General features: G+C 64.2%; 55 protein-coding genes and 1 pseudogene (2 of these 56 cut by a window edge). 26 read left to right on the top strand and 30 right to left on the bottom strand.

Annotated elements, in window-relative coordinates; translation table 11 throughout:
• Window positions 1-710, top strand: partial view of a sensor histidine kinase gene (locus AC3WS7_RS05590; RefSeq protein WP_296465312.1) — the 3' end only. The gene continues 736 nt to the left of window position 1, outside the view; the window shows 710 of its 1,446 coding nt (coding positions 737-1,446); its start codon lies beyond the left edge, outside the window; the stop codon is at window positions 708-710.
• 19 nt (window positions 711-729) lie between these two features.
• Here AC3WS7_RS05590 and AC3WS7_RS05585 read toward each other — a convergent pair whose 3' ends face one another.
• The 3 genes and pseudogenes from AC3WS7_RS05585 to AC3WS7_RS05575 form a co-directional block, all read right to left on the bottom strand.
• A complete protein-coding gene (locus tag AC3WS7_RS05585) occupies window positions 730-1,389 on the bottom strand; it encodes an SPOR domain-containing protein (protein WP_492655672.1) in 660 nt (219 codons plus the stop codon).
• A 4-nt stretch (window positions 1,390-1,393) separates the two neighbouring features.
• Window positions 1,394-2,173 carry a biotin--[acetyl-CoA-carboxylase] ligase gene (locus AC3WS7_RS05580; protein WP_492655671.1) on the bottom strand — a complete coding sequence of 260 codons (780 nt, stop codon included), beginning with the start codon at window positions 2,171-2,173 and terminating at the stop codon, window positions 1,394-1,396.
• Window positions 2,173-2,652: pseudogene (locus AC3WS7_RS05575) on the bottom strand (SET domain-containing protein); the annotation flags it as partial. The pseudogene AC3WS7_RS05575 and the gene AC3WS7_RS05580, both read right to left, overlap by 1 nt.
• Before the next feature lie 102 nt (window positions 2,653-2,754).
• Here AC3WS7_RS05575 and AC3WS7_RS05570 point away from each other — a divergent pair.
• On the top strand, window positions 2,755-5,700 hold the full coding sequence (locus AC3WS7_RS05570; protein WP_492655670.1) for a DNA topoisomerase III: 2,946 nt from the start codon (window positions 2,755-2,757) through the stop codon (window positions 5,698-5,700).
• A 53-nt stretch (window positions 5,701-5,753) separates the two neighbouring features.
• Window positions 5,754-6,695 carry a cation diffusion facilitator family transporter gene (locus AC3WS7_RS05565; protein WP_492655669.1) on the top strand — a complete coding sequence of 314 codons (942 nt, stop codon included), beginning with the start codon at window positions 5,754-5,756 and terminating at the stop codon, window positions 6,693-6,695.
• Between the two features lie 9 nt (window positions 6,696-6,704).
• On the opposite strand, the gene AC3WS7_RS05560 is transcribed toward AC3WS7_RS05565, so the two are convergent.
• The 8 genes from AC3WS7_RS05560 to AC3WS7_RS05525 all read right to left on the bottom strand — a co-directional run bounded on the left by AC3WS7_RS05560 (window position 6,705) and on the right by AC3WS7_RS05525 (window position 14,370).
• Window positions 6,705-7,307, bottom strand: coding sequence for a TIGR00645 family protein (locus AC3WS7_RS05560; RefSeq protein ID WP_296465027.1), 603 nt, complete (start codon window positions 7,305-7,307; stop codon window positions 6,705-6,707).
• Window positions 7,308-7,323: 16 nt separating this feature from the next.
• Window positions 7,324-8,139 carry a D-hexose-6-phosphate mutarotase gene (locus tag AC3WS7_RS05555; RefSeq protein WP_492655668.1) on the bottom strand — a complete coding sequence of 272 codons (816 nt, stop codon included), beginning with the start codon at window positions 8,137-8,139 and terminating at the stop codon, window positions 7,324-7,326.
• 10 nt (window positions 8,140-8,149) lie between these two features.
• The gene (locus AC3WS7_RS05550) at window positions 8,150-9,172 is read right to left on the bottom strand and encodes an SIS domain-containing protein (protein WP_492655667.1); all 1,023 of its coding nucleotides are present in this window, start codon (window positions 9,170-9,172) and stop codon (window positions 8,150-8,152) included.
• A gap of 10 nt (window positions 9,173-9,182) precedes the next feature.
• Window positions 9,183-10,085, bottom strand: a complete 903-nt coding sequence (locus AC3WS7_RS05545; RefSeq protein ID WP_492655666.1) for a glucosamine kinase nucleotide-binding domain-containing protein — start codon at window positions 10,083-10,085, stop codon at window positions 9,183-9,185.
• A complete protein-coding gene (locus tag AC3WS7_RS05540) occupies window positions 10,082-11,224 on the bottom strand; it encodes an ABC transporter ATP-binding protein (RefSeq protein ID WP_492655665.1) in 1,143 nt (380 codons plus the stop codon). The genes AC3WS7_RS05545 and AC3WS7_RS05540 overlap by 4 nt, the downstream gene beginning before the upstream one ends.
• A gap of 12 nt (window positions 11,225-11,236) precedes the next feature.
• Window positions 11,237-12,094: a carbohydrate ABC transporter permease gene (locus tag AC3WS7_RS05535; RefSeq protein ID WP_296465040.1), complete on the bottom strand. Its 858-nt coding sequence runs from the start codon at window positions 12,092-12,094 to the stop codon at window positions 11,237-11,239.
• Window positions 12,095-12,102: 8 nt separating this feature from the next.
• Window positions 12,103-13,017: a carbohydrate ABC transporter permease gene (locus AC3WS7_RS05530; RefSeq protein ID WP_296465043.1), complete on the bottom strand. Its 915-nt coding sequence runs from the start codon at window positions 13,015-13,017 to the stop codon at window positions 12,103-12,105.
• A gap of 105 nt (window positions 13,018-13,122) precedes the next feature.
• A complete protein-coding gene (locus tag AC3WS7_RS05525) occupies window positions 13,123-14,370 on the bottom strand; it encodes an ABC transporter substrate-binding protein (protein WP_492655664.1) in 1,248 nt (415 codons plus the stop codon).
• Window positions 14,371-14,638: 268 nt separating this feature from the next.
• Here AC3WS7_RS05525 and AC3WS7_RS05520 point away from each other — a divergent pair, with 268 nt between their 5' ends.
• Genes AC3WS7_RS05520 through AC3WS7_RS05510 form a run of 3 tightly spaced genes read left to right on the top strand, consistent with a single transcriptional unit; the run spans window position 14,639 to window position 18,106 of the window.
• On the top strand, window positions 14,639-15,904 hold the full coding sequence (locus AC3WS7_RS05520; RefSeq protein ID WP_296465051.1) for an ABC transporter substrate-binding protein: 1,266 nt from the start codon (window positions 14,639-14,641) through the stop codon (window positions 15,902-15,904).
• Between the two features lie 20 nt (window positions 15,905-15,924).
• Window positions 15,925-16,644, top strand: coding sequence for a response regulator (locus tag AC3WS7_RS05515; protein ID WP_492655663.1), 720 nt, complete (start codon window positions 15,925-15,927; stop codon window positions 16,642-16,644).
• Window positions 16,631-18,106 (top strand): ATP-binding protein, encoded by a 1,476-nt coding sequence (locus AC3WS7_RS05510; RefSeq protein ID WP_296465057.1) that lies wholly within the window; start codon window positions 16,631-16,633, stop codon window positions 18,104-18,106. The genes AC3WS7_RS05515 and AC3WS7_RS05510 overlap by 14 nt, the downstream gene beginning before the upstream one ends.
• 54 nt (window positions 18,107-18,160) lie before the next feature.
• Here the strand turns inward: AC3WS7_RS05510 and nagA are convergent, their stop codons facing one another.
• From nagA to AC3WS7_RS05495, 3 genes are read right to left on the bottom strand one after another with little or no spacing between them, the layout of a single operon-like run.
• Window positions 18,161-19,294 (bottom strand): N-acetylglucosamine-6-phosphate deacetylase, encoded by a 1,134-nt coding sequence (gene nagA / locus AC3WS7_RS05505; protein WP_492655662.1) that lies wholly within the window; start codon window positions 19,292-19,294, stop codon window positions 18,161-18,163.
• A 10-nt stretch (window positions 19,295-19,304) separates the two neighbouring features.
• Entirely contained in the window at window positions 19,305-20,021 is a 717-nt protein-coding gene (locus AC3WS7_RS05500; protein ID WP_492655661.1) for a GntR family transcriptional regulator, read from the bottom strand.
• Window positions 20,022-20,048: 27 nt separating this feature from the next.
• Window positions 20,049-20,819: an MBL fold metallo-hydrolase gene (locus AC3WS7_RS05495; RefSeq protein ID WP_492655660.1), complete on the bottom strand. Its 771-nt coding sequence runs from the start codon at window positions 20,817-20,819 to the stop codon at window positions 20,049-20,051.
• A gap of 91 nt (window positions 20,820-20,910) precedes the next feature.
• On the opposite strand from AC3WS7_RS05495, the gene AC3WS7_RS05490 reads away from it, so the two are divergent.
• Window positions 20,911-21,912: a GlxA family transcriptional regulator gene (locus tag AC3WS7_RS05490; protein ID WP_492655659.1), complete on the top strand. Its 1,002-nt coding sequence runs from the start codon at window positions 20,911-20,913 to the stop codon at window positions 21,910-21,912.
• A gap of 3 nt (window positions 21,913-21,915) precedes the next feature.
• Here the strand turns inward: AC3WS7_RS05490 and AC3WS7_RS05485 are convergent, their stop codons facing one another.
• Window positions 21,916-22,566: a pyridoxamine 5'-phosphate oxidase family protein gene (locus AC3WS7_RS05485; RefSeq protein WP_296465076.1), complete on the bottom strand. Its 651-nt coding sequence runs from the start codon at window positions 22,564-22,566 to the stop codon at window positions 21,916-21,918.
• A 101-nt stretch (window positions 22,567-22,667) separates the two neighbouring features.
• Between AC3WS7_RS05485 and pdxR the strand changes: the two genes are divergently transcribed.
• On the top strand, window positions 22,668-24,125 hold the full coding sequence (gene pdxR / locus AC3WS7_RS05480; protein ID WP_492655658.1) for a MocR-like pyridoxine biosynthesis transcription factor PdxR: 1,458 nt from the start codon (window positions 22,668-22,670) through the stop codon (window positions 24,123-24,125).
• Between the two features lie 45 nt (window positions 24,126-24,170).
• Window positions 24,171-24,794, top strand: a complete 624-nt coding sequence (locus tag AC3WS7_RS05475; RefSeq protein WP_492655657.1) for a hypothetical protein — start codon at window positions 24,171-24,173, stop codon at window positions 24,792-24,794.
• A 13-nt stretch (window positions 24,795-24,807) separates the two neighbouring features.
• Here AC3WS7_RS05475 and AC3WS7_RS05470 read toward each other — a convergent pair whose 3' ends face one another.
• From AC3WS7_RS05470 to AC3WS7_RS05460, 3 genes are all read right to left on the bottom strand, one after another.
• Window positions 24,808-25,668: an AraC family transcriptional regulator gene (locus tag AC3WS7_RS05470; RefSeq protein WP_492655656.1), complete on the bottom strand. Its 861-nt coding sequence runs from the start codon at window positions 25,666-25,668 to the stop codon at window positions 24,808-24,810.
• A gap of 3 nt (window positions 25,669-25,671) precedes the next feature.
• A complete protein-coding gene (locus AC3WS7_RS05465; RefSeq protein ID WP_492655655.1) occupies window positions 25,672-26,157 on the bottom strand; it encodes a GyrI-like domain-containing protein in 486 nt (161 codons plus the stop codon).
• Window positions 26,158-26,300: 143 nt separating this feature from the next.
• Window positions 26,301-28,145, bottom strand: a complete 1,845-nt coding sequence (locus AC3WS7_RS05460; RefSeq protein WP_492655654.1) for a diguanylate cyclase domain-containing protein — start codon at window positions 28,143-28,145, stop codon at window positions 26,301-26,303.
• 156 nt (window positions 28,146-28,301) lie between these two features.
• Here AC3WS7_RS05460 and AC3WS7_RS05455 point away from each other — a divergent pair, with 156 nt between their 5' ends.
• The 4 genes from AC3WS7_RS05455 (at window position 28,302) to AC3WS7_RS05440 (ending at window position 35,436) form a co-directional block, all read left to right on the top strand.
• Entirely contained in the window at window positions 28,302-30,143 is a 1,842-nt protein-coding gene (locus tag AC3WS7_RS05455) for a DEAD/DEAH box helicase (RefSeq protein WP_492655653.1), read from the top strand.
• A gap of 54 nt (window positions 30,144-30,197) precedes the next feature.
• Window positions 30,198-31,466, top strand: coding sequence for an antiviral reverse transcriptase Drt3a (gene drt3a / locus AC3WS7_RS05450; protein ID WP_296465102.1), 1,269 nt, complete (start codon window positions 30,198-30,200; stop codon window positions 31,464-31,466).
• Window positions 31,467-31,477: 11 nt separating this feature from the next.
• A complete protein-coding gene (drt3b, locus tag AC3WS7_RS05445) occupies window positions 31,478-33,439 on the top strand; it encodes an antiviral reverse transcriptase Drt3b (RefSeq protein WP_296465104.1) in 1,962 nt (653 codons plus the stop codon).
• Between the two features lie 584 nt (window positions 33,440-34,023).
• On the top strand, window positions 34,024-35,436 hold the full coding sequence (locus tag AC3WS7_RS05440; RefSeq protein ID WP_492655652.1) for a DUF2130 domain-containing protein: 1,413 nt from the start codon (window positions 34,024-34,026) through the stop codon (window positions 35,434-35,436).
• Between the two features lie 23 nt (window positions 35,437-35,459).
• Here AC3WS7_RS05440 and AC3WS7_RS05435 read toward each other — a convergent pair whose 3' ends face one another.
• Both AC3WS7_RS05435 and AC3WS7_RS05430 read right to left on the bottom strand, forming a co-directional pair.
• Complete coding sequence (locus tag AC3WS7_RS05435; RefSeq protein ID WP_492655651.1) at window positions 35,460-36,026, bottom strand: YdeI/OmpD-associated family protein; 567 nt, start codon at window positions 36,024-36,026, stop codon at window positions 35,460-35,462.
• Between the two features lie 60 nt (window positions 36,027-36,086).
• Entirely contained in the window at window positions 36,087-36,554 is a 468-nt protein-coding gene (locus AC3WS7_RS05430) for a CreA family protein (protein WP_492655650.1), read from the bottom strand.
• Window positions 36,555-36,661: 107 nt separating this feature from the next.
• Here AC3WS7_RS05430 and AC3WS7_RS05425 point away from each other — a divergent pair, with 107 nt between their 5' ends.
• On the top strand, window positions 36,662-37,042 hold the full coding sequence (locus AC3WS7_RS05425) for a VOC family protein (protein WP_296465125.1): 381 nt from the start codon (window positions 36,662-36,664) through the stop codon (window positions 37,040-37,042).
• A 67-nt stretch (window positions 37,043-37,109) separates the two neighbouring features.
• On the opposite strand, the gene AC3WS7_RS05420 is transcribed toward AC3WS7_RS05425, so the two are convergent.
• Window positions 37,110-37,799 (bottom strand): dienelactone hydrolase family protein, encoded by a 690-nt coding sequence (locus AC3WS7_RS05420; RefSeq protein WP_492655649.1) that lies wholly within the window; start codon window positions 37,797-37,799, stop codon window positions 37,110-37,112.
• Between the two features lie 102 nt (window positions 37,800-37,901).
• Between AC3WS7_RS05420 and AC3WS7_RS05415 the strand changes: the two genes are divergently transcribed.
• On the top strand, window positions 37,902-38,489 hold the full coding sequence (locus AC3WS7_RS05415) for a DUF1439 domain-containing protein (protein ID WP_492655648.1): 588 nt from the start codon (window positions 37,902-37,904) through the stop codon (window positions 38,487-38,489).
• Between the two features lie 50 nt (window positions 38,490-38,539).
• On the top strand, window positions 38,540-39,343 hold the full coding sequence (locus tag AC3WS7_RS05410) for a tRNA-uridine aminocarboxypropyltransferase (RefSeq protein WP_492655647.1): 804 nt from the start codon (window positions 38,540-38,542) through the stop codon (window positions 39,341-39,343).
• Window positions 39,344-39,436: 93 nt separating this feature from the next.
• Here the strand turns inward: AC3WS7_RS05410 and alkB are convergent, their stop codons facing one another.
• The 3 genes from alkB to AC3WS7_RS05395 form a co-directional block, all read right to left on the bottom strand.
• Window positions 39,437-40,087 (bottom strand): DNA oxidative demethylase AlkB, encoded by a 651-nt coding sequence (gene alkB, locus AC3WS7_RS05405; RefSeq protein ID WP_492655646.1) that lies wholly within the window; start codon window positions 40,085-40,087, stop codon window positions 39,437-39,439.
• A 73-nt stretch (window positions 40,088-40,160) separates the two neighbouring features.
• On the bottom strand, window positions 40,161-41,000 hold the full coding sequence (locus tag AC3WS7_RS05400; RefSeq protein ID WP_492655645.1) for a pirin family protein: 840 nt from the start codon (window positions 40,998-41,000) through the stop codon (window positions 40,161-40,163).
• A gap of 137 nt (window positions 41,001-41,137) precedes the next feature.
• Entirely contained in the window at window positions 41,138-41,782 is a 645-nt protein-coding gene (locus tag AC3WS7_RS05395; RefSeq protein WP_492655644.1) for a TetR/AcrR family transcriptional regulator, read from the bottom strand.
• Window positions 41,783-41,882: 100 nt separating this feature from the next.
• Between AC3WS7_RS05395 and AC3WS7_RS05390 the strand changes: the two genes are divergently transcribed.
• The 8 genes from AC3WS7_RS05390 to AC3WS7_RS05355 all read left to right on the top strand — a co-directional run bounded on the left by AC3WS7_RS05390 (window position 41,883) and on the right by AC3WS7_RS05355 (window position 48,407).
• A complete protein-coding gene (locus AC3WS7_RS05390; RefSeq protein WP_296465143.1) occupies window positions 41,883-42,293 on the top strand; it encodes a VOC family protein in 411 nt (136 codons plus the stop codon).
• Window positions 42,294-42,305: 12 nt separating this feature from the next.
• Window positions 42,306-42,659 carry a GFA family protein gene (locus AC3WS7_RS05385; protein ID WP_296465146.1) on the top strand — a complete coding sequence of 118 codons (354 nt, stop codon included), beginning with the start codon at window positions 42,306-42,308 and terminating at the stop codon, window positions 42,657-42,659.
• 60 nt (window positions 42,660-42,719) lie between these two features.
• Window positions 42,720-42,971 (top strand): hypothetical protein, encoded by a 252-nt coding sequence (locus AC3WS7_RS05380; RefSeq protein WP_296465148.1) that lies wholly within the window; start codon window positions 42,720-42,722, stop codon window positions 42,969-42,971.
• Between the two features lie 80 nt (window positions 42,972-43,051).
• A complete protein-coding gene (locus AC3WS7_RS05375; protein WP_492656161.1) occupies window positions 43,052-43,852 on the top strand; it encodes a PA4780 family RIO1-like protein kinase in 801 nt (266 codons plus the stop codon).
• 102 nt (window positions 43,853-43,954) lie between these two features.
• A complete protein-coding gene (locus tag AC3WS7_RS05370) occupies window positions 43,955-44,362 on the top strand; it encodes a 5-carboxymethyl-2-hydroxymuconate Delta-isomerase (RefSeq protein ID WP_492655643.1) in 408 nt (135 codons plus the stop codon).
• Entirely contained in the window at window positions 44,359-45,987 is a 1,629-nt protein-coding gene (locus tag AC3WS7_RS05365) for a GNAT family N-acetyltransferase (protein ID WP_492655642.1), read from the top strand. The genes AC3WS7_RS05370 and AC3WS7_RS05365 overlap by 4 nt, the downstream gene beginning before the upstream one ends.
• 18 nt (window positions 45,988-46,005) lie before the next feature.
• Entirely contained in the window at window positions 46,006-46,878 is an 873-nt protein-coding gene (locus AC3WS7_RS05360; protein ID WP_492655641.1) for a hypothetical protein, read from the top strand.
• Window positions 46,875-48,407 carry a PglL family O-oligosaccharyltransferase gene (locus tag AC3WS7_RS05355; protein ID WP_492655640.1) on the top strand — a complete coding sequence of 511 codons (1,533 nt, stop codon included), beginning with the start codon at window positions 46,875-46,877 and terminating at the stop codon, window positions 48,405-48,407. Before AC3WS7_RS05360 ends, AC3WS7_RS05355 begins: the two co-directional genes overlap by 4 nt.
• A 62-nt stretch (window positions 48,408-48,469) precedes the next feature.
• On the opposite strand, the gene rarD is transcribed toward AC3WS7_RS05355, so the two are convergent.
• Genes rarD through AC3WS7_RS05340 form a run of 3 tightly spaced genes read right to left on the bottom strand, consistent with a single transcriptional unit; the run spans window position 48,470 to window position 50,780 of the window.
• Window positions 48,470-49,339 (bottom strand): EamA family transporter RarD, encoded by an 870-nt coding sequence (gene rarD, locus AC3WS7_RS05350; protein WP_296465163.1) that lies wholly within the window; start codon window positions 49,337-49,339, stop codon window positions 48,470-48,472.
• A gap of 59 nt (window positions 49,340-49,398) precedes the next feature.
• Window positions 49,399-50,262, bottom strand: coding sequence for a bile acid:sodium symporter family protein (locus AC3WS7_RS05345; RefSeq protein ID WP_296465166.1), 864 nt, complete (start codon window positions 50,260-50,262; stop codon window positions 49,399-49,401).
• Entirely contained in the window at window positions 50,259-50,780 is a 522-nt protein-coding gene (locus AC3WS7_RS05340; RefSeq protein WP_492655639.1) for an Mpo1 family 2-hydroxy fatty acid dioxygenase, read from the bottom strand. Before AC3WS7_RS05340 ends, AC3WS7_RS05345 begins: the two co-directional genes overlap by 4 nt.
• Window positions 50,781-50,900: 120 nt before the next feature.
• On the opposite strand from AC3WS7_RS05340, the gene AC3WS7_RS05335 reads away from it, so the two are divergent.
• On the top strand, window positions 50,901-51,605 hold the full coding sequence (locus tag AC3WS7_RS05335; protein WP_296465170.1) for a Crp/Fnr family transcriptional regulator: 705 nt from the start codon (window positions 50,901-50,903) through the stop codon (window positions 51,603-51,605).
• Between the two features lie 7 nt (window positions 51,606-51,612).
• Here AC3WS7_RS05335 and dkgB read toward each other — a convergent pair whose 3' ends face one another.
• Together dkgB and AC3WS7_RS05325 are read right to left on the bottom strand one after the other, a co-directional pair.
• On the bottom strand, window positions 51,613-52,437 hold the full coding sequence (dkgB, locus tag AC3WS7_RS05330) for a 2,5-didehydrogluconate reductase DkgB (protein WP_492655638.1): 825 nt from the start codon (window positions 52,435-52,437) through the stop codon (window positions 51,613-51,615).
• Between the two features lie 31 nt (window positions 52,438-52,468).
• Window positions 52,469-53,671, bottom strand: coding sequence for an MFS transporter (locus AC3WS7_RS05325; protein WP_492655637.1), 1,203 nt, complete (start codon window positions 53,669-53,671; stop codon window positions 52,469-52,471).
• Window positions 53,672-53,785: 114 nt separating this feature from the next.
• Here AC3WS7_RS05325 and AC3WS7_RS05320 point away from each other — a divergent pair, with 114 nt between their 5' ends.
• Window positions 53,786-54,670, top strand: a complete 885-nt coding sequence (locus AC3WS7_RS05320; protein WP_492655636.1) for a LysR substrate-binding domain-containing protein — start codon at window positions 53,786-53,788, stop codon at window positions 54,668-54,670.
• Between the two features lie 46 nt (window positions 54,671-54,716).
• Here the strand turns inward: AC3WS7_RS05320 and gap are convergent, their stop codons facing one another.
• Window positions 54,717-55,170, bottom strand: partial view of a type I glyceraldehyde-3-phosphate dehydrogenase gene (gap, locus tag AC3WS7_RS05315; protein ID WP_296465181.1) — the 3' portion only. 545 nt of this gene lie beyond the right edge of the window; the window shows 454 of its 999 coding nt (coding positions 546-999); its start codon lies beyond the right edge, outside the window; it ends in the stop codon at window positions 54,717-54,719.

The raw sequence follows: 55,170 nt of genomic DNA, 5'->3' as shown, positions 1-55,170 counted from the left end.
AACGCTTCCTGGCCGATGCGGCGCACCAGCTCAAAACGCCGCTGGCCGGGCTGCGCATGCAGGCCGACCTGGCCCAACGCCAGGGCGCCAGCGCCGAAGACCTCAAACAGTCCCTGCGACAAATCGGCCGCTCCAGCATCCGCGCCACCCACACCGTGAACCAGCTGCTGGCGCTGGCCCGCGCCGAGAGCAGTGGCGCCGTGCTCAGTCACCAGCCCTGCGATCTGGCACGCCTGACCATGGACGTGGTGCGCGACTGCGTGCCACGGGCCATGGACAAACACATCGACCTCGGGTTTGAGGGCGTGCAACCCGGCACCGATGGCGTGAGCCTGTCGGGCAACCCGACACTGCTGAAGGAAATGGTGCGCAATTTGGTGGACAACGCCATCAACTACACCCCCAGCAGCGCCGAAAAACCGGGCGTGATCACCGCCCGCGTGCTGCTGGACCCGTTCAGCAAGGCATTGGTGTTGCAAGTGGAGGACTCAGGCCCCGGCATCCCCGTAGCGGAGCGCGAGCTGGTGTTCCAGCCGTTTTACCGCGCACTGGGCAACGAGGCCGACGGTTCCGGGCTGGGCCTGCCCATCGTGCTGGAAATTGCCCGCCAGCACCACGCCACCATTTCGGTCGAAGACGCCAAACCCGGCGCCGCCATGCCGGGTGCCAGCTTTACGCTGCGCTTTCACCAGCGGCCAGACAGCGCCTAAGCGGGCCGCAACGCCGCGGTCAAGGGCAGTTTTTCAGGGGCTTGCCGGCCAAAGCCGGCTTCAGGTCTGCCAATTTGGCACGCAACATCTCGGTCAGGGCAGGCAGCTTGAGCACACTGGCCGTGCCGGCTTCGCGCTCTTGCACCACTTTGGCAGTACGAATGCCCTTGGGTGCCAGACGTGCCAGCTCGGCCTTGGCCGCAGCCTCGGTCTCAAAACCGCCCAAGGACAGGCCGATCTCCAGCGCAGGGGTGCTGACACTGTCCGACTTGATGCCCATGCCATGGAGCTCCGCCCGCTTCTTGGCCTGCAGCTCAGCCGTGGCGTACTTGCCCATGTAGACGATCCACTGGGCCGCCACCTTGGCCTCCTCCAGCTGCCAGGACCCCGAGGGCAGGGCAGACTCCAGCGCCTTGCGCAAGGTCGCCGCCTGGGCGTCATCAAAAGGCCCGGCCTGCAGGCACTCCTTGGGCGCCAGATCGGCCTGCACCTGGGCCTCCACGCGCTTGATCTCGCTGGCGCTGAGCAGCTTGATGCTCTCAGGCCTGATTTGCTGGGCCATGCGCTGCGGCTCGTTGACCGGCGCGGGGGCAAACCCATAGGCACGCAGCAGGCCATGGCTCCAGGCGAAAAACAGGCCGTTGGCAAGCAGCAAAACCAGGACTAGCAAACGCAACATAAGGTCAGGGCACCGTGGCAGGGGGCGCAGGCCGCACACTGACCTCCGCACTGTTAATTTTGAGCAAACCCTGGTCAGTATGCACCAGCAGCGCGCCGCTGGCATCCACGCCGCGGGCGGTGCCGCCCACGCCATCGCTGCACACCACCAGCTGGCCATACAGCAGGTCACGCAAGTGGAAAGCCGGGCGCAAAGGTGCAAAACCCTCCGCCGCAAACCGCTGCACCGCCCGGGCTAGCGGCAGGGCCACACGCGCCAGCACATCCGGGGCCGTGGCCTCGGGCCACAGCTCCTGCAAGGCCGCAGGCGGGGTGCGCAGGTCGGTGGCATCGCGGCGGGCGATATTGATGCCCACGCCGATCACGGCAAAACGCACATCGCCCACACTGGCGGTTTCGATCAGGATGCCGGCCAGCTTGCGCTGCTGCAGCCACACGTCGTTGGGCCATTTCAGGCGCAGCTCCGGGTGCAGGCTTTCCACCACGGCCAGCCCCACGGCCAAGGACAGGCCCGACCAATCCGCGGGCGCCAGAGGCACCCCCAGCGAGAATGTCAGCGTGCCACCCAGGCCCTGCACATCACTTTTCCAGTCGCGCCCCAGGCGGCCGCGGCCCGCGGTCTGGCGCTCGGCCACCAGCAGCACCGGGTCCAGCTGCCCCGCACGTGCGCGGCGCATCAGCTCGGTGTTGGTGGAGTCCACCTCTGGCAGGATCTCCACCGAAAAGGTCGGCCACAGGGGGCTGATGGCCTCCCAGATCGCTTCGGCAGGCCAGCGTACTGTCATTTCTTGGGGGACAGGAGTGTGCCTCGGCAGTTCTTGCTGCCGCACCAGCAGGGGTACTCCGCCTTGAGCTTCTTGGTGTAGCGCTCGTCGATGATCAGGCCGTAGTCGTAATTCAGCTCTTCACCGGCCTTGATGTTGCGCAGCGCCTTGATGAACACACGGCCCTCCACCTCGTCAGCCTCGCAGTTGCCGTCGCACGAATGGTTGATCCAGCGCGAGGAGTTGCCGCCATACAGCGCGTCGATCACGTTGCCGTCTTCCAGCGAGAAGTAGAAGGTGTGGTTGGGGTCCTTGGGGTCGTGGGGGTGGCGGTCTTGCGCCTCCTGCCAGCTGATGACCTCGCCCACATACTCGATGATGGTTTCGCCCTCGGCGATGTCCTGCACTGCAAACACGCCTTTGCCGTGGACCCCGGAGCGCCGCGCCTGGATGCGTCGGTTATTGGCAGGGGTGGAGGAAATCACTGGGGTTTTTGCCACGGGTCGAAAATTTGGTATGGTGAATCGTATGGGCGCGCATGTGTGCGTGCCTGCGTGTGCAAGTGCGCGCCTGCGCGCACGCGAGAACTGGATTGTAGTCAGATGAAAACTTTGGTCATTGCAGAAAAGCCGTCGGTCGCCCAAGACATCGTGCGCGCGCTCACGCCCACGGCAGGCAAGTTCGAAAAACACGACGAATACTTCGAGAGCGAGGATTACGTCGTCTCCAGCGCCGTGGGCCACCTGGTCGAGATCCAGGCTCCCGAAGAATTTGACGTGAAACGCGGCAAGTGGAGCTTTGCCCACCTGCCCGTCATTCCGCCGCACTTTGACCTCAAGCCCGTGGACAAGACCAAGACACGCCTGAACGCGGTGGTCAAGCTGGCCAAACGCAAGGACGTGGACAAGATCGTCAACGCCTGTGACGCGGGCCGCGAAGGGGAGCTGATCTTCCGCCTGATCGAGCAGTACGCCGGTGGCGCCAAGCCGCTGGGCAAGCCCGTCAGCCGCCTGTGGCTGCAGTCGATGACACCCCAAGCCATTCGTGATGGCTTTGGCGCGTTGCGCACCAATGCGCAAATGCAGCCACTTGCCGACGCCGCGCGCTGCCGGTCGGAGGCGGACTGGCTGGTGGGCATCAACGGCACACGCGCCATGACGGCGTTCAACAGCCGCGACGGTGGTTTCTTCCTGACCACGGTGGGCCGCGTGCAAACGCCGACCTTGAGCGTGGTGGTGGAGCGCGAAGAGCTGATCCGCAAGTTTGTCAGCCGCGACTACTGGGAAATCCACGCATCCTTCCACGCCGAGGCGGGCGACTATGCCGCCAAGTGGTTCAACCCCGCGCACAAACGCGACGCGGACGACGCCGAGAAAAAGGCCGACCGCGTCTGGAGCCAGCGTGAAGCGCAGGCCATTGCCGACGCCGTGCGTGGCCAGCAAGCCACCGTGACCGAGGAAAGCAAGCCCACTACGCAAGCGTCTCCCCTGCTGTTTGACCTGACCAGTTTGCAGCGAGAGGCCAACGGCAAGTTTGGCTTCTCCGCCAAGACTACGCTCTCCATCGCCCAAAGCCTGTACGAGCGCCACAAGGCCCTGACCTACCCGCGTACCGATTCGCGCAACCTGCCCGAAGACTATGTGCCGGTCGTCAAGCAGACGCTGGAGATGCTGGCCGACAGCGGCATGAAGCACCTGGCCCCGTTTGCGGCCCAGGCCGTCAAGGGCGGCTATGTGAAACCCACCAAACGCGTGTTTGACAACGCCAAGGTCTCGGATCACTTTGCCATCATCCCCACGCTGCAAGCCCCCAGTGGCCTGAGCGAGGCCGAGCAGAAGATTTACGACCTGGTGGTGCGCCGCTTCATGGCCATCTTCTTCCCCAGCGCCGAATACCAAGTCACGACCCGCATCACCACCGCTGCCCAGCACGCCTTCAAGACCGAAGGAAAAGTGTTGGTCAAACCGGGCTGGCTGGCCATCTACGGCAAAGAAGCCGCTGCCGAAGTGGAAGATGCCAAGGAAGGCGACAAGGGCCAAAACCTGGTGCCCGTGGCGCCCGGCGAAAAGGTCAAGGGCGACCCGGTGGACCCCAAGGGACTGAAAACCAAGCCGCCCGCGCGCTACTCCGAAGCCACCTTGCTCGGCGCCATGGAAAACGCAGGCAAGACCGTGGACGACGACGAGCTGCGCGAGGCCATGGGCGAAAAAGGCCTGGGCACACCTGCCACCCGCTCCAGCATCATCGAAGGCCTGATTGCCGAGAAGTACATGCTGCGCGAAGGCCGCGAGCTGATTCCTACCGCCAAGGCCTTCCAGCTCATGACGCTCTTGCGCGGCCTGGGTGTGGAAGAGCTCTCCAAGGCCGAACTGACGGGTGAGTGGGAATACAAGCTGGCCCAGATGGAACAGGGCAAGCTGCGCCGCGAGACCTTCATGGCCGAGATCGCCGCCATGACCGAGCGCATGGTCAAAAAGGCCAAGGAGTACGACCGCGACACCATCCCTGGCGACTACGCCACGCTGGAGGCACGCTGCCCCAACTGCGGCGGCATCGTCAAGGAAAACTACCGCCGCTTCACGTGCACCGGCCAGACCGGCACCGAGGACGGCTGCGGCTTTTCCTTTGGCAAGTCGCCCGCCGGACGCACCTTCGAGACCGTGGAAGTGGAACAGTTCCTGCGTGACAAGAAGATCGGTCCGCTGGACGGCTTCCGCTCCAAGGCCGGCTGGCCGTTCACGGCCGAGATGGTCATCAAGTTCGACGAAGAAGCCAAAAACTACAAGCTGGAGTTCGACTTTGGCGACGACAAGGCCGGCGAAGAGAGCGGCGAAATCATCGACTTCAGCGCCCAGACCGCGCTGGGCGCCTGCCCCAAGTGCGGCGGCAGCGTGTTCGAACACGGCAAGAACTATGTGTGCGAGAAATCGGTACCCACCGACGCCCAGCCCACCCCGAGCTGCGACTTCAAGAGCGGCCAGATCATCCTGCAGCAACCCATCGAGCGCGAGCAGATGCAAAAACTGCTGGCCACCGGCAAGACCGACCTGCTGGACAAGTTTGTCTCCATGCGCACGCGCCGTGCCTTCAAGGCCATGCTGGCCTGGGACGCAGAAGCTGGCAAGGTGAACTTCGAGTTCGCCCCCAGCAAGTTCCCGCCGCGCAAGACGGCCTACAAGGCCGCCACCAAAGCAGCAGGCGCTACAAAAACAGGAGCTACTCGCGCAGCATCCACGGGGGCTGCAGCCAAAAAAGCCCCCACAAAGAAAGCGGCAGCGGCCAAAGAAGCCAAACCCAAGGCACCGCGCAAAACCACCGCTGCCAGCGGCAAACAACCCAGCGCCGCGCTGGCCGCGGTGATTGGTGCGGAGCCGATTGCCCGCCCGCAGGTGATGAAAAAGCTGTGGGACTACATCAAGGCCAATGGCCTGCAGGACGCCAAAGACAAGCGCAGCATCAACGCCGATGCCAAGCTGCTCGAAGTGTTTGGCAAGCCCCAGGTCACCATGTTTGAGCTGGCCGGCATCGCCGGCAAGCACCTGAGCTAAGCCTGCCTTAAGGCAGGGGCATCAGACTCGGTGATCTTCACAGGCACAGCCCCATGAACTTCACCGAGACTGACGACCCCGAGCACAGCCCCCACAGCGCGGCGGAACGTACGGCAGCCGCCACACGCAGCACCTGGGTCAGCGTGGTGGTGAACCTGGTGCTCAGCACCTTGCAAATCGTGGTGGGCGTGCTGGCCAAATCCCAGGCGCTGATTGCCGACGGCATCCACTCGCTGTCCGACCTGGTGGCCGATGGCGTGGTGCTGCTGGCCAACCACCACAGCCAGAAGGATGCGGACGAAGACCACCCCTACGGCCACCAGCGGTTTGAGACCGCTGCCTCGCTGGTGCTCGGCCTGTTGCTGCTGGCCGTGGGCGTGGGCATGGTCTGGTCGGCCTTGGTCAAGCTGCAAGACCCGGGCACCATTGCCGTGGTGCATCCGGTGGCCCTGTGGGTTGCGGGTGTTGCGCTGGTATCCAAAGAACTGCTGTTCCGTTACATGCTGCGCGTGGCCAAGATGGTCAAATCCAGCATGCTGGTGGCCAATGCCTGGCACGCCCGCTCTGACGCCGCCTCTTCATTGGTGGTGGGGCTGGGCCTGGCGGGCAACCTGCTCGGTTTTCCGCTGCTGGACCCGATTGCCGCACTCATCGTGGGCCTGATGGTGGGCAAGATGGGCTGGAGTTTTGGCTGGGACGCACTGCATGACCTGATGGACCGTGGCCTGGACGAAGCGGAGGTGCAGGCCATACGCGCCACGCTGCTGGCCACGCCCGGTGTGGCGGGGGTGCACGATGTGCGCACCCGCAAGATGGGCGACATGGTGGTGGCCGATGCCCACATTGAAGTGGACGCCACCCTCACGGTGGAAGAAGGCCACAACATCGCCGTGGCGGCCCGTGCTGCGGTGCTGCAACGCCACCGCGTGCTCAACCTCATGACCCATGTGGACCCGGCGCGCCGGCCGGATGCCGACCACCTGCCGCCGGGCTGAGTTCCGGACTCAGTGCTTGTTGGGGTGGCTGCTGGTCAGCAGCTTGTCGGTGTAGGCAATCGCCAGTGCGCTCAACAAGAACACCACATGGATGATGGTTTGCCACATCAGCACCTTGACGTCGTAGTTGGCGGCGTTGATGAAGGTCTTGAGCAGGTGGATGGAGCTGATGCCAATGATGGCCGTGGCCAGCTTCACTTTCAGTACCGAGGCGTTCACATGGCTCAGCCACTCCGGCTGGTCGGGGTGACCATCCAGGTCCATGCGGCTCACGAAGGTTTCGTATCCGCCCACGATGACCATGATCAGCAGGTTGGAGATCATCACCACGTCAATCAGCGCCAGCACCACCAGCATGATGATGGTCTCGTTCAGCGAGACGATCTGCACATCGGACTTGTACCCAATGCTGGAGATCAGCGCCTGCAGCGCGGTCTGGCTGCCAAAGGCGGCTTCCAGCAGGTGCACCAGCTCCACCCAGAAGTGGAAGACGTACACGCCCTGCGCAGCGATCAGGCCGATGTACAGCGGCAGCTGCAGCCAGCGGCTGGCAAAGATGAAATTGGGAATGGGGCGCAGGGAAGTGCGTGTAGAAGGCTTGTTGGAGGCCATGGGGAGCTCGCTTAGGTTATCGGTCCGGGGTGGACAGAGCGCGATTGTAGGAAATCACCGTGACACCCTCCCAATGGGCCGCGGGTGCCAGCACAACAGCGTCCCCCACGGCAGCGGGCTCCACACACACGAATTCCCGGTAAGCCCCCGTCGGCAAATCGGCCAGCACCACGTCCGGGCCCGGGTTCCACACCACCACATCGCGAAACCCCGTGTGTGCCAGCTGCAGGGAGCCCAACGGGCACTGCAACTGCAAGGGGCCCGCCACGGCTTCGAAGATCTGGTCGATCGGGTCGCGCAGCGGCAGCGCGGCGCCTCCGGGCAACACCCCCGTCAGCACGGCCTGTGTCACATCGCCCACCGCCAGGTAGGTATGCAGGGCCGCATGGAAAGGGAAGGTGCTGCTACCGGTGTTCGCCACGGTCAACGCCATGCACAGGCCCTGGGGCAGCAGGCTTACCGTGAGGGTGCAGACACAGGCATGGGGCCACAGGGGGTCGTCGCCCACGGCGTTGTGCAGTTGCAGCGCAACCACGGGCTCGGCAGCGGACAGGTCTGGGGGCAGCAGCGTCCATTCGCGCGTGCGCGCAAAGCCATGGCGCTTCAGGGGTCCGCGCTCCGAAAACTGCGGAAAGATCACCGGCACGCCACCCCGCACGGCCTGCGGGCCTTTGAGCGGCGACGTGGGGCTGCAGTAGAGCCGCTCCACGCCGTCCGCATCCACCCACGAAATCACTTGGGCACCGCGCAGCAGCACGGTCACCGAATCTCCCGCAGGCCCCCGCAGGCGTACGGCGGGGGCACCATCAATCCACAGCGTCTGGTAATTCATGCCGCGCAGTTTATCGGGTGGTGGTGACCTTGGAGAGATGGCGTGGCTGGTCCGGGTTGGCACCCCGTGCGCGCGCCACGGCTTCCACCAACAGATAGAAACTCTGGATGGCGGTGATCGGGTCCAGGTCTTCCTGGGGTGCCGTGCTCAGCGTCAGGTCGCGGCCAGGCACATCGGCCGGAGCGGCCAACAGCACCTGGGCCCCGCGGCCGCGCATCTCGGTGGCCAGGTCAATCAGGCTTTGCTGCGCGGGGCCGCGCAGCGCAAACACCAGCATGGGGTAGTTCTCGTCCACCAGCGCCATGGGGCCGTGTTTGACTTCGGCCCCGCTGAAAGCCTCGGCCTGGATGGCGCAGGTTTCCTTGAACTTGAGCGCGGCTTCCTGTGCAATGGCCAAGCCTGGCCCACGCCCAATCACCATCAGCTTGCTGGCGGTGCGCAGCGGCTCCACCGCGCTGGACCAGTCTTGTTGGCACGCGTCATCCAAAGCGGCTGACAGGGTTTGCAGGCCTTGCAGCAGGTCGGCATGCGCACCCCAGTGCGCAGCCAGGCGCGCGCCGGCCACCAGGCCGCAGATAAAACTCTTGGTGGCAGCCACACTTTTCTCGGGGCCAGCATGCAGCGGCAGCGCCCAGTCCACAGCCTCGGCCAAGGGCGAGGTGGTGTCGTTCACCAGCGCCACTGTGGTGGCACCCGCCGCTTCAAACATCTGCATCGGTTCAATCAGGTCCGGGCTGCGGCCCGACTGCGAGATGGACACCGCCAGCAAACGCTGTTTGGCCAGGGGCGCCTTGTACAGCGTCAACAGCGACATGGGCAGCGAGGTGACCAGCTGCCCGGTGCGTGACATCACCAGGTAGGCAAAGTAGGCCGCTGCGTGGTCCGAGCTGCCGCGCGCGATCGTCACCGCGCCTTGCGGCGGCAGCGCGCGCAGGGCGGTGCCCAAGGCGGCGTAGCGGTCTTCATCCGCCGCCAGTTGCAGCGCCACCTGGCGCGCCGAGGCCAGCGCCTCTTCCAACATCAAAGTACGCACAAACAATCCTTTATTGAAAACACAGGGCCAGCGCGCCATCCATGGCGTCGCCTTGGGCGGGCACCACGCGCTGCGCAATGGCGGGTGAAAGTTGGGGCAGCAGGCGCTGGGCAATGCTGCCCGCCACCGCCAACGGCAAGGTGTGCGCCGGGTCCAACGCGGTCGCCAGCGCCTCCAGGCTTTGTGCGGCGCGTGCCAGCAAGCGGGCCGCCTCCGCATCGTGCGCCGCGTGCGCAAACACCTTGGGCGCCAGGGTGGCGTACTCAAACTGGCGTGCTGCGCCACACCAGGCCAACAGGGACTCGGGCGTGCCACCCAAGGTTTCATAGACATCGCGGGTCAAGGGCGTGGAGGCATGGCGCCCGTCCACCGCGCGCTGCGTGAGGTTGACAGCCTGCAAGCCCAGGTCAGCGCCGCTGCCTTCGTCACCACACGGGAAACCCCAGCCACCGGTGGTCGTGTGTCGGCCATTCGCTTGCAGTGCCAGGCCAATGGCCCCGGTGCCCATGATGACCAACGCACCGGGCGCACCCTGGTGGGCACCCAACAGGGCGGTGACGGCATCTGACGCCAACACCAGGCGGGTGTAACCGGTGTTGGCGGCCAAACATTCGGCATACCAATCTGCGTTGTTGGCACCGGCCAGGCCCAGGCCCAGCGCACAGTTGGCAGGCGTGGGTACGGGCCAGTCGACTTGCAGGCGGCCCTGCACCGCCAGGGTGATGGCCTGGGCAATATGGCGCCAGGCTTGGGGCGTGCCTTGCATCAAGCCCGAAGCGCCGGCCTTGCCCTCGCCCACCACCACACCGCTGCGGTGCACCACACGCGCCCGCGTGCTGGTGCCACCGCCATCCACACCGATGGCGTAGTGGAGGTGCGCGGGCAGTGCGTTGAAGTTCCAGACCACACTCATAGTGCGTGGGCCGAGCGCATATTGCCCGGGTGCAGGCGCGTGCAGGCGGTGCCATCGGCCTTGAACAGATACAGCGCCGACGGCGCCGCGCGCACGATGACCGAGTCACCCAGGCGCACTTCGGCATTGCCGTCGCCACGCACGATCAGCTCCTGTCCGTCGTCCATCTTCAGGTACAGCAGGTTGGACTCGCCCAGGTGCTCCACCAGCGTGATCTCGGCATCCAGTGCCGTGTCGTCCGCACCCGGCGCCACACCGGCGGGCAGCACTTCGCAGTGCTCGGGGCGCAGGCCCACTTCCACCGTCTCGCCCACCTGCAGTTGCGAGGCATCTACCGTGGCCAGCACCTTGCTGCCGTTGCCCAGCTGCAAGCGCGCACCCAGGTCGGATACCTCGATCACACGCGCAGGCAGCAGGTTGATGGTGGGCGAGCCGATGAAGGTCGCCACAAAGCGGTTGGCGGGCTGCTGGTACAGCGTGAGGGGTGTGCCCGCCTGTTGCACATGGCCTTCGCTCAGCACCACAATCTTGTCACCCAGCGTCATGGCCTCCACCTGGTCATGCGTCACATAGACCATGGTGGCATCCAGGTCGCGGTGCAGGCGGGCCAGCTCGATGCGGGTTTTGGCGCGCAGCGCAGCATCCAGGTTGGAGAGGGGTTCGTCAAACAGGAACAGGCGCGGCTCACGCACGATGGCACGGCCAATCGCCACACGCTGGCGCTGACCGCCCGACAGCTCGCGTGGCAGGCGGTCCAGCAGGTGGTCGATGTGCAGCACCTTGGCGGCGTCGCGCACTTTTTTGTCGATGTCGGCCTTGGTGGCACCGTGGATCTTCAGGCCGAAGGACATGTTGCGGTACACGTCCATGTGCGGGTACAGCGCATAACTCTGGAACACCATGGCAATGCCGCGCTCCGCTGGCGGAAGGTCGTTGACCACATCGTCACCAATACGCAGCTCGCCACTGCTGATGTCTTCCAGACCGCAGAGCACGCGCAACAGCGTGGACTTGCCGCAGCCGCTGGGGCCGACCAATACGACCAGTTCGCCGTGTTCGATATCGAGGCTGATGTTGTGCAGCACCGGCTCGTTGCTGCCGTAGCTTTTTGAAATGTTTTTGAGGGAAACGCGTGCCATGGTGTGTGTGCTTTATTTGACGGCGCCCGCGGTGATGCCGCGAATCAGTTGACGGGAGAACAGGGCGTACAGCGTGACCACTGGCACGATGGCCAGGGACAACGAGGCCAGCACGGCATTCCAGTCGGTGGCGTACTGCCCCACAAACTGCTGGATGCCGAGCGTGATGGTTTGGGTCTTGTCGGACGGTGCCAGGATCAGCGGGAACCACAGGTCGTTCCAGATCGGCACCATGGTGAACACCGCCACCGTGGCAATGGCGGGGCGGATCAACGGCACCACCACCTGGAAGAAGATGCGGAACTCGTCAATGCCGTCGCAACGCGCTGCATCCTTCAGCTCACTGGGCACCTGGCCCATGAACTCCGACAGGATCATGATGGCCAACGGCAGGCCTTGCGCCACGTACACCAGCACCAGCGCCGTGAGGGTGTTCACCAGGTTCAGCTCCACCATCAGTTGCAGGATGGACACCGTGCCCAGCCGGATCGGCACCATGATGCCGAAGGCAAAAAAGAATTTGAGCCAGCGGTTGCCCTTGAAGCGGTATTCCGACAGGCCCCAAGCCGCCATGGCACCAAACAACAAGATGAAGAACAGCGATGCCACCGTGACGATGAAGCTGTTGCCGAAGTACATGAGCACATCAGAGCGGCCCAGCACCTTGGTGTAGCCGATCAGCGAGAAGGTCTCGGTCGTGGGCCAGGCCAGCGGGTCATCAAAAATGGCGTCGCGGCTCTTGAACGAGTTCATGAACACCAACAGAATGGGCAAGAGCGCCAGCAACAGGTAGGCGATGAGCGTGAGGTGCACAAACACGCGGCTGGGGGCCACGGGCAGGGCTTTGGAGAAGGAGTGTGTTGTGGCCATGTGGGGTCTCACAAAGCGAAGCGTTGCAGCCTGCGCTGCACCACCAGGAAATACAGGGCCACGCCCACCAGAATCACCAGAAACATCAAGGTGGCCACGGCTGCGCCCATAGTGGCACTGGCCACTTGCGACTGGTAACCAAAGAAGGTGCGGTAGAACAGCGTGCCCAAAATGTCGGTGCTGTAGTTGGGGCCGGCCACGGCACCCTTGACCGTGTAGATCAGGTCAAACGCATTGAAGTTGGCCACAAAGGTCAGGATGGTCACCAGCCCCAGCGTGGGCAGGATCAGCGGCAGGCGGATTTGCCAGAAGATGCGCCAGGGCGAGGCGCCCTCCACCACGGCGGCTTCAATGATGTCCTCGGGAATCGCGATCAGCGCGGCATAAATCAGCATCATGGGCACGCCGATGAACTGCCACACCGACATCAACGACACAGTGATCAGCGCAGTGTCTTCCAGCCCCAGCCAGGGCGCGAACCAGTCGCCCAGACCCACCACCGTGAGCAGGCGCTCCGAGACACCCCACAAGGGCGACAGGATCAGCTGCCACACAAACCCGATGATCACCACCGACAGGAGCGTGGGCAGAAAAAACACCGTGCGGTAGGCCGCGGCAAAACGCACATTGCGCAAGGACAGCAAGGCCGCCAACAGCAGCCCCACGGGGTTTTGCACCAGCATGTGGATGCCAAAGAACTCCAGGTTGTTGCCCATCGCATTCCAGAAACTCGCCGACCACTGCGGGTCCGAGAGGATGGTGATGTAGTTGGACAGGCCCGAGAAGGTGCGCACGCCGGTGTCGTCGGCGCTGTACAGGCCCAGGCGCAGCGTGTCGATCAGCGGCAGCGCGCTGAAGGTGGCGTAGATCAGCAGTGCCGGGGCGATAAACACCAGCACCCGCCAGGAAAAGCCGAGTTTCATGAGAGACCTTGTTGGTCAGAGAGTCGAGAGGGAGAGGAGGCGCAAGGCACTGGCGCCGCCAGGGTGCAGGCCACCGGCCCGCACCCTTCTTTCAGATACCGGTGCTTATTTGGCCGGTGTGTACCACTTGGCAAATCCGGTCTGGATCTGCGCAGCAGCGTCCTTGGGCGCCATCTTTCCGTTCATGACTTGCGAGTTCACGTTCCAGAACTCGTTTTCCATGCTCGGCGTGCCGCGGCTCATGATCTGGGCGTTCAGGCGGATGGTGCTCTTGCACTGGTTGCGCCAGCCGATCATTTCCTTGGCCACAGGGTTCTTCACGTCAATCGCGTGTTTGGACAACGAGAAGAAGCCGGTCACCTTGTTGGTGTACAGGTCGGCAAACTCTTTGCTCGCCAGCCAGTTCAGGAACACTTGGGCGTCAGCCTTGTTCTTGCTCTTGCTGTTGATGCCCATGGCGATGTCAGTGTGGTCCGAGATGTAGCAAGGGTCGCCCGCCTTGGCCACGGGTGGCTTGAAGGCACCAAACTCCACCTTGCTGTTGCCCTCAAAGTACGAGATGTCCCACGAACCTGTGGGGTAGATGGCGGCACGGCCCGTGCCAAACAGGTTCTGCGAATCACCATAGGTTTGCGCCTGGTAACCCTTGGGCAGGTAGGCGGCCCACTTGGCCATCACGTCCCAGGTCTTCACAAACTCGGGGTCGGTGAACTTCTTCTTGCCAGCAATGATGGCCTTGCGGCCTTCTTCGCCCTTCCAGTAGTTGGGGCCAATGCCGGTGTAAACGATCTGGTGGGTTTCCCACTGGTCGGCGGTTCCCATGGCAATGGGCGCCACCTTGCCTTGCGCCTTGATCTTGTCCATGGCGGCAAAGAAGTCGGCTTCGGTCACCGGCACGGCCAGGCCCAGCTCGGCAAACACCTTCTTGTTGTAGAAGAAACCGTGGATCACGGACGCCATGGGCACGCAGTAGGTGTCTTTGCCGTCATCGGTCTGCCAGGCCACCTGGGCAGACTCCGGGAAGTTCTTCAGTGCAGGGTTGCCATTGAGCTTGTCCAGATGCCCCTTCTTGAACAGGTCCAGCGACACATCAAACGGGCGGCAGGTCACCAGGTCGCCGGCGGTGCCGGCGGTCAGGCGGGCGTTCAATGCCGAGTTGTACTCGGGCGGCGCAGTGGGCGCGAATTTGACGGTAATGCCGGGGTTGGCTTTGTAGAAGGCGGGCAGCAGCACGTCTTCCCACAAACCTTTGTCATCGACACGCCAGCTCTCAATGGTGAGCGTACCGGCACCTGCAAAGCTACTGCAAACCAGCGCTGCCGCAGCGGCGGCCATGCGAAGGGGTTGGGACATGGAATCTCCTGATCATCGGTTGAATGAAACTGCCGACTCCGTGCATCGCGGTAGCCGTTCAGTGGGGCGGAGGTTATGCTGTGACCCCTGTAATATCAAACCGCTCTAACGCAGTGGCATTACAGAATTAAGTCGTTGATTTCATTGAATATTTTCCCCATGCACCGCAACTCTGGCTTACGCTTTATTACGCAGGGCAAGGCCGCGCTAGCGGCCCCGGGGAGTGGTTCAGGCGGCCGGCATACATAACATTACAAAACGACAGCAAATGAAAGCTTTCGCCTGGTTCGTGTGGGGTCTGTCGTGCTGGCTAGGAGCTGCCGGGCCCGCCCACGCGCAAGGCCCCGGCGTGCCGCTGGACGTGTTGCACTGGTGGACGTCTGCCAGTGAGCGCCGTGCGGCCGACCAGCTCAGCGCCCAGCTCGCCAACGCCGGTGTGGTGTGGAAAGACGCCGCCATACCCGGCGGCGGCGGCATGGCCGCGGTCAAGGTGCTCAAGAGCCGCGTGCTGCTGGGCGACCCGCCCGACGTGGCCCAACTCATTGGCACCACGCTCACCGACTGGGCCGACATGGGCCTGGTATTGCCCCTCAATGGCGTGGCCCAGCGCCAGCGCTGGGCGCAGGTGCTGTTCCCCACCGTGCTGGACCTGGTCACCTACAAGGGCGACGTGATCGCAGCCCCCCTGGGCATCCAGCGCATCAACACCCTGCTCTACAACCGCAAGCTGTTTGCGCGCCTGGGCCTCACGCCACCGCGCAGCTGGGGCCAGTTTGAAATCGCCGCCCGCAAGCTCACGGCGCTGGGCCTGCGCCCGCTGGTCTGGAGCGACGAGCCCTGGCAAATGGCCACCGTGTTCGAAACCGTGCTGCTCGGCGAAGCCGGCCCCACGCTGTACCGCGAGCTGATCGTGCAGCGCAAGGGCAGCGCCTGGATGGACCCGCGCGTGGAACGCGCCCTGCAACGCCTGCGCTGGCTGCGCACCCTGTCGGGCGACAACCCGCAAGAGAAAACCTGGACCGATGGCGCCCGCGAGCTCATGAACGACAGCGCCGGCATGATGATCATGGGCGACTGGGCCAAGGGCGAACTGATGGCATGGGGCGCCAGCCCCACCAAAGACTTTGGCTGTGTGGTGGTGCCCGGCACCGAGGGCATGCACCTCTACAGCGTGGACACCCTGGCCATGCTGGTCAGCGCACGCCAGCGTGAAGCCACCCAGGAAAAAATGGCCGAGGTGGTGGTAAGCCCCGCCACCCAGCTGGCCTACAACCGCATCAAGGGCGCCGTGCCGGTACGCCGCGATGTGGACGTGTCTTCGCTGGACGGCTGCGCACGCGATTCGTGGGAGACCTTTGCCGCCCCACGCAGCGCACGCGTGCCCAGCCTGGCCCACCGCATGGCGGCCGACGAAGCCATCAAGGACGCCGTGGCGCAAACCCTGTGGCGCTTTCTGACCGACGCACGCATGGAGCCGCAAGAGGCCCAGCGCCGGCTAGCCGCCGTCATCCGCGCCTCTGGTGCCGAGCGCTAACCCCACCCACCGGACACGCCATGAACCGCACCCTGCTCGTTGTTGATGACGACCAAAAAACCCGCAACCTGCTCAAGACCTACCTGGAGAAACACCAGTACGAGGTGCGCGTGGCGCACGACGGCGCCAGCTTCAACGCCGAGTTCGAGCGCTTCAAGGACGAGCTGAGCCTGGTCATCCTGGACGTGATGCTGCCCGACACCGATGGCTTCACGCTGTGCCGCAGCGTGCGCAGCCAGTCGCCCGTGCCCATCATCATGCTCACCGCCAGTGCCGACGACACCGACCGCATCGTCGGGCTGGAGCTGGGCGCCGACGATTACATTGCCAAGCCCTACAACCCGCGCGAGCTGCTGGCCCGCATCAAGGCCATCCACCGCCGCATGCAGCTGGGCGCACCCGGTGCCCCGGTGCGCTTCCTCAAATTTGCCGGCTTCAGCATGGACGTGGTGGAGCGTGTGCTGACCGACCCGCAGGGCCAGCCCGTGGTGCTGACCAGCATGGACTTCAACCTGCTGCGTTTTTTTGCCGAACACGCGGGCGAAACGCTGGACCGCGCCCGCCTCATGGAGCAAACCCGTGGCCGCGACCTCGGCCCGCTGGACCGCTCGCTGGACGTGCAGATCAGCCGCCTGCGCCAGCGCCTGCATGACGACGGCAAACAGCCTGTGCTCATCAAAACCGTGCGTGGCAGCGGCTATGTGTTCTCGGCCGATGTGAGCCAGCATGGCGACAGCTGACCGCCGACGCTGGTCGCGCCGCTACCTGCCCGACAGCCTGCTGGGCCGCATTGTGGTGGTCATGGCGCTGGGCGTGGTCAGTGCGCAACTGGTGGGCACCTTGTTGTGGGCCCGCCAGCTGCGCGAAAGCGCCCGCACCGAAGCACTCAGCGCAGGCAAACACATTGCGCTCAATGCGGCCGGCTCCATCCGTTTTTTCCGCGATCTGCCGCCGCAGTTCCGCCCCATCCTGATTGAGCAACTGCGCACCATGGGCGGCACGCGTTTTTTTGTGAATGTGAACAAGGCACAGGTGCCCATCAGCCCGGTCACCGGCAATGCGCTGGTGGACGCCGTGGTGGACGTGGTGCGCGAAGACCTGGTGCACAACCTCAGCGCCACGCAGGCCCCGGAAGTGGCCTTCGCCTGGCCCGACAGCCTGCAGGTGTCGGACGACGGCCGCATGGTGCGCGACCTACCCGAATCGTGGGTGGAAGCCACGCTGCTGCTGCGCCCGCGGCCCGCACCGGTGCTGGTGATCCAGGCCGAGTTTGAACCGGGGCGCTGGCTGTACCTGGCCGCGCCCATGCCCGACCCGTATTTTCTGGAAAACGCCAACCCGCTCACGCTGGACCGCGTGGCCATGCAATTGGTGACCTTGCTCACCGTGCTGGTGCTCAGCGTGTTGCTGGTGCGTGGGCTGATTCGCCCACTCAACAAAATTGCGTCTGCCGCCAACGCCTTTGGCAGCGACACCGCGCCTGAGAGCGTGCCAGAAACCGGCACCGCCGAACTGCGCCGCACGGCGCGCGCCTTCAACGAAATGCAGGCCCGCATCCAGGGCTACCTGGTGGACCGCGAACGGCTGTTTCTGGGCATCTCGCACGGGCTCAAGACGCCCATCATGCGGCTCAAGCTGCGCACCGAGCTGCTGGACGACGACACCCTGCGCGCCGAATTCCACGAGGATCTGGACGACCTCGACGTGATGGTGAAAGCCGCGCTGCAAAGCGTGAAAGACACCGACATCCACGAGAACCTCACCCCCGTGCGGCTGGACACCCTGCTGGCCCGCCTGGCCCAGCGCCCCATCCACCCCGATGCCAGCATCGAATGCACAGCCGAAGCCGTGAGCGTGCTGGGCAAACCCCTGGCGCTGGAGCGCGCGTTCAGCAACCTGCTGGACAACGCGGTGCTCTATGGCGAACGGGTGCAGGTGCGCCTGAGCCTGCAAGGCAGCCGCGCGCTGGTGGAGGTGCGCGACTTTGGCCCCGGCATCGCACAGGCCAGCATGTCGGCGGCATTTGAGCCGCATGTGCGCCTCTCCCACGGCCAGCAGCAAAACCGCACCGGCACCGGCCTGGGCCTGGGCATTGCGCGCAACATCTTCCAGGCCCACGGCGGCGAGATCCGCCTGCACAACCACGCCGAGGGTGGTCTGGTGGTCACCGTGTTGCTGGCAGCGCTGCCGCAGGACACCTAGACGATTTATGGCCAAATTGGCCTCTAGCGCCCATAGATGCTGCGCCAGCAGCTCCTAATTCAATAGCACTTCCTGGCCTTCTACTCGCACCGCCCGCAAGGCCAGGTCGCGGTTGAGCACCACCACGTCGCCCCAGGCACCGGCCTGCAGGCGGCCGCGGTCTGGCAGGCCCAGGTGGTCGGCGGCGTAGGTCGACACCCGTTTGGACGCGTCGGCCAAATCCAGCCCCAGGGTGTCCACCAGGTTGCGCAGCGCCTGGTCCATGCTCAGCACCGAACCCGCCAGCGTGCCATCGGCCAGGCGCACGCCGCCCATGCACTTGGTCACCGTGTGGCGGCCCAGTTTGTAGTCCCCATCGGGCATGCCCGCGGCCGATGTGGAATCAGTCACGCAATACAGCTTGGGGATGGCGCGCAGCGCGGTGTGGATGGCGCCGGGGTGCACATGCAGCAGGTCGGGGATGACCTCGGCAAACTCGGCATGCGCCAGCGCCGCCCCCACCATGCCGGGCTCGCGGTGGTGCAGGGCCGACATGGCGTTGAACAAATGGGTGAAACCGGTAGCGCCGCAGCGCAGGGCGGCCACACCCTGCTCGTAGCTGCCGGTGGTGTGGCCCAGCTGCACCTTGAAACCCTCGGCCACCAGCTGGGCAATCAGGTCATGGTTGCCACCCACCTCGGGTGCCAGGGTGATCAGGCGGATGGGCGCCATCGCGTGCAGGCGGTGGATCTCGCCCAAGCTGGCGGGCCGCGCAAACGGCGGCTGCGCACCCAGGCGGGCCTCGCTGATGTAGGGGCCTTCCAGGTGCACACCCAGCACGCGCGCGGCGTTGGGCGCGCGCTGCGCGCACAGTGGCCCCATGGCCGCAAAGGCCGCGTCCAGGTCGGCCTGCGGTGCGGTCATGGTGGTGGCCAGCAGGCTGGTGGTGCCGTGGCGCGCGTGCAGCGTGGCCACATGCAAGGCCGCGTCGCCGCCCTCCATGATGTCGTGGCCCGCGCCGCCGTGCACATGCAGGTCGATGAAGCCGGGCAGCACGATGGGCGCGCCACTGTCGCGCACTGCGGCGGTCGCCACCGGTGTGCCGGTGATGCCAGCAATGCGCCCCTGCGCATCCAGCGTCAGCGTGCCGTGCACAAAACCGCTGGGGGTGAGGATGTGGCCCTGCAGGGGGTTGGAAGGAGTAGGCATGTCAGTGTTCTCAGGTTTTCAACTCGGCCACAAAGTCGTAGTAGTCGCTGCGGCAGTACGACTGCGTGTACTCCACCGCCACGCCGTCGGGCCAATAGGCCGTGCGGTTGACCCACAGCAAGGCCGCACCGGCGGCAATGCCCAGCTGCGCAGCCATGGCGGGCTCGGCATTCACGGCGCGGATGTGCTGCACCGCGCGCACCGGAGCCAGGCCGCTGCGTGCCAAGTGCAGGTAGAGCGAACCGTCCAGGTCTTGCGGGCGCGGGCAGGCACTGAGCAGCACGGCGCTGCGCTCGTAGGCCATGGGCACGCCATCGGCCAGGCGCAGGCGCTCCAGCCGTGCCACACGGGCACCACGCGCCAGCACCAGTGCCTCGCGCTCTGCCGCCGTGGCAGCGGCCACCTCACGCGTGATCCAGTGGCTGCTGGGCACATACCCGCGCTGGCGCAGCTCTTCCGAAAAGCTGGCCAGTTTGGACACCGGCTGCTCCAGCCGCGGCGCAATGAAGTTGCCCGAACCGTGGCGGCGCTGTACCAGGCCCTGCTCCACCAGCACGTCAATGGCCTTGCGCGCCGTGATGCGCGACACCCCCAGCGACTCGGACAACACCCGCTCGGAGGGCAGTGCCTGGTCCACGCGGTAGGTGCCTGCGCGAATGTCTGCCTCCAGCTGGTGGGCCAGTTGCAGGTAGAGCGGGGAGTTGTCAGGGATGCGTGTGGTGCTCACTCATCAATAATACCAGTTTAGTACCACTTACCCATCCACCGGCGCTTGATGCCTGTCGCAACAGGTGTGCAGTGGGCGCTGCGGCAGTGCGCGCAAGGCCCGGGTGTGCCGCAGCACTTCGCGGGCTGGCAAAGGCCCCCCATGGCCCAGGTAGAAGCGCTGCGCCCCCGCGTCGACCAGGCGCTGCAGTTCATCGGCGACCTGGTGCGGGTCATCTTCAAACGGTGGCCGCTTGGCCCGGCCCGTGCGCAGCAGGCCGCCCAGCATCACCCCCGAGGCCAGCAAGTCCCCCACCATGGCGTCACCCCCCTCCATCTGGATGGAGATGGAGCCAGCCGTGTGCCCCGGTGTGTGCTGCACACGCCCCGGCAGGCCATAGGGCTGCAGGTCCAGGCTCTCACCATCTTGCAGCAACACATCGGGCGTGAAGGGCGCGTAGGGCCGCAGGATCAGGCCGGTGCGCAAGAAGAGGCGGCTGAACCAGTCGGTTGCACAAAAGGTCATGGGCTTCTTTTGCTCGTAGTAGTCCAGGTCCCCCGCATGGGCCACGATGGGGGCGCCCGACAACTTGCGCAGCTTGCGGGCGGCTCCCGCGTGGTCAATATGGGCGTGGGTGATGACGATGAGCCGGATATCGGCATAGTCCAGCCCGTGCCGGCGCAACACGCGGCGCACCTTGGCCTCGGAGCCGGGCAACCCGGCATCCACCAGCACACAGCCCTTTGGGCCCAGCAGCAAATGGCAATTGACCATGCCCAACGGCAGGACGGGGACACGTACAACACGAACAGAAGTCATGGCAGCAATGCAGAGTGAAGATGCTGCATTGTTGGTTTTCATGGCCTTGCAGTAGCATGCGGTTATTCGCATTTTTAGTGTCAATATCCGCATGCAGCCCACCACCACCGAACAGAAGACCTGGCGCATCGGCGTGCTGGCCTACCCCGGCTGCATGGGCACGCAGGTGTTTGGCATGGCCGAGCTGCTGCGCCTGGCATTGGACCTGGCCGAGGCCCGCCGCCCCGGCGCGCATGCCCTGCTGGACGTGCAGGTGCTGGGCCTGCGCGGGCGCAGCGTGGCCATTGCGGGTGGCACCGTCATCAGCACACGCGCACCGCGGGGCCGCTATGACGTGCTCATCGTGCCCGGCATGGAAATCAACCACCGCGTGGACTGGGACCGCGCCCTGGCCCCGCTGGCACCGGAGTGCGCCTACGTGCGCAACGTGTACGCCACGGGCACGCCGGTGGCCTCGGTGTGTATTGGGGCCTTTTTGCTGGGCGAAGCCGGGTTGTTGCAGGGGCGCCGTGTCACCACCGCATGGCTGTTCACCCAGGTGCTGGGCCAGCGTTACCCCGGCAGCACCGTGGATGACACCGCCATGCTGCTGGACGATGCCGGTGTGGTGACCACGGGCGCGGTGAGTTCGGCGTTTGACCTGGCCATCCACCTCGTCAAACACACGCTGGGGGCCGACATTGCCACCGCCACCGCACGGGTGAGCCTGTTGCCACCCGAGCGGCCGAGCCAGGCCCCGTTTGTGGACGTGCGGCTGATGCCGGCACCGCGCCTGCCCTCGTTTTCGCAGCAGGTCAGTCTTTGGCTGCACAGCCGGCTGGCCCAGCCGTTTCAGCTCGGCGTGTTGGCTGCGGCCTTTCTGGTCAGCCCCAGCACCCTGTTGCGGCGGGTGAAGACAGAAACCGGCCAGACACCCCTGGCCATGCTGCAAGCTGCACGCGTGGAAAAAGCCAAGCAGCTGTTGCACAGCACGCCCCACAGCCTGGCCCGTATCACCGAGGCCGTGGGCTACACCGATGTGGCTTCGTTCAGCCGCCTGTTTGGCCGCTTGGTGGGCGAGTCGCCCGCACGTTACCGCAAACGCCAGACCTGAGCGCTACGCCGCCCACTGCTGCACATAGGCCGGTGCTGGCACCGTGCACAGCGGGTCGGCCACGGGTGTGCCGCGCTGCTGCACCAGCGGCAGCACACCGGCCCAGGCGGCCACGCCCATGTCTTCGGCCTCGTCGTTCGGGCCGCCGGTGCGCACCTTGCAGGCGGCTTCGGCCAGGCGGATGCGCATCACCGTGGTGGCGGCAAACTCCTTGTCGTTGCCGGGGCGGACCTCGTGCTCGCGGCCGGGGGCCAGGTGGCGCATGAAGCTATCCAGTGCGGCGCGCTTGTCGTCCACCTTTTCAAACTGGCCGTACACCATGGCCGAGCGGTAGTTCATCGAATGGTGGAAGGCCGAGCGCGCCAGCACCAGGCCGTCGATGTGTGTCACCGTCACACAAGCCTGGGTGCCCTTGGCCAACAGCTTGATGAGGCGCCCGCCGTTGGAGCCATGGATGTAGAGGTGATCGCCTTCGCGCCAGCAGGCCGTGGGAATGCAGTGCGTGCCCTTCTCATCGGCAAAGGCCACGTGGCACACATAGGCCGCGTCCAGGATGGCGTGCAGCGTGGCGGCGTCGTAGTGGGCGTTCTCGGCAATGCGGCGCACACGGGTGCGGTCGGAGGGGGCGGTGGGCTTGGAGGCAGAAGTGGTCATGGCAGCGCAAGTGAAGGAATGGCTGCAATGTAGGCCGCTTGTGGTTCCAAATTAAGATCCACCTCTGCACTATTTTCTAGAACCACGATTCAAGGCCTGCTGTGGACTACCAACTGCTGTTCTCCCGCTACACTGCCACGCCCGCGCATGCCCGCTGGTCGCGCCAGCGCCAGCTACACGAATGCCTGCGCAGTGCCATCCGCACCGGCACGCTGGGCAGCGGCGCCCGCCTTCCCGCCACACGCACGCTGGCGCAGGAGTTGGGCGTGTCGCGCAACACCGTGCTCTATGCCTACGACCAGCTCGCCACCGAAGGTTTTGTGTTGCCCGACCGGCGTGGCACCGTGGTGGCCGATGCGGCAGCCGCCGTGCCGCCACCCACACGCAACGCCGCACCATTGCGCGTGGGACTGTCCAAACGCGCCCTGGCCGTGCCCACCCGCGATGCGCCCGAGACCCCGGCCGCGTTTGCGCCCGGCGTGCCCGCGCTGAAGGAGTTTCCGGTCACGCTGTGGCGCCGCCTGCTGGACCGCGCCTGGCGCGGCCTGCGCACCGCGCAGCTCAACTACGCCGAACCCACCGGCGAAGCCGCGCTGCGCGAGGCCATAGCCAGCCACCTGCGCGTGGCGCGTGGTGCGCTGCTGGACGCCAGCCAGGTCATCATCACCGACGGCACGCAGAGCAGCCTGGACCTGTGTGCCCGCGCCTTTGCCGATGCGGGCGACAAGGTCTGGATTGAGAGCCCCGGCTACCAGGGTGCGCTGGCCGCCTTCAAGGCCGCACAGCTCAAACCGATGGGCATGGTGGTGGACAGCGAAGGCATCGCCCCCACCGCGGCCGACTGGCAGCGCCACCCGCCCAAGCTGATTTACGTCACGCCCTCGCACCAGTACCCCACCGGCAGCGTGCTGAGCCTGGAGCGGCGCATGGCCCTCATTGCGCAGGCGCGTTCGGCCTCGGCGCTCATCATCGAGGACGACTACGACAGCGAGTTCCGCCACGACGGGCCGCCGCTCTCGTGCATGCAGGGCCTGGCGGCCGATGCGCCGGTGCTTTACCTGGGCACCTTCAGCAAAACCATGTTCCCCGCGCTGCGCATTGGCTTTGTGGTGGTACCCGCCACGCTGGTGGCGCCGCTCAGCCCCATGCTGGCGCGCACCGCACCCCGCGGGCGCGCGGCCGACCAACTGGCGCTGGCCGAGTTCATGCAAAGCGGGCAGTTCAGCCTGCACCTGCGGCGCATGCGCCGCCTGTACCGCCAGCGCCGCGACGCGCTGGTGGCCGCGCTGGAGCAGCAGCTGGGCGATGTGGCCGATGTGTACGGCGGCTCCGCCGGCATGCACCTGGCGCTGCGCCTGCACAACCCGCACGCCGACGACGCCGCCATGAGCCGCGCGCTGCTGGCCCAAGGCGTGGTGGCCCCGGCACTCAGCGAGCAGGCCATAGGCAACCGCGTTCAGCCCTGGCGCGGCTTTTTGCTGGGGTATGCGCAAGTGCCGGTGGAGCAGATGCCAGGGCTGGTGAAGAAGCTCGCCGAGGTGGTGCGCCGCTTCGGCTAGAGTTGCCGCACTGTCATATCCACAGACCCTCCAGAGGCGCCCCCCATGTCCAGCTTTGAAACCGAATTCCTCGACAACTACCTGAAGTTCGGCCTGGGGGCCATGCCCAAGGCGGACATTGATGCGCTGGTGATGCACCTGCTGGACCAGCATGGCTTGGGCGGCTCGGGGCCCATGGCGCGGCTGAACAACCAGACCGTGAGCGAGCGGCTCAAGACCCCGGTGGTCAAGGTGAAGAAGCTGCGCTACGAGGCCGCGCTCAAGTTTGGTGGCCGGGTGGAAGACCAGGCCGCCGGGCGCCTGCTGGCCGCGCTGGCCAACGCATCGCTGGAGCCGCAGGGCGACAAGATCTGCCTGATCATCGAAGACACCCTGGCCAAGAACTGGTTGCAAGGCCAGCTGAAGATCCACCAGCACATCTTCGACCACCCCTTCAGCACCGAGATCATCCGCGTCTCGGCCGATGGCCTGTTCCAGGTGCTGGAGTCCTTGTTTGCCAAGAAGGAGCTGGCGGCTTTTCGCGTGGGCTACAACAAAGCCAAGGACGTGAAGGATGCGGCCGAACGCAAGAAGCTGTTCAAAGGCATTGCTATGGACTTTGCCAAAGACGCCGCCAAGGCGGCCGGTGGCACGGTGCTGGCGGTGGTGAAGGGGCAGCTGGGGTTGTAGACCCGACGCAGCCTCACCCCGCCAACGGCAGGTAGATGTCGGTCAGCAGATCGGCGGGGGCGGTGTTGCCGGGGTGGTTCAGGTAGTCCTCGAACACGGGCAGGTTGGCCGCCTCGTGGCCGGACTGGACCAGCCACTGGCCGTAGAGCCACTGGTAGGCCGCGCGCATGGTGGCGTAGGGCCCCTGGTGGCGCAATACCGCGCACGGGCCGCCGCCCAGGGTGAAAGGCTCCAGCGGCGCGGCCACCGCAGCGCGGTGGTCTGGCGGCAAGCTCAGGCCTGCGCGGCTGTGCAGCTGCGCCTCGGGCACGGCGTAGGGGTCGTCGTAGTACACGGCCATCCAGCGCGTGTCGGGCCGCATCAGGCCCTGTGCCGCCATGGACGCATGCGTCTGCCCAAAGGCCTTGCCCATGCGCATGTACGAGCCCACATGCGCCACACCCGCCAGCCGCACCGCAGGCACGTGGCGCACCTGCACCGTGTGGCCTGCAGCCTGGGCCTGCGCCAGCCCCTGGCGGAACACCGTGTGCCCGCCCTCGGCCCGGTAGCGCGAAGGGCTGGTGCCATACAGCCCGCTGAAGGCACGGGTGAACGACTGCACATTGGGGTAGCCACACTTGCGCGCCACCTGCTCAATGGGCAGCGCCGTGTTGGCCAGGTACCCCGTGGCGCGGTGCAGCCGCAGGCGGCGCACCGTGGCGGCAATGGTCTCGCCATACAGCGCGTTGTACACGCGGTGCCAGTGGTAGGGCGAGAGGTGGGCCACCTCGGCCAGGCGGGCCAGGTCCAGCGGCTGGTCCAGGTGATCGTGGATGTAGGCCTGCACCCGGCTCAGGCGCTCCGCGTAGTCTGTCCAGCCATGGGCTTTGTTCATGCCTTAGTGTCGCTCCAGCCCGATGGAGATGCTGATGTCGCCATTGGCGGCATAACGCTCGTACTCCGCCACAAAGGTCTTGGGCAGCGTGGTCTGCGCCCACACAGCGCCCCAGGCCGGGCCCACCCGCTCAAAACTGGCTGGCAGCACCGGAAAGATGGCGCGGCGCGAAGCTGGCACCACCACCCGCACCATGCCCGCAGGCACCGGCGCATCGGGCGCCACTTGCGCCCCAATCACCAGCGAATACAGGCCGGTGTTGTCGCGCCCCGCATGGGCAAAGTGGGTGTACACGGCCAACACATCGCCATCGAGCCGGCCGCTGATGCGCTCCAGCACACCCTCTTGCCCAAAACGCTGCCAGTGCGGCGGAATGGTCTGCATGGCCTCCGGGTTGGTGGTGCGCAGCTCGATGCCGACGACGGTGATGGCCTCGGGCTGGACTGCAAAGTGGTGGGGAAACTCGGTGGGAACGTGGGGCGTAGACATGGTGCGGTGGCCTGCGGGGTTGAACACAGGCTGCAGTCTAAGAAGGTCTGCCTGACATTTCTTGCGGAGTTGCGCCTGCCGTTGTTTGCTATGTTTTTAGTAGCTGCTTGCGCATATCCATAAGCGCTAGAGGCATATTTTGCTCAAGAACCCGCCAACACCGCCTGGTTGCGCCCCTGGGCCTTGGCCTGGTAGAGGGCGGCGTCGGCCTGGCGCAGCAGGTCTTGGGGCGTGACGCCAACGCCGGGCACCACGCTGGCGGCGCCACAGCTCACCGTCACCACGCCAAAGGGCGACTGGGCATGCGTTGCCCCCAGCGCCAGCACGGCCTGGCAGGCGCGCTGCGCCAGCAGCAGGGCGCTGGGCCCGTCGGATGCCGGGGCCACCATCACAAACTCCTCGCCGCCGTAGCGGGCCAGCACATCGGTGGTGCGGCCCACGCTGGCCATGGCCCGCGCCACTTTGCGCAGGCACTCGTCGCCCGCCTGGTGGCCGTAGTGGTCGTTGTAGCGCTTGAACATGTCCACATCCAGCATCACCAGCGCCAGCGGCTGGCCCAGGCGCTCCAGGCGCGCCCAGGCCTTGCGCAGCTCCTGGTCAAACTGGCGGCGGTTGGCAATGCCGGTCAGGCCATCCACCATGCTGAGTGCCTCCAGCTTTTCGTTCACCGCCTGCAGTTCGCGCGTGCGGTCGTCCACCCGCTGGGCCAGCTCGCGCTCCGAGGCTTGCAGCGTCTCCACCAGCTTCTGCTTGGCCAGCACCAGGTCGCTCTGGGCCTTGAGCTTTTCGCGGCGCATTTGGTTGAAGCGGTCGGCCAGCGCAAAGGCGAGCAACAGCATCTCCAGGGTAGAGCCCGCCTGCAGTCCGTCCACCGTGAGCACATTGGTGGGCAAGATGCCCAGCGCCCGCAGCAGCGTCACCAGCGAGCCCGCCATCAGCACCGCAAACGCGCCCCCAAAAAAGTACGCCGCACGCATGCGCATGACCATGCACCAGGCCACCACACCCAGCAGCAGCAGGCATGAAACCACGTACATCCAGATGGTGAAGCGCGCCACCGACTGCACCATGGTCCAGTACAGCACCGGCATGAGCCCATGCAGCCACATGCCCGCCCGCAAACCCAGGTCGACCCGCGGCAGGTGCTGGGCCGTGCCCAGCATGCTGCGCATGAACGCCATGAAACACAGCAGCCCCCACGAGGTGGCCATGTAGTAGTTGGGGTTGGCCCAGGTCAGGTGTTGCGGCCACAAAAATTCGGACGCCATGCCCGTCTTCTGCCCCAGCGCCAGCACCGAGAACACCACAAAACACACATACAAACCGTAGGCCCGATCGCGCAGCGCCACAAACAGCATGAGGTTGAACAAGGCCATGGCCAGCGCCACCCCAAAGTACATGGCCTGCACCATGTAGTCGTGGCGCTCGTAGTGCCCAAAGTCGGACTGGGCCCACAGCCGCGCCGGCACGATCAGGCCAATGGTGGACTGCACCCGCAGGTACAAAGTGAGCGTGCCCCGGGCCGGCACCTGCAGCGGAAACACAAAGTTGCGGTTCTCGAGCGCGCGGGTGGCAAACGGCATGTCGCTACCAGTGGCGGTTTCCACATAGCTGCCATCGGGGCCGGGGGCGTACAGCGTCACATACGAAATACGCGCATTCACCACATCCAGCAACTGGTGCACCGCCTCGGGCGCGGTGTTGGAAAGCTCGAGGCGCAACCAAAATGCAGAGCGCGTAAACCCCAGCGCCAAGGCATCTTTGCTGTCGGCCGTGCTGGTGAACTTGCCATCCACAAAAGCCTGCTGCGCCTGGGCCAGGGTGAGCTTGGCGCTCGGATCCTCCAGCAGCTCCAGGTGCGCTGTGGCGTCTTGTGCGCCGTGACCCGGCAGCGCCACCGGCATGGCGAGGGCCGCCCCAGCCAGCGGCCACAAGAGCACCAGCGCTACACGCGCAAGCCAATTTGCAAGCCAAAGAAAACACTTCACCGCCGTTACTCCCGAATTCATTGTTTTTAGCCTTTGGGCCAAGAGCTTACGCGCTTTCTGTTTTGCCCCAATTCGGCGCCCCGCGCTTGGCAAACCGGGCCCGCTTGGGCATGATGCTTACATAACGATACAAATCTCCAGGGTGGAAATTTCTGAATGGCGACTCTCATTCCTTCTATAGGCACGTCTGCGTTTGACTCCACGGGCGAACGACGGCTGGCCGAACGGCTGGAGCAAAAGCTCGATGCCGACTACCTGCTCTGGCACAACGTGCCCATAGGCCCCAAACAAACCCACCCCGACTTTGTGGTGCTGCATCCACGCCACGGCCTGCTGGTGCTGGAGACCAAAGACTGGCGGCTGCAAACCGTGCAGAAGGCCACCCGGCAGTACTGGGAAATACTGGACAACAACGGCCAGACCAAGGCCGTCAAAAACCCACTGGCACAAGCCCGCCACTGCGCCATCCAGGTGGTGAACGCGCTGGAGCGCGACGCTCCGCTGGTGCAAGCCAGTGGCCCGCACCAGGGCAAGCTGGCGTTTCCGTGGGGCCACGGCGTGGTGTTCACGCGCATCACGCGGGGCGAGTTTGAAGCCTCGGGCCTCAGCGAAACCATAGACGCCAACTACGTCATCTGCCAGGACGAAATGCTGGAGCACGCCGACCCCGAGGAATTTCAACAGCGGCTGTGGAACATGTTTCCGCACCGCTTTGGCGGCGCCATCACCCTGCCGCAGCTGGACCGCGTGCGCTGGATCATGTTCCCCCAAGTGCGCGTGCAAACCACCGGCGACCTGTTTGACGACAACGACGCCGACGCCCAGCTGCCCGACCTCATGCGCGTGATGGACCTGCAACAAGAGCAACTGGCCCGCAGCCTGGGCGACGGGCACCGCGTCATCCACGGCGTGGCGGGCTCGGGCAAGACCATGATCCTGGGCTACCGCGCCGAGTATCTGGCCAAGGCGAGCACGCCCGCCAGCAAACCCATCCTCATCCTCTGCTTTAACGAGCCGCTGGGCGTGAAGCTGGCCAGCGTGATGGACGCCAAAGGGTTGAGCGACCGCGTGCATGTGCGGCACTTTCATAAATGGTGCCGCGACCAGCTGGTGGCCTACGGGCAAGAGCTGCCTGCGCAGTCCAGCAGCCAGCGGTATGCCGAAGAGCTGGTGGACCGTGTCATCCGCGCGGTGGAGCGCAGCCAGATCCCCGGCGGGCAATACCAAGCGGTGATGATCGACGAAGGCCACGACTTCGCGCCCGAGTGGCTCAAGCTGGTGACGCAAATGGTGGACCCCACCACCAACAGCCTGCTGGTGCTGTACGACGACGCGCAAAGCATTTACGAGCGCGCGCGCAGCAAACAGTTCAGCTTCAAGCGCGTGGGCATCCAGGCGCAGGGGCGCACCACCATCCTCAAAATCAACTACCGCAACACGCGGCAGATATTGCACACCGCCAGCCTGGTGGCAGCCGACCTGCTGACGGCGGATGACAAAGACGACGACGGCATCCCGCTGCTCAAACCCATCAGCTGCGGGCGTGAAGGCGAGGCGCCCATCGTCATCAAGCTGCCCACCCTGCGCGACGAAGCTTTTGCCATTGCCGACCACCTGGCCAGCGCCCACAAAGAAGGCTTTGCCTGGAGCGACATGGCGGTGCTGTGCGCAGACTGGAAAACCATGGACCTGTGCGCCGAAGCATTGGCCCAACGCAAGCTGCCGCACAGCGTGCGCAAAAAGAGTGGCGACTACCAACCTGGCGCAGACGCCATTCAGGTCATGACCATGAAGGTCAGCAAAGGCCTTGAATTCCCCGTGGTGGCGCTACCCGGCGTGGGGCACATGCCTGCGGCGGGGGAGGATGAGAAGGACGCGGCGCGGGTGTTTTATGTGGCGGCGACTCGGGCGACGCAGAGGCTTGTGCTAACCACAAGTGGGAATGGTGGGTTTGGGGCTGCGATTGCAGCGCCAATCAATCTAGGCTTTCGAGCGTAACGTGAACTTGATGGCGGCTTGTTTGTTTCGCAGATATAGGAAAAGGCATTGAACATGTACGACCAATCATTCAGTAAGAAGACGCTGGCGCGCGTCATCCAGAAGCGCGATTTCAACCACGTGCCTGTTGCAACCAGAGACGCCTTCCGCGAAGAACTTTTAGATAAAGCACTTGTATCTGCATTAAGCAATTTCAATTCACCAAGTCCTCCTTTAGCAACATTCCCGCTCTTTAACAAAAGCGTATATCAACTACCCAAACTAGAGGACGAGTTAGTTGCTCGAAAACTCACCCAAAATTTAAGACGCTTTGCGAGCTCTTCTGCCGAAGGACGATCCCAAATTGTTAGAAATCTCGCCCTGCTTCTAAGCGAAGGAGTGCCTTATCGGGTTTACAGGCTTGACGTGCGGAGTTTTTATGAGTCTTTCCAAAAATCTGAGGTGATCAGAACGCTCCACCAATTACGACATCTCAGTCCGCAAAGTAAAAGCCTAATTGAGACACTCTTGAACTCTCACGCCGCCATGGGTGGATCTGGCGTTCCGAGGGGACTTTCGTTGAGCGCAATACTTTCGAATCTCCTCATGCGAGATTTTGATAAAACGATTCATTCAAATCAAGAGACCTTTTATTACTCTCGCTATGTAGATGACATCGTGATCATTACGTCCACTCGCGAAAAAGCAGAGCGCTTCATTACGCAAGTTAAGCATTCATTGCCAGAAGGGCTCGAACTCAATCCCAACAAACGGCAAATAGTCGAGGCAGAGGGCCGTGTTAAGCCGACGAAGCCCACCGACCCCAAAGTTTCACTATTTGAATTTGAATATTTGGGCTATAGATTTATCGTGAGCGAGCCGATTAAGCAAAGAAATAATGTGTCTGCCGGTGATCAGCATCGCAATGTGATTGTGGACATTGGGCTGAGCAAAGTTAAAAAACTCAAGACCAGAATTGTTAGATCATTTCTAGACTTCAGTCGTAATGGCGATTGGGAGCTGTTGCACGACCGTATTGCTTTTTTGACCCAAAACTTCAGCGTTCATAACCCCAAAGCTGGCGACAAAAAGCTGGCTGGTATTTTTCATAGTTACCCACTTCTGACTGACGCCGCCGCTGCACTACATGAACTTGATCGGTTTTTGAGAAATGCGATTCTTTCCAGAACTGGCCGAACGTTCTCGAGCAGTGCAACTTCGCTAAGTGCCAGCAAAAGAAAACAACTCCTTACCTATAGTTTTGTCAGAGGTCATGCACATAAAGTTTTCGCTCACTTTCACTCGACTCGGATCTCCGAGATTCAGCGCTGCTGGGTGAACTAAAAATAAGAATCATGAAGACAAATCTAATCAAACGCAAAGATTACAACCGCGTACTAATTACAGATACCCTGCCATTCGAAACCCCAATTATTTTTTCGAATGACGGTTTGTATGACTTGATCAGCTCAATCGAAACCACTGATGAGTGCTTGAGAGTTGTAGTCAGCGCGTTGGTATTCGGAACGGAGCTACCAAAGCCAGTCCACTCAACAGAACCCTATTTATATAAGGTCAAAAAAGACTCCAAAGAGTTTCGTCGTCTGGCATTGCTCCATCCATCTTCACAGTGGCAATTGAGGCGTTTCTATGAAAAGTATGAGCAGTTGATGCTGCACTATTGCTCTATTAGTCCAGCGTCGATTCGCTCACCAAGTCGTGTTGCTGGCAGCTTCTACAGCAAAAGCTCTTGGGAGAACATTAACCAATATAAGAATGGCTCTGTTGCAACGACTGCATTGGACAAATATGTAAAGCACACGCCCTCGTACTTTGCCTATAGAGGCTACGACCGACTTTACAAATTTTTCAATTCACGAGACTACTTCTCCTTAGAAAAACAATTCTCAGTGTTGACCACATTGGATGTTTCAAAGTGTTTTGACAGTATCTACACGCATAGCTTGTCGTGGGCCATCAAAGACAAATCATTCACTAAAGCGAACGTTCAAGTTAGCTCCACGTTTGCACAAGAGTTTGATGAGGTTGTTCGTCATGGAAATCATAACGAAACAAACGGAATTCCAATCGGGCCAGAGACCAGTCGGATCTTTGCGGAGATGGTTTTTCAGGAGATTGACCGTCGGACCATCCAATGCCTATCCGATCTTGATGAAGTGTTTGGGGTCGACTACACGTTCCGTAGATATGTTGACGATGTGTTTATTTTTACCAGGGAGGAGAAGGTTGGCCGCAAAGTCTATGCTGCTTATGCTGATGCCTTGACTAGTTTTAATCTGCATGCGAATACTTCGAAATCACATGTCATATTGAGACCATTTCTGACTTTAAAGTCTCGATTAATTTTTGAAGCTGGTCACCAAGCCAATACTTTCTTCGAGAAGTTTCTCAACTCCGAAAATCGTCAATCTCTTGTCCCCAAGGAGGTGTTTTCTCAATGGAGTTTGACTAAAAGTTATATAGATTCAATTAAGTCACTTTGCTCCTCCTCTGCAGCCAACTACGATGACGTTTCATCATTTTTGATATCTGTAGTAACCGAGCGAGTCAAAAAGCTCGTTACTAATGGAATAGAGGAAATTCCACCTGAAGAACAAATCAAATACTTAGCCGCCATCGAGGTACTGCTCGATGTGCTGTTTTTCCTTTACAGCGTATCCCCTTCTGTAAGTGCATCTTATAAACTGAGCACTTCAATTATTCTTTTGATTCGGTTTAGCAAGCGATACCTGCAGCACCACAGCGAGACGGTTGCGCAGCGAATCTATGATCTCCTTGCAGCAATGCTGATTGATCAATGCGGAGTTAGCTACGCCGAAGGCGTTGATGGCTTTGTTCGTCTTGAATATTTGAACGTCGTCCTCGCGACCAGAGAGCTTGGCCCTCAGTATTTGCTGCCTCTTGATGTCGTCGAAAGGATGTTCATCAATGAAAAGCTCACATACTTCACAATCATTTCTTGCCTTTTTTACATACGCGACGAGCAACGTTATGCATCTTTGAAAAAGACTCTTCTTAAGGCAGTTCGACTAAAGCTCATCAATCTAGCTGATGTCTTTCATAACAGTGAAAAAGCACATATGCTTCTAGATCTTCTTTTTTGTCCATTCGTATCCGATCAACAAAAGACGATTTGGATGAAGGGTGTTTTTAAGGCTCTGAACAAGCCCGTACCGGGGACTGCGGCTACGTCGGCATTTGTTACAGCGCTCAACCTGAAGCGCTCGCAAGTGGACTGGGCAGACGTGGACTTACTCAATTCTTTGGAAAAGAAAGAACTTAAACGCGCCTACTAACGTATACTTTTTTCTGAAGGATAGTTAACCCCTCTTCAGCTGCTGGGCAACTAGTGGCGGCAACTGGACCTCGTAACAAAGGTCTTTTCGATATCCGAGTGCTTTTTGAGTCAGCAATGATGAATTGAGCAAGAGATATTTGAGCGGTGACTGTTTGAGTTTTCGGATTCTTGCGGGCATCCACACACTCAGTGGGTTTTCTATCCTTCACCCCTTTACATATCCGCTTTGCAAAGGGTGGGCCATTGGCTTCAGCGTGTATTTGCTCAAAATTCTCGTGTGTAGCATCTCGCCACGCGATTCGACGCTACGTATTTCATAGCATCTCGTGCTTATTTAGCGCGGTGTACAGCGGAATTTTGGTACTCGCCGCTGCGCTGACTGCGCCCCAAGTTGAACTGCAATACCAGCGGACACGGCTTTGACAGCGGTCGCTTAGCTTTGGCTGCCTCTTTCACCCAGTACCTTGTAGAACCCTTCTCGGGTGTCGCGTGCAATTCTGTTGTTGCACACGGCTCTCGTGACCTAGGACAGTATGCTCAAGCTGCTAACAGCCCAACCCAAAAAAAGAGCGCCCACTCCCCATGCATGAAATCATCTGCCCCCACTGCAGCAAAGCCTTCAAGATCGACGAGGCGGGGTATGCCGACATCCTCAAGCAGGTGCGCGATGGCGCGTTTGAGCAACAGTTGCATGAACGCCTGGAGCTGGCCGAGCGGGAAAAGCGCGACGCGATTGCCCTGGCCAAGGCCGATGTGACCAGTGCGCTGCAAAAGACTGCGGCTGCCAAAGACACCGAGATTCAGGCACTCAAAGCCCAGCTCGACGCGGGCGAGGTGGCGCGCAAGCTTGCGGTGGCGGAAGCATTGGGCACGGTAAGCAAAGAGCGCGATGCGCTGGCCAACGAGCTGAAGAACGAATTGGAGAGGGCCCGCAGCGCGCAGCAAGCGGCCGCCCAGTTGGCCGAGGCCAAGCTGACAAATGCGCTGCAAGCCGAAGCCGCCAAAAAGGACGCCGAGATTCAGGCGCTGCACGCCAAGCTGCAAGCCAGCGACGTGGCGCGCCAGTTGGCAGTGAACGAGGCCGTGGGCGTGGTCGCCCAAGAGCGTGATGCGTTGAGGAATGACCTCAGCCTCATCACCGTCAAAAACCAGCTGGAAGAGAAAGCCATCAAGGAGCAATACGCCTTGCAGCTGCGCGACCGCGAGGGCGAGATCGAGCGCCTGCGCGACATGAAGGCTCGGCTATCGACCAAGATGGTGGGCGAGACGCTGGAGCAGCACTGCGAGATTGAGTTCAACCGCATCCGTGCGGCGGCCTTTCAGCGCGCGCATTTTGAGAAAGACAACGACGCCCGCACCGGCAGCAAGGGCGACTACATTTTTCGCGACATGGACGAGTCCGGAGTCGAGATCGTTTCCATCATGTTTGAGATGAAGAACGAAAGCGACGAGACGGCCACCAAGAAGCGGAATGAAGACTTCCTGAAAGAGCTGGACAAGGACCGCACCGAGAAGGCGTGCGAGTATGCGGTGCTGGTGTCGCTGCTGGAGCCGGAGAGCGAGCTGTACAACAGCGGCATCGTCGATGTGTCGCACCGCTACCCGAAGATGTATGTGGTGCGGCCGCAGTTCTTTGTGCCGCTGATCACGCTCTTGCGCAATGCCGCGTTGAACTCAATGAAGTACAAGTCCGAGCTGGCGCTGGTGCGTTCGCAGAACGTGGACATCACCAAGTTCGAGACGCAGCTCGACGAATTCAAGACCGCGTTTGGGCGCAACTGGCGCCTGGCCTCTGAGGGCTTTGAGGAAGCCATCAAGCGCATCGACGAAGCGATCAAGGACCTGGAGAAAACCAAGGAAGCGCTGCACAAGTCCGCCAACAACCTGCGCCTAGCCAATGACAAGGCCGACGATCTGACGATCAAGAAGCTCACACGCGGCAACCCCACGATGGCGGCCAAGTTTGCGGAGTTGCAGGGGCCTAGCGCTGACTGAGGCAGAGTAGGCCCCGCCCGCAGCTAGAGACTCTCGCCCCGCCCCAACTTCGCCAGTATCTCCACCATGCGTTTCTCCCGCGTCTCCGCCCGCTTGGCGCTGGTGAGTCGGTAGTAGATGGTGAACAGCTGCTGCCGCTTCAGGGTCGCGTAGAACGCGTGGGCCGCGGGGTCTTGTTGCAGCGCCGCCAAAAAGTCTTCGGGTATCTCCATGGTGGCGCTGCCGGCGTAGGCGGCGGCCCAGCGCCCGTCGCTGCGCGCGGCCTCTACCTGCGCCAGGCCAGCGGCCTGCATGTGGCCTTGCGCGATCAGCTGCTCGGCATGCTGCACGTTCTTTTGCGACCAGTTGGATCGTGCGCGGCGTGGCGTCAGGCGTTGCAAGAACGCGGTGTCGTCCAAGGACTTGCGCTGCCCGTCGATCCAGCCCCAGCGAATAGCGGCCACCACGCAGTCGTCCCACGTCACGCTGGGCAGGCCGGTGCCCTTCTTGTAGATGCGCACCCACAGCTCTGTCTCGCTGGCGTGGTTGGCCTGCAGCCAGGCGTGCAGCTGCGCGGGTGACTCGAACGTTTGGTGCGCTTTATCGCTCATGTATTGATAGCTGCTCGCGCATATTCCACGGGCGCTACAGCCCCATTCTGCTTATAAAACTCACTTCACCGGAATCGGCAGCTCCGCGGGCACGGGCACTGCCGTCACGCTGTTCTTGGGGCTGCCGTCGATGATCTTGTCGGAGTACACCAGATAGACCAGGGTGTTGCGCTTCACGTCCACCATGCGCACCACGCGCACGTGTTTGAACAGGAAGGAGGCGCTGGCCTTGAAGACTTCGTCTTGCTTGTCGATCTTCTCTTTGAAGCTGATGGGGCCGACCTGGCGGCAGGCCACGGCGGCGTCGGATGTGTCTTCTGCCAAACCCAGCGCACCGGCGTAACCGCCGGTTTTGGCGTGCGACAGGTAGCAGGCCACGCCGTTCACGGCCGGGTCGTCAAACACGTCGACCACCACTTTGTCGTTGGGACTCAGCAGTTTGAAGGTGGTGCTGACACTGCCAACCGTCTCGGCGCTGGCGGCCAGCGCAAGGCTGCAGAGCAGCAGCGCGGCAAATGGTTTCTTCATGACAAACTCTCTTGGTAAAAATGGGGCGGGTGCTGCATTGTGGGCCCATGCACCTACGGGGCCCGCAGCGTATCGTGCGGGTATGACAAACCAAAGGGAACCTTGCCATGCAACTCGGCTACACCATCCTCTACGTGCCAGACGTGCCCGCCACGCTCAAGTTTTACGAGGCGGCCTTTGGGCTTGCCACGCGCTTTCTGCATGAAAGCGGCGACTACGGCGAGCTGGAAACCGGCAGCACGGCGCTGGCGTTTTCTGCCCACCGGCTGATGCAAGAGCTGGGCAAGAATCCGCAGGCCGCCAGCCCCACCGCGCCCTGCTTTGAGATTGCGCTGTGCACGCCCGATGTAGCCGCCGCGCTGGAGCGCGCCGTGGCCGCCGGGGCCACACCCATGCGCCCGCTGGAGGTGATGCCCTGGGGCCAGACGATGGCCTATGTGGCCGACATCAACGGCTTTTTGGTGGAGCTGTGCACGCCCATGGGGTAAATGCGCCGCGTATTTGCTCCGCTTTTGATAGCTGCTAGCGCATATTCCATGGGCACTAGCGGCACATTTAGCCCAAATGTTTGCCAAAGAAGCGCAGCACCCGGTCCCACGCTTGCTGGGCCCACACGGGGTCGTACTGCGTGGCGGCGATGCGGCCGGGGCCTACGGCGGTTTCGTTCGCAAAGGCGTGGTGGGCCAGGTAGCGGTGAAACTCATACTGCACGCCAGCGGCCGTGAGCTTGGCTTCCAGCCCGTCCACCGTTTCAATGTTGAAGAACTGGTCTTGTGTGGCCCAGTGGCCTTGCAGGGGGATCTTGATTTTGCTGGCGTCGATGTAGTCCAGCGGCGGGCAGCCGTACCAGACCACGGCGGCGTCCAGCTCGGTCGCCAGGGTGGAGGCCAGCAGGGTCAGGGCGCCGCCCATGCAGTAGCCGGTGAGGCCGACCTTGGGTGCGCGGCCTTTCAAAAATTGCACGGCACCACGGATGTCCTGCCCCGCAGCGTCGCCAAAGTCCAGGCCGGTCATGAGGTGGTGGGCTTCTTCCTCTTCCACCGTGGCTTTGCCGCGGTACAGGTCGGGCACCAGGGCCTGGTAGCCGGCAGCGGCCAGGCGGTCGGCCACGCCCTTGATCTGCCCATTCAAGCCCCACCACTCCTGGATGACGACGATGGCAGGCGCGTTGGCGGCAGCAGGCTCGGCCAGGTAGCCCTGCACGGCTTTGCCATCCGGGCGGTTGAAAGTGACGATGCTTCCCATGGTGTGCTCCTCAGTGGTTGGTGTTGCCCAGTATTGTGGGCACAAGACGCGGGGCTTGGCGTACCATGCGCTTCGATGGGGCCGCCCCCTCACCTCACCCGCATGCGCCGCCGCCCCCTTCTCACCTTTGCCCTGTGCCTGCCGCTCACCCGGCTGGCAGGGGCGCAGGCTTCCGAACCGGAGGCAGACGACGCGCCCACCGGTCTGCCGCAGTACAAGGTGTCTGCCGCGGCGCTGCAGGCGGCGGTGGGCCAGCGTTTTCCGCTGCGTTACCCGGTGCCGGGGCTGCTGAATCTGGATGTGCAGCTGCCCACCCTGCGCCTGCTGCCTGCGCTCAACCGGCTGGGCGCCGAGATGGCGGTAGAGGCCGACGGCCCCGCACTCAACCGCAGCCACCAGGGCACGCTGGACGTGGAATTTGCACTGCGCTACGAGCCCACCGACCGCACGGTGCGCGCGCACCAGTTGCGCCTGAAGCGCCTGCAGTTCCCTACGCTGCAGCCTGGCGTGGTGGCGCTGCTCAATACCTATGCGCCAGCCCTGGCCGAAGGTGCGCTTCTGGAAGTGGTGCTGCACCGCATGCGCCCGCAAGACCTGGCCCTGCCCGATGGCTTGGGCATGCAGCCGGGCAGCATCACCGTCACCCCCGAAGGGCTGACGATCGGGTTTGTGCCCAAGCCTTTGTCGTAAGCTGCTGCACCCTCCGCTGGGGCAGAAGCCACGGCACAAGACACACATTCATGAACACCATTGACATCGCCAGCGGCGTCACACCCCATGCCGTGGCCCGCCTGCGCGCGGAGCGGCTGGCGCGCAGCAGCAAGCCTTTTCTCGCCCGCGGCGGCATGAAGGGGGAGCGCTGCCCCCACTGCCGCATCCACCCCAGCCACTGCATTTGCGCACTGCGCCCGGACCTGCCCACCCAAGCCGGGGTGTGCCTGCTGATGGCGGACATCGAGCCCCTGAAGCCCAGCAACACCGGCTGGCTGATTGCCGATGTGGTGGCCGACACCTGGGCCTTTGGCTGGACCCGCACCGAGGTGGACCCGGCCCTGCTGACGCTGCTGGCCGACCCGCAGTGGCAGCCGTATGTGGTGTTTCCCGGTGAGTTTGTGGCCGAGGGGCGGGTGGTGCATACGCTGTTGCCCGACACCGCCCCCGCGGAGGGCAGCGACCCGCGCAGCGGCGGAGCGTGGGGGCCATCCCGCAAGCGGCCACTCTTCATCCTGCTGGACGCCACCTGGCCCGAGGCGCGCAAGATGTTCCGCAAGAGCCCCTACCTGGACCGCTTTCCGGTGCTGAGCCTGCAGCCCGAGCAGATCTCGCGCTACCGCCTGCGCCGCAGCCGCCGCGACGACCACTTTTGCACCAGCGAAGTGGGCGCCCTGTGCCTGGAGCTGGCCGGAGAAACCCGGGCCGCGCAGGCGCTGGAGGCGTGGCTCGATGTGTTCAGCCTGCACTACCTGCGTGCCAAGCACCAGCTGCCGCCGCTGTGGGACAGCGAGGCGCATGCGCGGCTGCAGGCGCTGGGCCGGCCGCGCTGAACACGCACCCACCCCACAAACGCTCCTGATTCAGGAGCTTCTCGCGCATATCCCATGCGGGCTAGAGGCCTATTTGGCTTGAAATTTGGGGCCTCAGCCCACCTTGCGAAAGGTGAGGTTGATGCGCCGCCGCCCCACCAGCGGGTGGTGGCCATCGGCCACGGGCAGCACCCCGTGGAAGGCCAGGCGCGTCGGGCCGCCCCACACCACCACATCGCCATGGGCCAAGCGGTAACGCTGGGTTTGGCCGCTGCGCTGCAAGCCGCCAAACAAAAACGTGGCGGGCAGGCCCAGCGAGAGCGACACCACGGGCGCGCGCAGGTCGCGTTCGTCGCGGTCCTGGTGCAGGCCGAGTTTGTTGCCGGGCAGGTACTGGTTGATGAGGCAGGAGTCGGGCACAAAGTCGGGGTAGCCCGCCTGCGCAGCGGCGCGCACCGCAAAGTCGTGCAGACAGGGCGGGATGTCGGGCCAGGGCTGGCGCGTGCCGGGGTTGCACGGGGCGTAGCGGTAGCCGCCGGGCTCGGACACCCAGCCCATGCTGCCGCAGCGGGTGGTCTGGATGGACATGGTGTGCCCACCCGGCGTTTGCAGGTGGCGCAGCGGCAGCTGGGCAATGACAGACTCCGCCGCGGCCAGCATCTGCGCATCGTCCGCCCGGCCCAAGCCGCGCAGCAGCACGGCACCGGGCGCGATGGCGGTGCGCAGGTCCTCAGAGGCTAGGGGCAGGTCGTCAAACAGGTCCACGGGGCGGGCAGGGGCAGGCTGGTGATACTGTATTTTTACACAGCATTACCACCCACACCAGCGCCCACCGGCCTTACAACCGACCCTGCTGGCGCAGCAGCTGCGCGCGCTCGCGGATACCGGCCTGGCCGCGGTGCAGCGCTGCCTCGCTGGTGTGCACGGAGTAAGGCCCGGTGAACAGCGCGTGTGGGTGCGGTACGCCCGAGCCAAGCACGAAGGCGGTGTCGGTCTGCGCCTCAAATTCAATCGCGCCACCGGCGTCCTCAAACACGGCCAGGTCACCGGTGCGCAGTGCGGCGGGCGCGGTCAGCACGCCTTCGCCCACGGCAGCCCAGGCCACGGTGTGGCCGGCGGGCGGCTCAAAACGCCAGGTCTCGCCGGCCTGCAGGTGCACGCCCAGGTAGGCCATGTCGGACGGCGCGGGAATCGGGCTGCTCTGCCCGCCATAGCTGCCCAGCAGCACGCGGGCCGGGCCCGCCTGCGGCACGTCCTGGGGGCCAAGGTAGAGGCTGTGCGCCTCGGCCAATTCGAGTTCGGGCGGCATGGCCACCCAGAGCTGGAAGCCCAGCACGCGGGCGTGGTTGTCCAGCGTGCCGGTGTGCCACACACCGCCGCCAGCCATCATCCATTCCACGCCGCCATGGGGCAGCACGCCGCGGGCGCCGTATTCACCGGTGGTGTCTTCGTAAGCGGTCTGGCCGCTGATCAGGTAGGTGAGCGTGGCAATGCCCGAGTGCGGGTGCATGCCAAAGCGTGGTGGTGGGCTGCCCGCGGCCACTTCAAAGCGGTCCAGAAAGATAAAGGGCTTGAGCACTTCGCCCAGGTCGCCGGGGCTGACCAGGCGCGTGATGGGGCCGTGGCTGCTGCCGCGGGTGTGGTGAACGATGGAACGGGTAGGTGCGAGGGTTTGCATGCGGGAACTCCTGATGCAGAGGGGGCCGCCGTATGCGAGCCGATGTACCAAGGGTAAGGGCGGGCGGGCACTTTGCCAGGGCCGGGGCTTGGCTTTCACTGTCCCATTTTTGGGGTGAATCGGGCACCAGGGAACGGCTACAGCCCTTGCTCCACCATGCTGAGCAGGCGCTGGCCAAACATCTCGTAGTGCGGGCCCACGGGTGTGGCCAGGGGGCCGTCGATCACCAGCATGGCCAGGCCGTGCACGGCAGACCAGGCCAGCACTTCGGCGCCGGGGCGGCGGGCCGCGGGCATGGCACCGGCCTGCACCAGCAGGTCCAGCGCGTCACACAGCAGCTCGTGGGGGTTGCGGCCGCTGTCGCCGGTGGTGGGCCACTCGGGGGTGGCCTGGAGCAGTTTTTCGGACAGCGCAAAGGCGGTGCGGAACAGGCCCGGCTCGGCCTTGGCATAGCGCAGGTAGCCGGTGCCCACGGCGCGCACGCTGGCGCGGGCGTGGTCGGCAGGTGACAGACCGGGGGGCACGGCCGCCAGCGCCGCCTCCATGGAGCGCGCCACCCCCGACAAGGCGCTGGCGCGCACGCCCAGCAACAGGTCTTGCTGGCTGGCGAAGTGGCGGTAGGCCGCGTTGGGGGCCACGCCCACGCGGCGGGTGGTTTCGCGCAGCGTGACCGCGGCCGGGCCGCCCGCCCGGGCCAGCGCAATACCGGCTTCGAGCAGGGCACGGCGCAAGTCGCCGTGGCGGTAGGTTTCACGGGCGGGAGGTGGTGTGGCGGCAGGCATGTGGCGATCGAATGTGGACAGCGTCCATTATGTTTGCTATTCTTTGTGGACGGTGTACACAAGTGACACCGTCGCCCTGCTGTCCACCAAGGAGGTCCCCATGAAAGTTGAGCCATACCTGTTCTTTAACGGCCGCTGTGACGAGGCCATTGCCTTCTACCAAGAGGCGCTGGGCGCGGAGGTGACGTTTCTGATGCGCATGAACGACGCCCCGGACCCGCCGCCGCCCGGCGCCATTCCGGCGGGGTTTGAGCACAAGGTGATGCACGCCAACCTGCGCATTGGCGAGCTGGCGCTGATGGTGTCGGACGGCAACAGCGACATGCAGCCCAGCTTCAAGGGCTTTTGCCTGTCGCTCAGCGTGGCCAACCCCGAAGAGGCGGCGCAGCGTTTTGCCGCGCTGCAGCCGGGCGGCAAGGTGACCATGCCGCTGGGTGCCACCTTTTGGTCCCCGGCGTTTGGCATGCTGGAAGACCGCTTTGGCGTGGGCTGGATGGTGATCGCACCCTGAAAGGAACCCGGAATGAACCAGACCTACCAGGGAAGCTGCCACTGCGGGCAGATCGCGTTTGAAGTGGAGGGCGAACTGACGGGCGCCGTCGACTGCAACTGCTCCATCTGCCAGCGCAAGGGCACGCTGATGTGGTTTGTGCCACGCGCGCAGCTGCGGCTGCTGACGCCCACGGAGAACCTGCGCAGCTACACCTTCCACAAACACGTGATCCGCCACCACTTTTGCCCGACCTGCGGCATGCACCCGTTTGGCGAAGGCGTGGGGCCGGACGGCGCGGCTATGGCGGCGGTGAACATCCGCTGCCTGGAGGGGGTGGATATCTACGACATTGCGGTCCACCACCACAACGGACGCGCACTCTGAGTCGCGGGCAGCGACAATCGGTACCTACACAACCGACGGCGCTGCCAAAGACTCTCCCCCATGACCGATAGATACAAAGCCGAAGCCGAAGCCCGCGAAGCCGCCCTGTGCGAACCCTGCCGCGGTATCCAGCGCAACTGGCGCCGCGCCCCCGGCCACGCCGAACTGGTGCAGGGCGAAAACCGCAAAGAGGAGCGCGGCGGCCAGGTCGTCACCGTGACCCGCTACCGCTGCGACCGCTGCGGCTCGATCTGGGACTACGAAAACAACAAAAACAACCAGAAGGCCGGTTGGTCACTGCCACGCCGCTAAGCACGGCAGGCCATGAAAGCTCCCCCAGACTGCAGTCCCTCGTGGAAGAGGGCCTGATCGACACCGTGGTACGCCAGCTCATGAGCGGCAAAGAGGCCATGGTGTTTGTGGTGCGAGCGGGCGAACAGACGCTGTGCGCCAAGATCTACAAAGAGGCCACGCACCGCAGCTTTCGCCAGGCGGTGGATTACACCGAGAACCGCAAGGTGAAGAACTCGCGCTCGGCCCGTGCCATGGCCAAGGGCAGCAAGTTTGGCCGGCAAGAGCAGGAAGCCGCGTGGCAAAGCGCCGAGGTGGATGCGCTGTACCGCCTGGCCGCAGCCGGCGTGCGTGTGCCCCAGCCGATCAATTTTCACGACGGTGTGCTGCTGATGGAGCTGGTGACCGATGCAAACGGCGACGCGGCCCCGCGCCTGAACGATGTGGCCTTCACGCCGGAGCAGGCGCTGCAACACCACGCCACGCTGGTGGCCGAGGTGGTGCGCATGCTGTGTGCGGGCGTGGTGCATGGGGACTTGTCGGAGTTCAACATCCTGCTGGCCCATTCGGGTGCGACCGACGGCGAGGACTTCCCGGTGATCATCGACCTGCCGCAAGCGGTGGACGCTGCGGGCAACAACCACGCCCAGCGCATGCTGATGCGCGACGTGGCCAACCTGCGCGACTTCTTTGGCCAGTTTGCGCCCGCGTTGCTCACGACCGACTTTGGCCCCGAAATCTGGAGCCTGTACCAAGGCGGCCTGCTGAGCAACGAGACCGTGCTGACCGGTCACTACGAACGTGCCAACGCCGATGTGGACATGGAGGGCGTGCTGCGCGAGATTGACGATGCACGGGCCGAAGATGCTGCGCGACGATTGCGCATGGCTACGGCGGCTTGAACGGCGCGAATTGCTATTAATACAATAGCTTCTTGCGCATACAGAACGTGGGCTAGCGGCCTGTTTCTTGTATAAACCGAGCTCCCCCCAAGGAAACCTGCCATGCCCCACCTGGTCATTCTGTACACCGCCAACCTGGACCGCGAGACCGACATGTCCGCCCTGTGCCGCACCATGGCTGACACCATGCTGGCGCAGCGCGACGAGGCTGGCAAACAGGTGTTTCCCACCGGCGGCGTGCGTGTGCTGGCCTACCCGGCAGCGCACAGCGCGGTGGCCGATGGCAAGGGCGACTACGGCTTTGTGTACCTGAACCTGCGCATTGCGCGCGGGCGCAGCGCGGCACTGCAGAAGCAGATGGGCGACGCACTGACCGCCGCCGTGGGCGCGCACTTTGCCACGCTGCTGGCGCAGAAGCCGCTGGGCATCACGCTGCAGATCGACGAAGGGCATGAGGTGTTTGACGGCAAACACAGCACGCTGCACCCGCTGTTCAACAAGGCGCTGTGAGTCGCCAGATGCGCGAACGCGGGCTGCAGCTCAAGATTGCGGACACCGGGGACGAATTTGACCGGATTGCACGGCTGAACTACGCCACCTTTGTGGAAGAAATTCCCCAGCACCAGAGCAACCCCGATCGTGCGCTGGTGGACAAGTTCCACCGGGAGAACACCTACTTCATTGCCAAGGACGGCGAGGCCATTGTGGGCATGCTGGCCTTGCGCAACCAGCGCCCTTTTTCGCTGGATGCCAAGCTGCCGGACCTGGATGCCCATGTGCTGCCGGGTGAGTCGCTGTGCGAGATACGGCTGCTGGCCATTGAACCCAGCCACCGGCACAGCCGGGTGCTGCGCGAGTTGTTCCGGGCCCTGTTTGCGCACTGCGTGGCGCAGGGCTTTGACCGCGCACTGATATCGGGGCGTCTGGAGAACATTCCCCTGTACACCAAGCTGGGCTTTGAGCCTTTTGCCGAGCCGGTAGGCAGCGAAGGGGCGCGTTACCAGCCGATGTACATGACGCGGGAGACGGCCAACCGCAATCTGCGCACGCTTCCTGTGCGGGCCGCCATGGAGGCAGCGCCCGCGGGTGCCCGCCATTGCTTTTTGCCCGGCCCGGTGGCCCTGCACCCGGAGGTGGAGGCGGCATTGCGCCACCCCGTGTACTCACACCGCAGCGCGCGGTATGCCACGCTGCTGGACGCGACCAAAGAACGGCTGCGCGCCCTGGCCCAGACCCAGGCCGTGGAGGTGCTGGTGGGCACGGGCACGCTGGCCAACGATGTGGTGGCCGCACACATTGCCCGGCTCGGAAGCAAGGGCCTGATCGTGTCGAACGGCGAGTTTGGGGAGCGGCTGCTGGCACACGCGCAGGGCTTTGGCATACCCCATGTGGCGCACCAGCTACCCTGGGGCCAGGCCATCCAGCCCGATGCCATTGCGCAGCGCCTGCACGACGACCCGGACATCCGCTGGCTGTGGTGTGTGCACTGCGAAACCTCCACCGGGCAGGTGAACCCGGTGGAGGCAATACAAGCGGTGTGTGATGCGCGGCAGGTGCTCACACACGTTGACGGCATCAGCGCACTGGGGGTGCTGCCCTGCGACTGGAGCCGGGCACGCATGGCCAGCGCCGTCAGCGGCAAAGGCCTGGGCGCACTGACCGGGCTGGCGCTGGTGTTCTACAACCCGGCGCTGCTGGAGCCGCCAACACCGGCGCCACACCGCCCCCTGCCCGCCTACCTGGACCTGCACAGCTATGCCCGCAAGCAGGGGCAGCCCTACAGCGGCTCATCGCTGCTGCTGGAGGCCCTGGCCAGCGCCTTGCGGCGCCCGCAAGCGCCACGTGCGGCAGCCCGCGCCTTGTGGGGTGACTGGCTGGAGCCGCGCTTGCAGCGGCTGGGTGTGCACCTGGTGGTGCAGGGCGCAGCACGTTCGCCGGGGGTGTTTACCTTGGCGCTGCCAGATGGAGTTTCGTCGCAGGCGCTGGGGGATGCCCTCTTGGACGCGGGGCTGGAATGCAGCTACGCCAGCGGCTACCTGCTGCAGCGCAACTGGCTGCAGATTTGCCTGATGGGCGAAGTCAGCCAGGCGGGGCTGGCGCTGCTGTGTGAACACCTCGCGCAGCATCTCGAATAACAGAAGAAAGCAGGCACCATGTCTCGTTTGCGCGCTTGGGGTTTGCTGTTGGCGGTGGCATTGCCACTGCTGATTTTTTACAGTTGGTCGCGCCTGGGGAGCGAGACGGCGCGTATCGCCCTGGAGCGCTACGAGGCCTGGGCCGGCAGTGATGCCGCTGCGCTGATGCGGCCCTTGCAAGCGCACTACCTCAAGCAAGGGCAACCCGCGGCCCATGGGGATCTGGAGCTGCCCGCGGTGCCACCTCAAAGCGGCGTGAAAAGCTGGGCACTGCAAGCCGACAGCACCGTGCTGGTGACGCTGGACGCCAAGGTGGACGGGCGCGTGGTGCAGCTGCGGTATGTGCCGGTTGTGCGCAGTGCCACCGGCATTTTTTACGATTGTGTGAGTGACACTTCGCCCGTGCAGGTGGGGCGTTTTTGCCGGGGCGAAGTGCTGAAGGTGACGACCGATGTGGCCGCCCAACTCGCCGCGAATGCCCAGGTGCTGGCCACGCTGCCAGCGGTGCACTCGGCGTCCGGCACGGCGTTGCCTGCGGGCACACCCACGGGGAGCGTGGTGGTGGTTCCTGCGGTGGCCAAAGACCTGAATCACTGCGGCTTTCAGTGTGTGCAGCCACAAAGCTGTGTGACCCCACGCCCGCTGGCCTGCGCCAGGCAGGTGACCGAAGGCAGCAGTAGCTACCAGGATGTGCGTGCCACGCCCGACGATGTGCGCGGCAGCCAATTCGACACCCGCAGCGCGGCTGATGCGGCCTGTGCGCAGGCGCTGGGCGCGGGGTACCGCGTGGCCCAGGCGGGCGGTCTGGGTGGCGTGTTCACGCTCACCGGTGGCAATGAGTACTGGGTGCACAACGACGTGCGCACCGAGCAGAACTGCTGGGCCCCGTGACAGTGCGGCTTTACTCCACACCCGCCCTGCGGGCGCAGGGCTTGGCCCTGTGGACCGCCGTGACCGTGTTGGCCATGGCGGCGCCCTGGCTCAGCCCGGTGACCTGGGGCCCCAACCCCGAGATGGTGCAGCGCCTGCTGTCGGTGGGCTGTGGTGCGGTGCTGCTGGTGGCCTGGGTGGGGTATGGGCCACGTGTCAGTGCCCGCACGCTGGCCCATACCTTGGCATGGGGCTGGCTGCTGGCCGCGCTGCTAAGTGCGTGCGCCGGCGTGTTGCAGTACTTTGGTGCCGAGGGGCTGGTGTTTCACGGCTGGATCAGCGCCTCCACACCGGGGCAGGCCTATGCCAACTTACGCCAGCGCAACCAGTTTGCATCGCTCACGTCCCTGGGGCTGGTGGCCCTGCTGTACCTGGCCGCCGAGCACCCGCACCAGGCATCCCGACACCGAGCCCTGCGCTGGCTGGGTGTGGTGCTGGCCATTGCCGTGCTGGCGCTGGGCAACGCCGCCAGCAGCTCGCGCACAGGCGTGCTGCAATGGCTGGGCCTGTTGGTGCTGGCTTGGATATGGGGACGCCATGGGCGGCGCAGCATGCGGGGCTGGACCCTGCTGGCAGTGGCCCTGTATTTGCTGGCGGCCTGGGCGCTGCCGCGGGGCCTGGAGACCACGACCGGGCAAGTCGGCACAGGGGCGCTGCAACGGTTTCAGGAGAGCTCCGGCTGCGGCAGCCGCACCATTTTGTGGAGCAATGTGCTGGAGCTGATTGCCCACCAACCCTGGCTGGGCTGGGGCTGGGGTGAGCTCAAGTTTGCGCACTTCATCACGCCCTACCAGGGCGAACGTTTTTGCGAGTTGCTGGACAACGCCCACAACCTGCCGCTGCACCTGGCGGTGGAGCTGGGTGTGCCGGCTGCGCTGTTGCTGTGTGGCGGCGCGCTGGCAGCGGTGCTGTGGGCCACGCCCTGGCGCGACACCAACCCCGCGCGGCAGATGGCCTGGGCGGGCCTGGCCACCGTGGTGCTGCACAGCCTGCTGGAGTACCCGCTGTGGTACGGGCCGTTCCAAATGGCCACGTTGTTGTGCCTGTGGCTGCTGTGGCGCACCCGGCGCGGCGCACCCGCGGCGCCCCGAAAAACGGCCCAGCTGCCGCTGAGCCTGCTGGTCGCCACCGGCTTGCTGGCTGCGGTGGCCTATGTGGGCTGGGACTACTGGCGCGTGGGCCAGCTGTTTATGCCACCCACGCACCGGGCGCAGGCCTACCGCGAGGACACCCTGACCAAGGCTGAAACCTCCTGGCTGTTCCGCGACATGGTGCGCTTTGCCCGCGTGACCACCACCAGCCCCACCCCCGACAATGCTGCGGCGCTGTATGCCGACGCCCTGCAGGCGCTGCACTACTCGCCCGAACCCCGGGTGATTGGCGCGCTGCTGGAAAGCGCACGCCTGCTGGGGCAGGAGACGGCGACCACCGAACACATCCGCCGCCAATGGCAGGCCGTGTACGGGCAGCCACCCGCAGACGCACCTTAGTTTGCTATTAATTCAGTAGCTGTTCGCGCAATATCCACGGACCCTAGAGGCCATTTTGATACTCAAGTGCGGCGGCTGTTCCACCAGCCCTCCAGGCTGTAGACCCCCAGCGCCGCCCAGATCAGCCCAAAGCCCAGGGCACGCACGGGTTCAAACGCCTCGCCGTACAGCCACACCCCGATGAGCAGCTGCAGCGTGGGCGAGATGTACTGCAGGATGCCCATGGTGGACATGCTGACGCGCCGCGCGCCCGCCGCAAACAGCAGCAGCGGAATGGCGGTGAGCGGCCCGCCCAGCAACAGCCAGCCGATGGTGGCGGTGTCTGCCTGCACCAGTGCACCCTGCCCCTGCCAGCCCCACCACAGCAGGCAGCCCGCGGCCACGGGACTGAGCACCAGGGTTTCCAGCGTCAGGCCTTCCAGCGCGCCCAGGGTACCCACCTTGCGCAGCAGGCCGTAAAAACCAAAGGTGATGGCCAGCACCAGCGCCACCCAGGGCAAGCGCCCGGCCTGCACCGTGAGCCACAACACACCGGCTGCGGCCACCGCCACGGCCAGCCACTGGCCACGGCGCGGGCGCTCGTGCAAAAACACAAACCCCAGCGCCACATTGACCAGCGGCAGGATGAAGTAGCCCAGGCTGGCGTCCAGCACATGGCCGTTTTGCACGGCCCACACATAGGTGCACCAGTTGACGGCCAGCAGCGCGGCCGAGAGCACAAAGGCGCCCAGCACACGCGGCGAGCGCAGCGCCGTGCCCAGCCAGGCCCAGTGCTTGCGCACCGCCAACACACCGAGCAAAAACACCAGCGACCAGACGGTGCGGTGCATCACCACCTCGAAAGCGTTGACCGAGGCCAGCTGCTTGAAAAAAATGGGGAACAGGCCCCAGGCCGTGTAGGCCAGGGCCGCGTACAGAACGCCAGCGTGCATGGAGAGAGGATGGGTGGAACGGGGAAGCCAAGAGCTTACCCGCCCCACGCGGCGCGGGCTCAGGCCGGGGTTTTGCGGCGCAGCACCAGGAAACCAAATGCCGTGGCGGTGAGGTACATGCTGACCGAGTAAATGGCCGCCGGCAAGGCGAGCTGGAAGTTGGCCAGGACCGACAGCGCCACATAGATCGCCAGGGTGGAGTTGTGGATGCCGATCTCGAAACTCACGGCGGTGGCCACGGCCTTGTCGAGCCCGGCCCAGCGGGCCAGGTAGTAGCCCGAGAACAAGCTCAGCAGGTTGAAGGCCAGCACCACCGGCCCCAGGCTGCTGAAAGATTCGGTCAGCGCCGTCCATTCCTTGGCGATGGCGATGATGGAGAAGGTGGCCAGCACCAGGGCGCTGAAGGCCTTCATGGGCTGGCCCATGCGCTGGGCAAAGGCCGGACGCTGGCGGCTGACCACCATGCCAATGGCCACGGGCACCAGGATCACCCCCACCACCTCGAACACCTTGCCAAACTGCAGCGGCACCACCTGGCCGGTCTGCACAAAGGTGGCAATCGCCCAGTTGGCAATCAGCGGCAGGCTGATGATGGAGAGCACGGTGTTGATGGCGGTGAGCGAGATGTTCATGGCCACATTGCCGCCAAACAAATGGCTGAACAGGTTGGCCGACACCCCACCGGGCGAGGCCGCCAGCAGCATCAGACCCACGGCATACACCGGCTCCACGCGCATGACCACGATGAGCAGGTAGGCCACACCGGGCAACAAAAACATCTGGATGGCCAGGGCCAGGGCCACGGCCTTGGGGTTCTCGCGCAGACGGCCGAAGTCACCCAGCGAGAGGGACAGGCCCAGGCCAAACATGACCAGGGCCAGCGCGATCAGCAACAGCGCGGGCAGCGCCGCAGTAAAGCTCATGCCGCCACACCGGCGGGGGCCGGCACGGAGCCCAGGCGGCGGCGGATTTCGTCACGCACGTCGGTGCGCATGTTGAAGTGGAAGGCGGTCTCGGCCACCAGGAACAGCGGGCCCACCAGCAAGCCCACCAAATCGTCCACAAACGCGGGCTTTTTGCCTTCGTAGTAGTGGCCCAAAAACTGGATCGCCCAGCCCAGCACAAACAGGCCGATGCCCCAGCCCAGCCAGACGCTGGTGCTTTGGGCCGCAAACCACTGGCTGGCGGCCAGCGAGGCGGCTAGCAGCATGGCCATGGCGATGCCAAAGCGCGCATCCAGCCGTGCGTAGAACCAGGCGGAGCCCAGCGCCACCAACACGGCGGGGCTGAGCAGCAGCGCACCCATCTGCCACTGCGGGCGCGACAACAAAATGGTGACGGCCAGCACAATCATGGGGATGCCCACAAAGTGGGTGGCGACGTTGCGGCTGTCCTGGTGGTAGGCCGCGTACTGCGTGAGGTGGTCGGTCAGGGTTTTCATGGCGGTCTCCTGCATGCTTCTGGATTGACGAAGCGCAATCATGGGCTTAGCCTCGGGCTTGCGTCTGTCGGGTAGCCGACACATGGCGCGTCATCCGTACAAACCACTAGGCCCCCCGCCATGCCCGACCCGTCCCGCTATTTGCCCGTGCTGCACTCAGGCCGCTGGTTTGCCCAACTGCCCGCCGCGTTTGCGCAGGCCCTGCTGCAGATGGCCAAGGTGCGCACCTTGCAAACCGGCGACGCCCTGTTTCTGCGCGACAGTGCACCCTGCGGGCTGTATGCGCTGGTGAGCGGCGCCATCCGCATCTCGGGCCAGAGTGGGCAGCGCAACGATGCACGTGAGGCGCTGCTGGTGGTGCTGACACCGCCGCAGTGGTTCGGGGAGATTTCGGTGTTCGACGGTTCGGCACGCACCCACCACGCCCACGCGGCCGAGCCCAGCACGGTGCTGCAGGTGCCGCATGAGGAGTTGCTGGCCTGGCTGCAGGCCCACCCCCAGCACTGGCGCGATCTGGCTGTGCTGATGGCCGACAAGCTGCGCATGGCCTTTGTGAGCATGGAAGAGCAGACCGTGCTGAGTGCGCCCTTGCGCCTGGCGCGCCGCCTGGTGGGCATGGCCCAGGGCTACGGCCAGCGCACCGAAGACGGCAGCTCCCGGCGCGTGCTGGCCATCACCCAAGAAGAGCTGGCGCTGATGATTGGTGTCTCGCGCCAGACGACCAACCAGATCCTCAATGCCCTCAAGGCGCAACACATCGTGCGCATCCAGCGCGGCGAGCTGGAGATTCTGGACTTGCCGGCACTGCGTGCGCTGTGCCAGTAACCAGGGCCTAGTCCCAGCGCGGTGCCAGTCCCTCGGGGTTGACCAACCGATCCCCACGGTCCAGGGCGGCGATGGCGGCCATCTCGGCATCGCTCAGCCGCAGTTGCTGCGCTTGCAGGTTGCTTGCCAAATGGGCGCGCTGGGTCGATGAAGGGATCACCGCGTAGCCGAGCTGCATGGCCCAGGCCAACGCCACCTGGGCGGTGGTGGCGCCATGGTCGTGCGCAATTTGCACCAACACCGGGTCTTGCAACACCTTGCCGTAGGCCAGTGTCATGTAGGACGTGGTGGGAATGCCGTGGCGCTGCGCAAACGCCACCACCGTGCGGTTTTGCAGATAGGGGCTGAGCTCGATCTGGTGGGTGGCGATCTGCGCGGCGCCGACCGCCGTGATGGCCTCTTGCAGGAGCGCGGTGTTGAAGTTGGAGACGCCGATGTGGCGCGTGAGGCCTTGTGCCTTGGCTTGCAGCAGCGCCTCCAGTGTCTCGGCCAGCGGCACCGCGCCGCCCGGCGAGGGCCAGTGGATCAGCGTGAGGTCCACCTGCCCGGTGCGCAGGCGCGCCAGGCTCTCGCGCAGGCTGGGGATCACACGGTCGCCGGCCAGGTGTTCGGTCCAGATCTTGGTGGTGAGGAACAGTTCGCTGCGCGGCACACCGCTGTCGGCAATGGCCTGGCCGACCGCGGCTTCGTTGCCGTAGATCTGCGCGGTGTCGATAAGGCGGTAACCCAACTCCAGCGCGTTGCGCACGGAGTCGATCACCACCTGGCCTTGCAGGCGGAAGGTGCCCAGGCCGAAGGCCGGGATGGGAGAGGCAGAAGGGATTGCGGTCATGGAGAGCTTTCTTTCAGACAGGGGAGAGACATCAATGCGCGGTGGCGCGCTGGGGCGACAGGGTGGGGGCCGGCATGCGGGCGCGGCGGTCCAGGCGGCCGCTCCAGAAGGTGAGCGCCAGGGCACCGAGCACCACGACGGCGCCTATCCATGGCGTGTGCATCAGGCCCATGTGCGTGACCACCAGGCCACCGGCCCAGGCGGCAAACGCAATGCCCACATTGAAGGCTGCGATGTTCAGGCCCGAGGCCACGTCCACCGCGTCGGGCGTGTGGCGCTCGGCCTGGCGCACCACATCGAGCTGCAGCGCCGGCACATTGCCAAAGGCCACGGCCCCCCACAGCAGCACGGTGGCCACCGCCAGCCAAGGGTGCGGCGCAGTGAACTGGAACAGCAGCAGCACGGCGGCCAGCAGCGCAAAGATCAGCTTGAGCGCAGCCACCGGCCCGCGCGTGTCGGCCAGCTTGCCCCCCCAGAGGTTGCCCACCGCCACCGACACGCCGTACACCAGCATCACCCAGCCCACCGCGCTGGCGCCAAAGCCCGACTGCTGCAGGATGGGCGCGAGAAAGGTGAACGGAATGAAGGATCCGCCATAGCCCACGGCCGTGGTGGCATAGACCAGCAGCAGGCGCGGCTGGGCCAGCACCTTGAGCTGCTGCGCCAGCGAGGCCGGTGGCGTGTGCGCAATGGCACGCGGCACAAAGAAGAAGCTCACCACAAAGGCCAACGCGCCCAGGGCGGAGACGGCCAGAAAGGTCTCGCGCCAGCCGAAGTGCTGGCCGATGAAGGTGCCCAGCGGCACACCGGTGACCAGCGCCACGGTCAGGCCGGTGAACATGATGGCGATCGCGCTGGCGGCTTTTTCCTTGGGCACCAGGCCGGTGGCGATGGTGGAGCCGATGGAGAAGAACACACCGTGGGCCAGCCCCGTGAGAACGCGGGCGGCCACCAGCGTGTTGTAGCCCGGCGCCTGCCAGGCCAGCAGATTGCCCAGTGTGAACAGGGCCATGAGGCCCAGCAGCAAGGCCTTGCGCGGCAGCTTGCCGGTCAGGGCCGTGAGCACGGGCGCGCCAAAGGCCACACCGAGTGCGTACAGGCTGACCAGCAGGCCGGCCGAGGGAAGGGTGATCTGCAAATCGGCCGCCACCGTGGGCAGCAGGCCCACGATGACGAACTCCGTGGTTCCGATGGCAAAGGCGCTGATGGTCAGCGCGAGAAGGGCAATGGGCATGAAGGGCTCCGGCAATCGAGTGAACAAGAGAGCCGGAGTGTGCGTGCTTTACCTTTGCAGAAAAAGCCTCTTGTCGGCAGAATACTGTTGACTTCAATTCAACAATACAAACCCATGAAAACCACGCTTGAAGAACTGCTGGCCTTTCGCACCGTGGTGGACACGGGCTCCATCACCGCAGCGGCCGAGCAGCTGGTGCAGACCGTCTCGGGCATCAGCCGCGCTTTGAGCCGGCTGGAGAAAAAACTGGGCACCACCCTGCTGCGCCGCACTACACGCCGGCTGGAACTGACCGAGGAAGGCCAGGCCTTTCTGGCGCGCACACGCGCCATCCTCGACGCCATGGACGCGGCCGAGGAAGAGATGGCCGCACGCCGCGAAGCGCCCAGCGGGCTGTTGCGCGTCAACGCGGCCTCGCCCTTCATGCTGCATGCCGTGGTGCCGCTGGTGGCCGAGTTCCACCAGCGCTATCCGGCCATTCACCTGGAGCTCAACACCGACGACCTGAACGTGGACCTGCTGGCCCAGCGCACCGACATTGCCATCCGCATCGGCACGCTGCGCGACTCCACGCTGCATGCGCGCCCGCTGTGCAGCAGCCACCTGCGCGTGCTGGCCAGCCCGGTCTACCTGGCGCAGCACGGCAAGCCCAAACGCGTGGCCGACCTCTCGCAGCATGCGCTGATCGGCAACAGCCAGGTGCCTTCGCTCAACGACTGGCCGCTGCGCGGCCCGCAGGGCGACCACTACCGCGCCACACTGGCCTTCAGCGCGTCCAGCGGCGAGACCATGCGCCAGCTCGCGCTGGCCGGTCTGGGCATCGTCTGTCTGGCCGACTTCATGACCGAGACCGACCGCAAGCAGGGCGACCTGGTGCAACTGTTTCTGCGCGACACCGTGGACGTGCGCCAGCCCATCAACGCGGTGTACTACCGCAACACGGCGCTCTCGGCGCGCATCACGGCGTTTCTGGATTTTCTGGCGGCGCGGCTGCAATAAAAAACGCGCCCGAAGGCGCGTTTTTTATTGGGCATGGGGGCCTTAATTACTTCGAAACTACACGGGCCATCTCGAGCACCTTGTTCGAGTAACCCCATTCGTTGTCGTACCAGCTCACCAGCTTGACGAAGGTGCCGTCCAGGGCGATGGAGGCTTCGGCGTCGTAGATGGAGGTGCGGCTGTCGCCACGGAAGTCGGTAGCCACGACCTTGTCTTCGGTGTAGCCCAACACGCCCTTCAAGGCGCCTTCGGACTGCGCCTTCAGCTCGGCGTTGATCTCGGCCAGCGTGGCGGAGGTGTTCAGTTCCACGGTCAGGTCAACCACGGACACGTCGCTGGTGGGCACGCGGAAGGACATGCCGGTGAGCTTCTTGTTCAGTTCCGGAATCACCACACCCACGGCCTTGGCTGCGCCAGTGCTGGAGGGAATGATGTTTTCCAGAATGCCGCGGCCGCCGCGCCAGTCTTTGTTGGAGGGGCCGTCCACCGTCTTCTGGGTA

This window comes from Rhodoferax sp. EU05-FHT12H12, from assembly GCF_058791215.1.
This window is presented reverse-complemented; position numbering and strand designations above follow the sequence as displayed.

Bases quoted from the DNA above. Each gene is read 5' to 3' on its own strand.
- AC3WS7_RS05470 (WP_492655656.1), bottom strand. From the start codon at position 25,668: ATGAACAAAGCCCATGGCTGGACAGACTACGCGGAGCGCCTGAGCCGG.
- drt3a (WP_296465102.1), top strand. From the start codon at position 30,198: ATGTACGACCAATCATTCAGTAAGAAGACGCTGGCGCGCGTCATCCAG.
- AC3WS7_RS05510 (WP_296465057.1), top strand. From the start codon at position 16,631: ATGGCGACAGCTGACCGCCGACGCTGGTCGCGCCGCTACCTGCCCGAC.
- AC3WS7_RS05390 (WP_296465143.1), top strand. From the start codon at position 41,883: ATGAAAGTTGAGCCATACCTGTTCTTTAACGGCCGCTGTGACGAGGCC.
- AC3WS7_RS05325 (WP_492655637.1), bottom strand. From the start codon at position 53,671: ATGCCCATTGCCCTTCTCGCGCTGACCATCAGCGCCTTTGCCATCGGA.
- AC3WS7_RS05385 (WP_296465146.1), top strand. From the start codon at position 42,306: ATGAACCAGACCTACCAGGGAAGCTGCCACTGCGGGCAGATCGCGTTT.
- AC3WS7_RS05360 (WP_492655641.1), top strand. From the start codon at position 46,006: ATGTCTCGTTTGCGCGCTTGGGGTTTGCTGTTGGCGGTGGCATTGCCA.
- nagA (WP_492655662.1), bottom strand. From the start codon at position 19,294: ATGCCTACTCCTTCCAACCCCCTGCAGGGCCACATCCTCACCCCCAGC.
- AC3WS7_RS05485 (WP_296465076.1), bottom strand. From the start codon at position 22,566: ATGACCACTTCTGCCTCCAAGCCCACCGCCCCCTCCGACCGCACCCGT.
- AC3WS7_RS05435 (WP_492655651.1), bottom strand. From the start codon at position 36,026: ATGAGCGATAAAGCGCACCAAACGTTCGAGTCACCCGCGCAGCTGCAC.
- AC3WS7_RS05335 (WP_296465170.1), top strand. From the start codon at position 50,901: ATGCCCGACCCGTCCCGCTATTTGCCCGTGCTGCACTCAGGCCGCTGG.
- AC3WS7_RS05465 (WP_492655655.1), bottom strand. From the start codon at position 26,157: ATGTCTACGCCCCACGTTCCCACCGAGTTTCCCCACCACTTTGCAGTC.
- AC3WS7_RS05585 (WP_492655672.1), bottom strand. From the start codon at position 1,389: ATGTTGCGTTTGCTAGTCCTGGTTTTGCTGCTTGCCAACGGCCTGTTT.
- AC3WS7_RS05370 (WP_492655643.1), top strand. From the start codon at position 43,955: ATGCCCCACCTGGTCATTCTGTACACCGCCAACCTGGACCGCGAGACC.
- AC3WS7_RS05340 (WP_492655639.1), bottom strand. From the start codon at position 50,780: ATGAAAACCCTGACCGACCACCTCACGCAGTACGCGGCCTACCACCAG.
- AC3WS7_RS05410 (WP_492655647.1), top strand. From the start codon at position 38,540: ATGAACACCATTGACATCGCCAGCGGCGTCACACCCCATGCCGTGGCC.
- AC3WS7_RS05555 (WP_492655668.1), bottom strand. From the start codon at position 8,139: ATGAATTACCAGACGCTGTGGATTGATGGTGCCCCCGCCGTACGCCTG.
- AC3WS7_RS05440 (WP_492655652.1), top strand. From the start codon at position 34,024: ATGCATGAAATCATCTGCCCCCACTGCAGCAAAGCCTTCAAGATCGAC.
- AC3WS7_RS05425 (WP_296465125.1), top strand. From the start codon at position 36,662: ATGCAACTCGGCTACACCATCCTCTACGTGCCAGACGTGCCCGCCACG.
- drt3b (WP_296465104.1), top strand. From the start codon at position 31,478: ATGAAGACAAATCTAATCAAACGCAAAGATTACAACCGCGTACTAATT.
- dkgB (WP_492655638.1), bottom strand. From the start codon at position 52,437: ATGACCGCAATCCCTTCTGCCTCTCCCATCCCGGCCTTCGGCCTGGGC.
- AC3WS7_RS05320 (WP_492655636.1), top strand. From the start codon at position 53,786: ATGAAAACCACGCTTGAAGAACTGCTGGCCTTTCGCACCGTGGTGGAC.
- AC3WS7_RS05375 (WP_492656161.1), top strand. From the start codon at position 43,052: ATGAGCGGCAAAGAGGCCATGGTGTTTGTGGTGCGAGCGGGCGAACAG.
- AC3WS7_RS05490 (WP_492655659.1), top strand. From the start codon at position 20,911: ATGCAGCCCACCACCACCGAACAGAAGACCTGGCGCATCGGCGTGCTG.
- AC3WS7_RS05540 (WP_492655665.1), bottom strand. From the start codon at position 11,224: ATGGCACGCGTTTCCCTCAAAAACATTTCAAAAAGCTACGGCAGCAAC.
- AC3WS7_RS05565 (WP_492655669.1), top strand. From the start codon at position 5,754: ATGAACTTCACCGAGACTGACGACCCCGAGCACAGCCCCCACAGCGCG.
- AC3WS7_RS05560 (WP_296465027.1), bottom strand. From the start codon at position 7,307: ATGGCCTCCAACAAGCCTTCTACACGCACTTCCCTGCGCCCCATTCCC.
- AC3WS7_RS05535 (WP_296465040.1), bottom strand. From the start codon at position 12,094: ATGGCCACAACACACTCCTTCTCCAAAGCCCTGCCCGTGGCCCCCAGC.
- rarD (WP_296465163.1), bottom strand. From the start codon at position 49,339: ATGCACGCTGGCGTTCTGTACGCGGCCCTGGCCTACACGGCCTGGGGC.
- AC3WS7_RS05520 (WP_296465051.1), top strand. From the start codon at position 14,639: ATGAAAGCTTTCGCCTGGTTCGTGTGGGGTCTGTCGTGCTGGCTAGGA.
- AC3WS7_RS05545 (WP_492655666.1), bottom strand. From the start codon at position 10,085: ATGAGTGTGGTCTGGAACTTCAACGCACTGCCCGCGCACCTCCACTAC.
- AC3WS7_RS05395 (WP_492655644.1), bottom strand. From the start codon at position 41,782: ATGCCTGCCGCCACACCACCTCCCGCCCGTGAAACCTACCGCCACGGC.
- AC3WS7_RS05580 (WP_492655671.1), bottom strand. From the start codon at position 2,173: ATGACAGTACGCTGGCCTGCCGAAGCGATCTGGGAGGCCATCAGCCCC.
- AC3WS7_RS05430 (WP_492655650.1), bottom strand. From the start codon at position 36,554: ATGAAGAAACCATTTGCCGCGCTGCTGCTCTGCAGCCTTGCGCTGGCC.
- AC3WS7_RS05525 (WP_492655664.1), bottom strand. From the start codon at position 14,370: ATGTCCCAACCCCTTCGCATGGCCGCCGCTGCGGCAGCGCTGGTTTGC.
- AC3WS7_RS05400 (WP_492655645.1), bottom strand. From the start codon at position 41,000: ATGCAAACCCTCGCACCTACCCGTTCCATCGTTCACCACACCCGCGGC.
- AC3WS7_RS05345 (WP_296465166.1), bottom strand. From the start codon at position 50,262: ATGAGCTTTACTGCGGCGCTGCCCGCGCTGTTGCTGATCGCGCTGGCC.
- AC3WS7_RS05475 (WP_492655657.1), top strand. From the start codon at position 24,171: ATGTCCAGCTTTGAAACCGAATTCCTCGACAACTACCTGAAGTTCGGC.
- AC3WS7_RS05570 (WP_492655670.1), top strand. From the start codon at position 2,755: ATGAAAACTTTGGTCATTGCAGAAAAGCCGTCGGTCGCCCAAGACATC.
- AC3WS7_RS05420 (WP_492655649.1), bottom strand. From the start codon at position 37,799: ATGGGAAGCATCGTCACTTTCAACCGCCCGGATGGCAAAGCCGTGCAG.
- AC3WS7_RS05515 (WP_492655663.1), top strand. From the start codon at position 15,925: ATGAACCGCACCCTGCTCGTTGTTGATGACGACCAAAAAACCCGCAAC.
- AC3WS7_RS05530 (WP_296465043.1), bottom strand. From the start codon at position 13,017: ATGAAACTCGGCTTTTCCTGGCGGGTGCTGGTGTTTATCGCCCCGGCA.
- AC3WS7_RS05495 (WP_492655660.1), bottom strand. From the start codon at position 20,819: ATGACTTCTGTTCGTGTTGTACGTGTCCCCGTCCTGCCGTTGGGCATG.
- AC3WS7_RS05380 (WP_296465148.1), top strand. From the start codon at position 42,720: ATGACCGATAGATACAAAGCCGAAGCCGAAGCCCGCGAAGCCGCCCTG.
- AC3WS7_RS05455 (WP_492655653.1), top strand. From the start codon at position 28,302: ATGGCGACTCTCATTCCTTCTATAGGCACGTCTGCGTTTGACTCCACG.
- AC3WS7_RS05415 (WP_492655648.1), top strand. From the start codon at position 37,902: ATGCGCCGCCGCCCCCTTCTCACCTTTGCCCTGTGCCTGCCGCTCACC.